Annotated in this window: 50 protein-coding genes (2 of these 50 cut by a window edge); 29 read left to right on the plus strand and 21 right to left on the minus strand. The window is 68.6% G+C overall.

Going from position 1 to position 56,394, the window contains the following annotated elements:
• The 4 genes from LMJ29_RS03850 to LMJ29_RS03865 form a co-directional block, all read left to right on the plus strand.
• Window positions 1-420: the 3' end of an HlyD family secretion protein gene (locus LMJ29_RS03850; protein ID WP_229604189.1), read on the plus strand. The gene continues 669 nt to the left of window position 1, outside the view; the window shows 420 of its 1,089 coding nt (coding positions 670-1,089); its start codon lies beyond the left edge, outside the window; it ends in the stop codon at window positions 418-420.
• The gene (locus tag LMJ29_RS03855) at window positions 417-1,988 is read left to right on the plus strand and encodes a DHA2 family efflux MFS transporter permease subunit (protein ID WP_229604190.1); all 1,572 of its coding nucleotides are present in this window, start codon (window positions 417-419) and stop codon (window positions 1,986-1,988) included. Before LMJ29_RS03850 ends, LMJ29_RS03855 begins: the two co-directional genes overlap by 4 nt.
• A gap of 11 nt (window positions 1,989-1,999) precedes the next feature.
• Window positions 2,000-3,439 (plus strand): efflux transporter outer membrane subunit, encoded by a 1,440-nt coding sequence (locus tag LMJ29_RS03860; protein ID WP_229604191.1) that lies wholly within the window; start codon window positions 2,000-2,002, stop codon window positions 3,437-3,439.
• Window positions 3,440-3,517: 78 nt separating this feature from the next.
• Window positions 3,518-4,216 (plus strand): 4'-phosphopantetheinyl transferase family protein, encoded by a 699-nt coding sequence (locus tag LMJ29_RS03865; RefSeq protein ID WP_229604192.1) that lies wholly within the window; start codon window positions 3,518-3,520, stop codon window positions 4,214-4,216.
• Window positions 4,217-4,300: 84 nt separating this feature from the next.
• On the opposite strand, the gene ettA is transcribed toward LMJ29_RS03865, so the two are convergent.
• Complete coding sequence (ettA, locus tag LMJ29_RS03870; RefSeq protein WP_229604193.1) at window positions 4,301-5,965, minus strand: energy-dependent translational throttle protein EttA; 1,665 nt, start codon at window positions 5,963-5,965, stop codon at window positions 4,301-4,303.
• A gap of 258 nt (window positions 5,966-6,223) precedes the next feature.
• Here ettA and glyA point away from each other — a divergent pair, with 258 nt between their 5' ends.
• Window positions 6,224-7,480, plus strand: coding sequence for a serine hydroxymethyltransferase (gene glyA / locus LMJ29_RS03875; protein ID WP_229604194.1), 1,257 nt, complete (start codon window positions 6,224-6,226; stop codon window positions 7,478-7,480).
• 159 nt (window positions 7,481-7,639) lie between these two features.
• On the opposite strand, the gene LMJ29_RS03880 is transcribed toward glyA, so the two are convergent.
• The 4 genes from LMJ29_RS03880 to LMJ29_RS03895 form a co-directional block, all read right to left on the minus strand.
• The gene (locus tag LMJ29_RS03880; protein WP_229604195.1) at window positions 7,640-8,005 is read right to left on the minus strand and encodes a 3'-5' exonuclease family protein; all 366 of its coding nucleotides are present in this window, start codon (window positions 8,003-8,005) and stop codon (window positions 7,640-7,642) included.
• 168 nt (window positions 8,006-8,173) lie between these two features.
• Window positions 8,174-9,145 (minus strand): GTPase, encoded by a 972-nt coding sequence (gene yjiA / locus LMJ29_RS03885; protein WP_229604196.1) that lies wholly within the window; start codon window positions 9,143-9,145, stop codon window positions 8,174-8,176.
• Between the two features lie 207 nt (window positions 9,146-9,352).
• Window positions 9,353-9,556, minus strand: coding sequence for a YbdD/YjiX family protein (locus tag LMJ29_RS03890; RefSeq protein ID WP_229604197.1), 204 nt, complete (start codon window positions 9,554-9,556; stop codon window positions 9,353-9,355).
• 57 nt (window positions 9,557-9,613) lie between these two features.
• Complete coding sequence (locus LMJ29_RS03895) at window positions 9,614-11,671, minus strand: carbon starvation CstA family protein (protein WP_229604198.1); 2,058 nt, start codon at window positions 11,669-11,671, stop codon at window positions 9,614-9,616.
• Between the two features lie 209 nt (window positions 11,672-11,880).
• Here LMJ29_RS03895 and LMJ29_RS03900 point away from each other — a divergent pair, with 209 nt between their 5' ends.
• Window positions 11,881-13,257 carry a cache domain-containing protein gene (locus tag LMJ29_RS03900; protein WP_229604199.1) on the plus strand — a complete coding sequence of 459 codons (1,377 nt, stop codon included), beginning with the start codon at window positions 11,881-11,883 and terminating at the stop codon, window positions 13,255-13,257.
• A gap of 11 nt (window positions 13,258-13,268) precedes the next feature.
• Window positions 13,269-13,895, plus strand: a complete 627-nt coding sequence (locus LMJ29_RS03905) for a response regulator (protein WP_229604200.1) — start codon at window positions 13,269-13,271, stop codon at window positions 13,893-13,895.
• Window positions 13,896-13,913: 18 nt separating this feature from the next.
• On the opposite strand, the gene radA is transcribed toward LMJ29_RS03905, so the two are convergent.
• Complete coding sequence (gene radA / locus LMJ29_RS03910) at window positions 13,914-15,275, minus strand: DNA repair protein RadA (protein ID WP_229604201.1); 1,362 nt, start codon at window positions 15,273-15,275, stop codon at window positions 13,914-13,916.
• Between the two features lie 61 nt (window positions 15,276-15,336).
• Between radA and LMJ29_RS03915 the strand changes: the two genes are divergently transcribed.
• From LMJ29_RS03915 to mscL, 3 genes are all read left to right on the plus strand, one after another.
• Window positions 15,337-15,831, plus strand: a complete 495-nt coding sequence (locus tag LMJ29_RS03915) for a GNAT family N-acetyltransferase (RefSeq protein WP_229604202.1) — start codon at window positions 15,337-15,339, stop codon at window positions 15,829-15,831.
• A 68-nt stretch (window positions 15,832-15,899) separates the two neighbouring features.
• Window positions 15,900-16,151, plus strand: a complete 252-nt coding sequence (locus tag LMJ29_RS03920) for a YdcH family protein (RefSeq protein ID WP_229604203.1) — start codon at window positions 15,900-15,902, stop codon at window positions 16,149-16,151.
• Between the two features lie 76 nt (window positions 16,152-16,227).
• Window positions 16,228-16,638: a large-conductance mechanosensitive channel protein MscL gene (gene mscL, locus LMJ29_RS03925; RefSeq protein WP_229604204.1), complete on the plus strand. Its 411-nt coding sequence runs from the start codon at window positions 16,228-16,230 to the stop codon at window positions 16,636-16,638.
• A gap of 64 nt (window positions 16,639-16,702) precedes the next feature.
• Here the strand turns inward: mscL and LMJ29_RS03930 are convergent, their stop codons facing one another.
• Window positions 16,703-18,268 carry a TerC family protein gene (locus LMJ29_RS03930; protein WP_229604205.1) on the minus strand — a complete coding sequence of 522 codons (1,566 nt, stop codon included), beginning with the start codon at window positions 18,266-18,268 and terminating at the stop codon, window positions 16,703-16,705.
• Between the two features lie 389 nt (window positions 18,269-18,657).
• Window positions 18,658-19,434: a ferredoxin--NADP reductase gene (locus LMJ29_RS03935; protein ID WP_229604206.1), complete on the minus strand. Its 777-nt coding sequence runs from the start codon at window positions 19,432-19,434 to the stop codon at window positions 18,658-18,660.
• 63 nt (window positions 19,435-19,497) lie between these two features.
• On the opposite strand from LMJ29_RS03935, the gene LMJ29_RS03940 reads away from it, so the two are divergent.
• From LMJ29_RS03940 to LMJ29_RS03970, 7 genes are all read left to right on the plus strand, one after another.
• Entirely contained in the window at window positions 19,498-20,625 is a 1,128-nt protein-coding gene (locus LMJ29_RS03940) for a methyltransferase (RefSeq protein ID WP_229604207.1), read from the plus strand.
• Between the two features lie 227 nt (window positions 20,626-20,852).
• Complete coding sequence (trmA, locus tag LMJ29_RS03945) at window positions 20,853-21,932, plus strand: tRNA (uridine(54)-C5)-methyltransferase TrmA (RefSeq protein WP_229604208.1); 1,080 nt, start codon at window positions 20,853-20,855, stop codon at window positions 21,930-21,932.
• Window positions 21,933-22,038: 106 nt separating this feature from the next.
• The gene (locus tag LMJ29_RS03950; protein ID WP_229604209.1) at window positions 22,039-22,812 is read left to right on the plus strand and encodes an ABC transporter ATP-binding protein; all 774 of its coding nucleotides are present in this window, start codon (window positions 22,039-22,041) and stop codon (window positions 22,810-22,812) included.
• Window positions 22,813-22,875: 63 nt separating this feature from the next.
• The gene (locus LMJ29_RS03955) at window positions 22,876-23,628 is read left to right on the plus strand and encodes an ABC transporter substrate-binding protein (protein WP_229604210.1); all 753 of its coding nucleotides are present in this window, start codon (window positions 22,876-22,878) and stop codon (window positions 23,626-23,628) included.
• Between the two features lie 44 nt (window positions 23,629-23,672).
• Window positions 23,673-24,368: an ABC transporter permease gene (locus LMJ29_RS03960; protein WP_229604211.1), complete on the plus strand. Its 696-nt coding sequence runs from the start codon at window positions 23,673-23,675 to the stop codon at window positions 24,366-24,368.
• Window positions 24,365-25,057 (plus strand): ABC transporter permease, encoded by a 693-nt coding sequence (locus LMJ29_RS03965; RefSeq protein ID WP_229604212.1) that lies wholly within the window; start codon window positions 24,365-24,367, stop codon window positions 25,055-25,057. Before LMJ29_RS03960 ends, LMJ29_RS03965 begins: the two co-directional genes overlap by 4 nt.
• A gap of 199 nt (window positions 25,058-25,256) precedes the next feature.
• The gene (locus tag LMJ29_RS03970) at window positions 25,257-26,468 is read left to right on the plus strand and encodes a methyltransferase (RefSeq protein ID WP_319942209.1); all 1,212 of its coding nucleotides are present in this window, start codon (window positions 25,257-25,259) and stop codon (window positions 26,466-26,468) included.
• A gap of 485 nt (window positions 26,469-26,953) precedes the next feature.
• Here the strand turns inward: LMJ29_RS03970 and adeC are convergent, their stop codons facing one another.
• From adeC to LMJ29_RS03985, 3 genes are read right to left on the minus strand one after another with little or no spacing between them, the layout of a single operon-like run.
• Complete coding sequence (gene adeC, locus LMJ29_RS03975) at window positions 26,954-28,351, minus strand: AdeC/AdeK/OprM family multidrug efflux complex outer membrane factor (RefSeq protein WP_229604213.1); 1,398 nt, start codon at window positions 28,349-28,351, stop codon at window positions 26,954-26,956.
• The gene (locus tag LMJ29_RS03980) at window positions 28,348-31,488 is read right to left on the minus strand and encodes an efflux RND transporter permease subunit (RefSeq protein WP_229604214.1); all 3,141 of its coding nucleotides are present in this window, start codon (window positions 31,486-31,488) and stop codon (window positions 28,348-28,350) included. The genes adeC and LMJ29_RS03980 overlap by 4 nt, the downstream gene beginning before the upstream one ends.
• A gap of 12 nt (window positions 31,489-31,500) precedes the next feature.
• Complete coding sequence (locus LMJ29_RS03985) at window positions 31,501-32,670, minus strand: efflux RND transporter periplasmic adaptor subunit (protein ID WP_229604215.1); 1,170 nt, start codon at window positions 32,668-32,670, stop codon at window positions 31,501-31,503.
• Window positions 32,671-32,908: 238 nt separating this feature from the next.
• Between LMJ29_RS03985 and LMJ29_RS03990 the strand changes: the two genes are divergently transcribed.
• The 7 genes from LMJ29_RS03990 to LMJ29_RS04020 all read left to right on the plus strand — a co-directional run bounded on the left by LMJ29_RS03990 (window position 32,909) and on the right by LMJ29_RS04020 (window position 38,799).
• Complete coding sequence (locus LMJ29_RS03990) at window positions 32,909-33,550, plus strand: TetR family transcriptional regulator (protein WP_229604216.1); 642 nt, start codon at window positions 32,909-32,911, stop codon at window positions 33,548-33,550.
• A 132-nt stretch (window positions 33,551-33,682) separates the two neighbouring features.
• Complete coding sequence (locus LMJ29_RS03995) at window positions 33,683-34,033, plus strand: YajD family HNH nuclease (protein WP_229604217.1); 351 nt, start codon at window positions 33,683-33,685, stop codon at window positions 34,031-34,033.
• 161 nt (window positions 34,034-34,194) lie between these two features.
• A complete protein-coding gene (locus LMJ29_RS04000) occupies window positions 34,195-34,875 on the plus strand; it encodes a UPF0149 family protein (RefSeq protein ID WP_229604218.1) in 681 nt (226 codons plus the stop codon).
• 282 nt (window positions 34,876-35,157) lie between these two features.
• Entirely contained in the window at window positions 35,158-35,514 is a 357-nt protein-coding gene (locus tag LMJ29_RS04005; RefSeq protein WP_229604219.1) for a histone-like nucleoid-structuring protein, MvaT/MvaU family, read from the plus strand.
• Window positions 35,515-35,683: 169 nt separating this feature from the next.
• Window positions 35,684-36,868, plus strand: a complete 1,185-nt coding sequence (locus tag LMJ29_RS04010) for an efflux RND transporter periplasmic adaptor subunit (RefSeq protein ID WP_229604220.1) — start codon at window positions 35,684-35,686, stop codon at window positions 36,866-36,868.
• A gap of 4 nt (window positions 36,869-36,872) precedes the next feature.
• Window positions 36,873-38,093, plus strand: a complete 1,221-nt coding sequence (locus LMJ29_RS04015) for an ABC transporter permease (protein ID WP_229604221.1) — start codon at window positions 36,873-36,875, stop codon at window positions 38,091-38,093.
• Complete coding sequence (locus LMJ29_RS04020) at window positions 38,086-38,799, plus strand: ABC transporter ATP-binding protein (protein ID WP_229604222.1); 714 nt, start codon at window positions 38,086-38,088, stop codon at window positions 38,797-38,799. Before LMJ29_RS04015 ends, LMJ29_RS04020 begins: the two co-directional genes overlap by 8 nt.
• Before the next feature lie 111 nt (window positions 38,800-38,910).
• Here the strand turns inward: LMJ29_RS04020 and LMJ29_RS04025 are convergent, their stop codons facing one another.
• The 10 genes from LMJ29_RS04025 to LMJ29_RS04070 form a co-directional block, all read right to left on the minus strand.
• Window positions 38,911-40,329, minus strand: a complete 1,419-nt coding sequence (locus LMJ29_RS04025) for a homospermidine synthase (protein ID WP_229604223.1) — start codon at window positions 40,327-40,329, stop codon at window positions 38,911-38,913.
• A 77-nt stretch (window positions 40,330-40,406) separates the two neighbouring features.
• A complete protein-coding gene (locus tag LMJ29_RS04030; RefSeq protein ID WP_229604224.1) occupies window positions 40,407-41,339 on the minus strand; it encodes an electron transfer flavoprotein subunit alpha/FixB family protein in 933 nt (310 codons plus the stop codon).
• A gap of 1 nt (window position 41,340) precedes the next feature.
• The gene (locus LMJ29_RS04035) at window positions 41,341-42,090 is read right to left on the minus strand and encodes an electron transfer flavoprotein subunit beta/FixA family protein (RefSeq protein ID WP_229604225.1); all 750 of its coding nucleotides are present in this window, start codon (window positions 42,088-42,090) and stop codon (window positions 41,341-41,343) included.
• Between the two features lie 23 nt (window positions 42,091-42,113).
• Window positions 42,114-43,118 (minus strand): branched-chain amino acid ABC transporter permease, encoded by a 1,005-nt coding sequence (locus LMJ29_RS04040; RefSeq protein WP_229604226.1) that lies wholly within the window; start codon window positions 43,116-43,118, stop codon window positions 42,114-42,116.
• 2 nt (window positions 43,119-43,120) lie between these two features.
• A complete protein-coding gene (locus LMJ29_RS04045; RefSeq protein ID WP_229604227.1) occupies window positions 43,121-44,008 on the minus strand; it encodes a branched-chain amino acid ABC transporter permease in 888 nt (295 codons plus the stop codon).
• A 91-nt stretch (window positions 44,009-44,099) separates the two neighbouring features.
• The gene (locus tag LMJ29_RS04050; RefSeq protein WP_229604228.1) at window positions 44,100-45,323 is read right to left on the minus strand and encodes an ABC transporter substrate-binding protein; all 1,224 of its coding nucleotides are present in this window, start codon (window positions 45,321-45,323) and stop codon (window positions 44,100-44,102) included.
• Between the two features lie 134 nt (window positions 45,324-45,457).
• Window positions 45,458-46,183 (minus strand): ABC transporter ATP-binding protein, encoded by a 726-nt coding sequence (locus LMJ29_RS04055; protein ID WP_229604229.1) that lies wholly within the window; start codon window positions 46,181-46,183, stop codon window positions 45,458-45,460.
• Window positions 46,183-46,956 (minus strand): ABC transporter ATP-binding protein, encoded by a 774-nt coding sequence (locus tag LMJ29_RS04060; protein WP_229604230.1) that lies wholly within the window; start codon window positions 46,954-46,956, stop codon window positions 46,183-46,185. Before LMJ29_RS04060 ends, LMJ29_RS04055 begins: the two co-directional genes overlap by 1 nt.
• 121 nt (window positions 46,957-47,077) lie before the next feature.
• Entirely contained in the window at window positions 47,078-47,671 is a 594-nt protein-coding gene (locus LMJ29_RS04065; protein ID WP_229604231.1) for a peroxidase-related enzyme, read from the minus strand.
• Window positions 47,672-47,901: 230 nt separating this feature from the next.
• Complete coding sequence (locus LMJ29_RS04070) at window positions 47,902-49,581, minus strand: AMP-binding protein (protein ID WP_229604232.1); 1,680 nt, start codon at window positions 49,579-49,581, stop codon at window positions 47,902-47,904.
• A gap of 284 nt (window positions 49,582-49,865) precedes the next feature.
• On the opposite strand from LMJ29_RS04070, the gene LMJ29_RS04075 reads away from it, so the two are divergent.
• The 5 genes from LMJ29_RS04075 to LMJ29_RS04095 all read left to right on the plus strand — a co-directional run.
• Window positions 49,866-51,029 (plus strand): isovaleryl-CoA dehydrogenase, encoded by a 1,164-nt coding sequence (locus LMJ29_RS04075; protein ID WP_229604233.1) that lies wholly within the window; start codon window positions 49,866-49,868, stop codon window positions 51,027-51,029.
• A gap of 111 nt (window positions 51,030-51,140) precedes the next feature.
• Entirely contained in the window at window positions 51,141-52,748 is a 1,608-nt protein-coding gene (locus LMJ29_RS04080; RefSeq protein ID WP_229604234.1) for a carboxyl transferase domain-containing protein, read from the plus strand.
• Window positions 52,749-52,802: 54 nt separating this feature from the next.
• Complete coding sequence (locus LMJ29_RS04085) at window positions 52,803-53,597, plus strand: gamma-carboxygeranoyl-CoA hydratase (RefSeq protein WP_229604235.1); 795 nt, start codon at window positions 52,803-52,805, stop codon at window positions 53,595-53,597.
• A gap of 34 nt (window positions 53,598-53,631) precedes the next feature.
• Entirely contained in the window at window positions 53,632-55,575 is a 1,944-nt protein-coding gene (locus tag LMJ29_RS04090; RefSeq protein WP_229604236.1) for an acetyl/propionyl/methylcrotonyl-CoA carboxylase subunit alpha, read from the plus strand.
• A gap of 310 nt (window positions 55,576-55,885) precedes the next feature.
• Window positions 55,886-56,394: the 5' portion of a hydroxymethylglutaryl-CoA lyase gene (locus tag LMJ29_RS04095; protein ID WP_229604375.1), read on the plus strand. Its footprint extends 391 nt past the window's final position; the window shows 509 of its 900 coding nt (coding positions 1-509); the start codon lies at window positions 55,886-55,888; its stop codon lies off the right edge, out of view.

Raw genomic sequence — 56,394 nt, forward strand, 5'->3', positions numbered from 1 at the left:
AAGGCGCCGGTCGACGGCCGGGTCGGCAACCGCTCGGTCGAGGTCGGCGACCATGTGCAGAAGGGCCAGCGGCTGCTGGCGATCATCCAGGATGGCGTGTGGGTGACGGCCAACTTCAAGGAGACCCAGCTGCGCGAGCTGGTGCCCGGCCAGCAGGTCAGCATCCGTCTCGACACCTTCCCCGGCGAGCGCCTCGCCGGCCGGGTGGACAGCCTCGCCCCGGCCTCCGGCGCCAAGTTCGCCCTGCTGCCGCCGGAGAACGCCACCGGCAACTTCACCAAGATCGTCCAGCGCGTGCCGGTGAAGATCACCTTCGCCGCGGATACCCCCGCGGCGCTGCTGGCGCGGGTTGTGCCGGGCATGTCGGCGCTGGTCGAGATCGACCTGCGCCAGGAGTCGCCGGAGACCGCGGCGCGATGAGCAGCCAGCCCGTCACCCCCGCCGACCAGGTTTCCGGGCGGACCTGGCTGGCCATCGGCGCGGCGATCCTCGGCGTGTTCATGGCGGTGCTCGACACCCAGATCACCAACGCCTCGCTGCCGGAGATCCTCGGCTCGCTGTCCGCCTCGCTGGAGGAAGGTTCGTGGATGAGCACCACCTACCTCGCCGCCGAGGTGGTGGCCATTCCGCTGACCGGGGTGTTCCTGCGGGTGTTCGGCGCGCGCGCGTTCATCCTGATCAACACCGTGCTGTTCCTGGTGCTGTCGACGCTGTGCGGGATGGCCTGGAACCTGGAGTCGATGATCGTGTTCCGCGCCCTGCAGGGCTTCTTCGGCGGCGCGCTGATCCCCACCGCGATGACCCTGATTATCGTCACCCTGCCGCCGGCGCGCCGGCCGATGGCGCTGGCCTGGCTGATGCTGGCCAGTACCCTGGCGCCGACGCTGGGACCGACGGTCGGCGGCATCCTCACCGAAAGCTACGGCTGGCCGTCGATCTTCTACATCAACTGGCTGCCCGGCGTGCTGATGCTGGCCGGCATCGCCATCGGCCTGGACGCACAGGCCAAGAACTTCGCGCTGCTGGAGAAGCTGGACTGGCTGGGCGTCGCCGGGATGATCGTCGGCCTCGGCGCGCTGATCGTGTTTCTCGAGGAAGGCAACCGCAAGGACTGGTTCGACTCGGACTTCATCCGCACCAGCGCGCTGATCGCCTTCGTCGGCATCCTCCTCTGGCTCGGCAGCCAGCTGCTGCGCGCCGCACCCTTCGTCAACGTCTGGCTGTTCGGGCGGCGCAACTTCTGGGTGGCGTCCAGCGTCGGCGCGGTGACCGGCATGGGGCTGTACGGCTCCACCTTCGTCCTGCCGCTGTTCCTCGCCCACATCGCCGACTACAACTCGCGGCAGATCGGCGAGGTGATCATGTGGATGGGCCTGCCGCAGATCATCATGACCCCGCTGGCGGCGGTGCTGGCGAAGAAGATCGACAACCGGCTGATCTGCTCGACCGGCCTGCTGCTGTTCGCCACCTCGTGCTTCATGAACGCGTTCATGACCGCCGAGACCGGCTACGACCAGTTGATCGCCGCGCAGGTGTTCCGCGCCCTCGGCCAGCCGCTGATCATCATCACCCTGTCGAACATGGCCATCCATCGCATCGAGCCGGCCAACCTGTACTCGGCCTCCAGCCTGTACAACATGACCCGGGTGCTGGGCGGCGCGATCGGCACCGCCATCCTCTCCACCGCCATCACCCTGCGCGAGCACCTGCACTTCGAGCGGGTCGGCGAGGCGGTCAGCCTGTACGCCGCCGTCACCCGCGAGCGGATCGCCGAGGTGACCGCCGTGCAGCTGCAACACGGCGGCGACCCGGCGCTCGCCAGCCAGCAGGCCTTCGCGGCGCTGCAGGGCGTGGTGCGCCGCGAGGCCTACGTGCTGGCCTACAGCGACAGCTTCTTCATCCTCGGCAGCGTGCTGCTGGCATCGATCGGCCTGGTCTGGCTGGCCGATCACATCGTGGCCCCCACCGACAAGGGCAAGGGCCGCTAATGGGCAAGACAATGATCGACAAACTCCCCGTTCTGATCGGCCTGGCCGCCCTGCTGGGCGGCTGTGCCTTCGCTCCCTTCGAACCGGCGCCCGCCCCGGAGGCGCCGCCGAGCTACCGCAACGCCGCCGCCGACGTGCCCGGCAATCTCGACCGCCAGTGGTGGCGGATCTACCGCGACCCGGTGCTCGACCACCTGGTGGAAACCGTCCTGGTCCGCAACCCCTATACCGAATTCGGCGAACTGCACGTGGCCGAGGCGCGCGCCGGGGTCGCCGCCGCCGCCGCCGACCAGTTGCCCAACCTCGGCTTCGGCGCCTCGGTCGACGAGAGCCACACCTCGGTCAACACCCCGCTGGGCCAGTTGCTCGGCAACCGCACCATCGCCGGCAAGACCTACCAGGGCGGGCTGAGCGCCAGCTGGCAGATCGACCTGTGGGGGCGCATCGCCCAGGCGGTCGAGGTGGCCAAGGCGCAGCAGGGCGCCGCCGAGGCCACCCGGCGCAGCGTCGAGCTGATCCTCGCCAGCGAGGTGGCGGTCACCTACTGGCAGTTCCGCGCCGCCGAAGCCGACCAGCGCCTGCTCGAACAACTGCGCGTGCAGCGCGCCGAGGCCCTGCGCCTGATCGGCCTGCGCCTGGAGGCCGGCCTCGCCACCGAACACGAGCAGATCAAGGCGCGGGTCAAGCTGGCCGAGGTGGAAACGGAAATTCAGGCGGCGCAGGCCAAGCGCCTGATGGCCGAGCAGGAGCTGGCCACCCTGATGGTCGAACCGGTGAAGGATTTCCGCGTCGCCTCGTCGCCCGACTATGCGCTGCCGGCCATCCCGCAGATCGCCCCGGGTCTGCCGGCCGCTCTGCTGGCGCGCCGTCCGGACCTGATGAGCTCCACCCAGGGCCTGCGCGCGCTGCTGGCCCAGGAGAAGATCGCCGAGACGGCGTTCTACCCGAGCATCAGCCTGACCAGCGCCTACGGCTTCGCCTCCGAGGAGCTCGACGGCCTGACCGAGCACGGCTCGCGGCAGTTCTCCATCGGCCCGCTGGCGCTGTACCTGCCGATCTTCGACGCCGGCCGCAACCGGGCCAACCTCGCGGCGGCACGCGCCCGCTACCGCCAGGCGGTCAACGTGCACAAGGTCACCCTGCTGATCGCCCTGCGCGAGGTGGACGACGCGCTGGTGCAGATCCAGGCGGCCCGCACGCAGACGGCCGAACTCGACGCGGCCCGGCAGGCCACTCGCCGCGGCGCCCAGGTGGCCGAGGCCCGCTATGCACAGGGGCAGAACAACTACCTGAGGGTGACCCGCGCCCAGGTCGACGACCTCAAGGTCCACCGCCAGCTGCTGCAGCGCCAGAGCGAAGGCCTGCTGGCCACCGTGCGCCTGGTGGAGGCGCTGGGCGGCGGCTGGGACGAACCCACCGCGCCGGCGGCCCCGCTCGCCAGCAACCCATAGCCCTTGTGCCCGGCTGCGGACGGAACCTCCTGCCGCAGCCCGGCCGCGTCGTTCATTGCCGCGGAGGCCCACAGCGCCATGCAAGACACCACGCGTCTGGAAGCCAGCGGGCGCTGGCCGGCGGACATCGCTATCTGGCAGGTACGCCTGCCGGCGCAGGCCGACGCGCGCGACTGGCCCGGGCTGACCGCCGACGAATGCGAGCGCGCGGCGCGCTTTCGCCTGCCGGCCGAGCGCATCCGCTTCGCGGTGACGCGCAGCCGGTTGCGCCAGTTGCTCGGCGATTACCGCAACACCCCGCCGGCGGCGCTGCGCTTCACCCACAACGCCTGGGGCCGCCCGGAGCTGGTCGACGGCGCCGGCCTGTCCTTCAACGTGTCCCATAGCGCGGGGCAGGCGCTGATCGCCGTTTCGGCGACTCGCCGGGTCGGCGTGGATGTCGAATGGATCGATCCGGCCCTCGACTGGCGGGGCCTGACCGGCCTGCTGTGCACCCCGGACGAGCGGCAGGCCATCGAAGGCGCGCCGCCGGGCGCGCGGCGGCGGGCGTTCTTTCGCTGCTGGACGGCCAAGGAGGCGCTGCTCAAAGCCCAGGGCCAGGGCCTCGCCGCCGGCCTGCGCTCGCTGAACCTCGCCCCTGCCGGCCTGCAGGCGCAGGACGAGGCCGGCAGCTGCACGCTGGAGGGCGGCGGCCGCCTGCACTACCGCTGGCTGGAGGATCTGGCCGGCTACGGCGCCTGCCTCGCCTATGGCGAAGCGGGCTCGGCCGGGGCCTGACCTGCTGGCAGCAACGAAAAAGCCCCGGCCGGACGGCACGGGGCTTTCGTTTACTGGGCGGGCGGCCGCGAGGCCGCCGCCCGGTCAGGCCAGCTTCTTGTAGCGCACGCGGTGCGGCTGGGCGGCCGCGTCGCCGAGGCGCTTCTTGCGGTCGGCCTCGAACTCGGTGTAGTTGCCTTCGAAGAAGTACACCTTGGCATCGTCCTCGTAGGAGAGGATGTGGGTGGCGATACGGTCGAGGAACCAGCGATCGTGGGAGATCACGATGGCGGCGCCGGGGAAGTCGAGCAGCGCCTCTTCCAGGGCGCGCAGGGTTTCCACGTCGAGGTCGTTGGACGGTTCGTCGAGCAGCAGCACGTTGCCGCCCTGCTTGAGGGTCAGCGCCAGGTGCAGACGACCGCGCTCACCCCCGGAGAGGTCCTTGACGAACTTCTGCTGGTCGCCACCCTTGAAGTTGAAGCGACCGACGTAGCCGCGCGAGGGCACCTCGTAGTTGCCCACCTTGATCATGTCGAAGCCGTCGGAAACCTGCTCCCACACGGTCTTGCTGCCGTCGAGATGCTCGCGGCTCTGGTCGACGCTGGCGATCTGCACGGTTTCGCCGATGTCGATGCTGCCGGCGTCCGGCTGCTCCTTGCCGAGGATCATGCGGAACAGGGTCGACTTGCCCGCGCCGTTGCCGCCGATCACGCCGACGATGGCGCCCTTGGGCACGCTGAAGCTCAGGCCGTCGATCAGCTGGCGGTCGCCGTAGCCCTTGCACACGCCGTTGAACTCGATGACCTTGTCGCCCAGACGCGGACCTGCCGGGATGTAGATCTCGTTGGTCTCGCTGCGCTTCTGGAATTCCTGCGACTGCATTTCCTCGAAGCGCTGCAGGCGGGCCTTGGACTTGGCCTGGCGGGCCTTGGCGCCCTGGCGCACCCACTCCAGCTCGGCCTTCATGGCCTTGGCGTGGGCGGCTTCCTGCTTGGCTTCCTGGGCCAGACGGGCGGCCTTGGACTCCAGCCACTGCGAGTAGTTGCCCTCGAAGGGAATGCCCTCGCCGCGGTCCAGCTCGAGGATCCAGCCGGCGACGTTGTCGAGGAAGTAGCGGTCGTGGGTGATCGCCACCACGGTGCCGGGGAAGTCGTGCAGGAAGCGCTCCAGCCAGGCCACCGAGTCGGCGTCCAGGTGGTTGGTCGGCTCGTCGAGCAGCAGCATGTCGGGGGCCGACAGCAGCAGGCGGCACAGTGCCACTCGGCGCTTCTCGCCACCGGACAGGTGCTCGATTTTGGCGTCCCACGCCGGCAGACGCAGGGCGTCGGCGGCGACTTCCAGCTGGCGCTCGAGGTTGTGGCCGTCGGCGGCCTGCAGGATCGCCTCCAGCTTGGCCTGCTCGGCGGCCAGCGCGTCGAAGTCGGCGTCCGGCTCGGCGTAGGCGGCGTACACCTCGTCGAGGCGCGCCTGGGCCTGCTTGACCTCGCCCACTGCCTCCTCGACGATCTCGCGCACGCTCTTCTCCGGATCGAGCTGCGGCTCCTGCGGCAGGTAGCCGATCTTGATCCCCGGCATCGGCCGCGCCTCGCCCTCGAACTCGGTGTCGACGCCGGCCATGATGCGCAGCAGGGTGGACTTGCCCGCGCCGTTCAGGCCGAGCACGCCGATCTTGGCGCCGGGGAAGAACGACAGGGAGATGTCCTTGAGGATCTGGCGCTTCGGCGGCACGATCTTGCCGAGCCGATGCATGGTGAAAACGTATTGAGCCATGACGGACCTGAATGGTTGACGACGGTGATGGCAAGGCCGCTGGCGAACTCCGCGCCGGGGCCTCGCGCGCGTGGCGAAAGGCTACCCGAATGCGCCGGACAGGACAAACCGCCGGGACTGGCGGAGCCGGCGGCGCGGGCCGGCGCGAATGAGCGCCACTTGTCCGCGGCCTGACCGCCATTCATGTGCCAGGGTCGGCGCATTCGGGTAGAATGTCGCACTTATTCCCCTATTCGCCCCGATCCCCAGAGGACCGCCATGTTCAGCCGTGATTTGACCCTCGCCCGCTATGACGCCGACCTGTTTGCCGCCATGGAGCAAGAAGCCCTGCGCCAGGAAGAGCACATCGAGCTGATCGCTTCCGAGAACTACACCAGCCCGGCGGTGATGGAAGCCCAGGGTAGCGTGCTGACCAACAAGTACGCCGAAGGCTACCCGCACAAGCGCTACTACGGCGGTTGCGAGTACGTCGACATCGTCGAGCAGCTGGCCATCGACCGCGCCAAGGAACTGTTCGGCGCCGACTACGCCAACGTCCAGCCGCACGCCGGCTCCCAGGCCAACGCCGCGGTGTTCCAGGCGCTGGTCAAGCCGGGCGACACCGTGCTGGGCATGAGCCTGGCCCACGGCGGCCACCTGACCCACGGCGCCAGCGTCAACTTCTCCGGCAAGATCTACAACGCCGTGCAGTACGGCCTGAACCCGGAAACCGGCCTGATCGACTACGACGAGGTCGAGCGCCTGGCCGTCGAGCACCAGCCGAAGATGATCATCGCCGGCTTCTCCGCCTACTCGCAGGTGCTGGACTTCCCGCGCTTCCGCGAGATCGCCGACAAGGTGGGCGCCTACCTGTTCGTCGACATGGCCCACGTGGCCGGCCTGGTCGCCGCCGGCGTGTACCCGAACCCGGTACCGTTCGCCGACGTGGTCACCACCACCACCCACAAGACCCTGCGCGGCCCGCGCGGCGGCCTGATCCTGGCCAAGGCCAACGAAGAGATCGAGAAGAAGCTGAACTCCGCCGTGTTCCCGGGCGGCCAGGGCGGCCCGCTGATGCACGTGATCGCCGCCAAGGCGGTGTGCTTCAAGGAAGCGCTGTCCCCCGAGTTCAAGGCCTACCAGCAGCAGGTGGTAAAGAACGCGCAGGCCATGGCCGAAGTGTTCGTCGCGCGCGGCTTCGACGTGGTCTCCGGCGGCACCCAGAACCACCTGTTCCTGCTCAGCCTGATCAAGCAGGACATCACCGGCAAGGACGCGGACGCCGCCCTGGGCCGCGCCTTCATCACCGTGAACAAGAACGCCGTGCCGAACGACCCGCGCTCGCCGTTCGTCACCTCCGGCCTGCGCATCGGCACCCCGGCCGTCACCACCCGTGGTTTCGGCGAAGCCGAGTGCCGCGAGCTGGCCGGCTGGATCTGCGACATCCTGCAGAACATGGGCGACGAGTCGGTGGTCGACGCCGTGCGCGAGAAGGTCAAGGCCATCTGCGCCAAGCTGCCGGTGTACGGCAAGTAAGCGTCGGCGCTAAAGAGCAGCGTCAGCGTTAAAGAGCGGCGTCAGCGCTGCAACGAAAAAGCCCGGCCAAGTGCCGGGCTTTTTCATTCCGCCGAGTCGCCGCCGGCCGGTTTCCACGGAGCCGTGGCGATGCGGCGTCGGGCGCTCGGGCGCGCGGCATCACTCGATGATCATGTTCTTCTTGATCTGGCAGATCGCCACCCGGCCCTCGTCGGACATCGTCAGGGAGATGGCGTACACGCCTTTCTGCATGGCGGACAGATCGCTCTCGAACGAGAAGCCGGACTTCAGCAGGTGGGCCTGCTTGAAGTAGCTGGCCACATCCGGGCGCTCCTGGCGCTCGACGACGTCGAGGACATAGGAATAGCCGCCGGCGTCCTTGAGGAACATTTGCAGTCTGGCCGGAACCGTGTTGGTGGTGTCGTCCAGCGCCCAACCACTGAACTTCACCACCCCTGGCTTGACGTGGACCAGCGGCTCGGTGCTGCCGTCGATCGCGTCCAGCGAACAGGTATGGGACTTCACGTTGACGACCTTGGGCGTCGAAGGCTTCGGATCGCATCCCGCGAGGGTGGCCAAGGCAACGGTCGCCAGCAGCGCGATAGCTGTGTTCCTGTACACGTCGGGCCCCTCCGGATGAAGCAGCGATTCTGCGGCAGCCCCGCAAAACCCGTCAAACCCGCCCCTGTGCGGTCAATCCTGCAACGCGGCGAAGCCGGCGCGGATCTCCTCCTCCGGCAGGTTGTCGCCGATGAACACTAGCACGCTGTCGCGCGCCTCGCCCTCGCCCCACTCACTGTCCCAGTCGAAGCCGTACAGGCGCAGCACGCCCTGGAACACCAGGCGGCGCTCCTCGCCGGCAACGTTGAGCACGCCCTTGTAGCGCAGCAGCGCATTGCCGTGGCGCTCCAGCAGGTCCTCCATGAAGGCGCTGAGGCGGTCCATGTCCAGCGCCCGCTCGGCGTTGAGCACCAGGGTGGCGATGCGATCCTTGCTCGCCGCCGGCGCCAGCGGACGCAGGCTCGGCGCCGGCGCGACGTCGGCGTTGAGGTTGAAACCGCGGATGTCGAGCAGCTCGGCCAGCTCGATGCGGCCGTGCGCGACGGTGCGGATCGGCGCCCGGCGGTTGATGCGCGCCAGGCGCTGGCTCAGCGCCTCGACCGCGGCGGCATCGACCAGGTCGGTCTTGCTCAGCAGGATGCGGTCGGCGAAGCCGACCTGGGCCTGGGCGATGGCTTCCTGCAGGTGGCGCTCGGCGTTGGCGGCGTCGACCAGGGTGAGGATGCCGTCCAGCACGTAGCGGTTGCACAGCTCCTCGTCGGCGAAGAAGGTCTGCGCCACCGGCGCCGGGTCGGCCAGGCCGGTGCACTCGATGACCAGGCGATCGAAGGCCAGCTCGCCGCTGTCCAGCTTGTCGAGCAGCAGGTACAGGGCCTTCTCCAGCTCGACGTGGATCGAGCAGCAGACGCAGCCGTTGGCCAGGGTCAGCAGCTCGACCGGCGCGTCGCCGAGCAACTGGCCGTCGATCGGCGTCGCGCTGTACTCGTTCTCGATCACCGCGAGCCTGAGGCCGTGCTCGGCCTCAAGCATATGGCGCAGCAGGGTGGTCTTGCCGGCGCCGAGAAAGCCGGTCAGCACGGTGACCGGGATGGGGGCTTGCGACATGAAAGCTCCTGGAAACGAAACGCGCCACGACGGGGCGTGGCGCGGGGATTCAGCTATTTACACCACAACCTGCCCTCGATAAGCGTCGCGAGCGCAGGCAGGTTGAGGGCGGCCAGCGCGGAGCACCCGCAATGTACTCAAGTACATGAGGAGGGCGAGCACTGCCCGCACTCAAGATGCCAAGCGCAGCAGCTTAGCGTGGCAGGTTCAGCAGCAGCGCACCGGCCGCCCTTTGCCCCCACCATAACGCGCATCCTGGCGCTCGCGGAAGAACGCCTCGTAGCTCATCGGCGTCTGCTCCGGGTGGTTGCTCTGCATGTGCTCCAGATAGGTGTCGTAGTCGGGCATGCCGACCAGCATGCGGGCGGCCTGACCGAGATACTTGCCCATGCGGCTGAGGTCGTTGAACACGCCTAGGTCCTCCTCAGGGCGCCGGACTCCGCGTCAAGCGGAGCCCGGCGCGGCGGGTCAGGGATGGGGCATCGCCTGGAACGGCATCTCGCGGTCGGAACGCTCGGCGCGCACCCAGGCGGCGCGGCCGACCTTCAGCGAGTAGAGCAGGATGCTGAACACCACCACCAGGAACAGCACGGACAGCCCGGCGTTGGTATAGGCGTTCATGATCACGTTCTGCATCTGGCCGAGATCCTTGGCCGGCGCCAGCACCTGGCCGGCGGCCAGCGCCGCCTCGTACTTGTGCGCCAGGGCGAGGAAGCCGACCGCCGGGTTGGCGTCGAACAGCTTGATCAGGCTGGCGAAGGTGGTGCAGATCAGCAGCCAGGCGGCCGGCAGCAGGGTCACCCAGGCGTACTGCTGGCGCTTCATCTTGATCAGCACCACGGTGCACAGCATCAGCGCGATGCCGGCGAGCATCTGGTTGGAGATGCCGAACAGCGGCCACAGGGTGTTGATGCCGCCCAGCGGGTCGATCACCCCCTGGTACAGCAGGTAGCCCCACAGCGCCACGCAGCCACCGGTGGCCAGCACGTTGGCGAACCACGACTCGGTGCGGCGCAGCGCCGGCACGAAGGTGCCGAGCAGGTCCTGCAGCATGAAGCGCCCGGCGCGGGTCCCGGCATCTACCGCGGTGAGGATGAACAGCGCCTCGAACAGGATCGCGAAGTGGTACCAGAAGGCCATGGTGTTCTCGCCCGGCAGCACCTGGTGGAGGATCTGCGCGATGCCCACGGCGAGCGTCGGCGCACCGCCGGCGCGGGCCAGGATGGTGCTTTCGCCGATGTCGCGGGCGACGCCTTCCAGCGCCTCGGGGGTGATGGCGAAGCCCCAGTTGCTGACCGCGGCGGCCACGCTGGTGACGTCCGCACCGACCACCGCCGGCGGGCTGTTCATGGCGAAGTACACGCCCGGCTCGATCACCGAGGCGGCGACCATGGCCATGATGGCGACCATCGACTCCATCAGCATGCCGCCGTAGCCGATGTAGCGGGCGTGGGTCTCGTTGGCCAGCAGCTTGGGCGTGGTGCCCGAGCTGATCAGCGCATGGAAGCCGGAGACGGCGCCGCAGGCGATGGTGATGAACAGGAACGGGAACAGCGCGCCCTTCCACACCGGGCCGGTGCCGTCGGTGAACTGGGTCAGCGCCGGCATCTTCAACTCGGGGGCGAGGATCAGGATGCCGATGGCCAGCGCGACGATGGTGCCGATCTTCAGGAAGGTCGACAGGTAGTCGCGCGGGGCGAGGATCAGCCACACCGGCAGCACCGCGGCGACGAAGCCGTAGCCGACCAGCATCCAGGTGATCTGCTCGCCGGTGAAGGTGAACACCCCGGCCCAGTAAGGGTCCTGGGAAATCGCCCCGCCCAGCCAGATCGAGCCGAGCAGCAGCAGCACGCCGATCACCGAGATCTCGCCGATGCGCCCCGGGCGCAGGTAGCGCATGTACACGCCCATGAACATGGCGATCGGGATGGTGGCGATCACCGTGAACATGCCCCACGGGCTGTGCGCCAGCGCCTTGACCACGATCAGCGAGAGCACCGCGAGGATGATGATCATGATCAGGAAGCAGCCGAACAGCGCGATGGTGCCAGGGATGCGGCCCATCTCCTCGCGCACCATGTCGCCGAGCGAGCGGGCGTTGCGGCGGGTGGAGATGAACAGGACCATGAAGTCCTGCACCGCGCCGGCCAGCACCACGCCGGCGATCAGCCACAGCGTGCCGGGCAGGTAGCCCATCTGCGCGGCGAGCACCGGGCCGACCAGGGGACCGGCGCCGGCGATGGCGGCGAAGTGGTGGCCGAACAGCACGTGCTTGTTGGTCGGCACGAAGTCCAGGCCGTCATTGTTAAGCACCGCCGGGGTGGCGCGGGTGGGGTCGAGCTGCATCACCCGGGTGGCGATGAACAGGCTGTAGTAGCGGTAGGCGACCAGATAGATCGCCATGGCGGCGACCACGATCCACAAGGCGTTGATGGCCTCGCCGCGGCGCAGGGCGACGACACCGAGGGCGACTGCCCCCAGTACCGCCACCGCGAACCAGGCGAGATGGCTGATCAAACGAGGCATAGGAGTTCTCCTGCCGTCGACCCCGCGCAGGGCCTGCGGCGCCATTGTTATTTATTGGAGTATAGGTGCCCGCAAACGGAGCCTTGCTACTATCCGCGCATCGCCCGCCTGCCGATATTCGCAGAGCTACTCAGTAGCGCTACGTAGAACTACGTAGTCGCGCCGCGCACGCACTACATCAGGCGGCGCCAACTTTCCGGGACGCCGCCATGCAGCTCAAACACAAGATCGTCGCCCTCGGCATCCTGCCGCTGCTGCTCGCCGTGGCGGTGATCTGCCTGCTGGTGGTGGTGCAGAACCAGCGTCTCGGCGAGCAGCAGGCGCAGCTGATCGAGAACGCCATCCTGGCCAGCAAGCGCGCCGAGCTGAAGAACTACGTGGCCATGGCGCTGAGCGTGATCGAGCCGCTGCACGCCGGCGGGCGCGGCGACGCCGCCGCGCGCCAGCAGGCCCTGGACGCGCTGGCCAAGCTCAGCTTCGGCCAGGACGGCTACTTCTTCGTCTACGACGCCAAGGGCCGCAACCTGATGCACCCGCGCCAGGCCGAGCTGGTCGGCCAGGACCTGTGGAACCTCACCGACGCCCACGGCCTGCAGGCCATCCAGGCGCTGCTGGCCAGCGCCGCCCAGGGCGACGGCTTCCAGCGCTACACCTGGCGCAAGCCCTCCAGCGGCGCGGACACCGACAAGCTGGCCCATGTGGTGATGCTCGACGGCTGGGGCTGGATGCTCGGCACCGGCATCTACCTGGAGGACGTCGAGCGGGCCAGCCGCCAGCTGCGCGACGAGGTCGCCGCCGGCAGCCACGCCACCATGGTGGCCATCGCCGCGGTGGCGCTGGTGCTGGTGCTGCTGGTGTTCGCCGGCGGCATGACCTTGAGCGTGCGCGAGCACCGCCTGGCCGACTGCAAGCTGCAGGAGCTCAACCAGCGCATCATCCACCTGCAGGAGGAGGAGCGCTCGCGGGTCTCGCGCGAGCTGCACGACGGCATCAGCCAATTGCTGGCCTCGATCAAGTTCCAGTTCGAACTGGCCGGCCACCAGCTGGAAGCCGGCGCCAGCGGCGGACTCGCCACCCTGCAGCAGGCCACCGAACGCCTGAGCGACGCCATCGGCGAGGTGCGGCGCATTTCCCACGACCTGCGCCCCTCGCTGCTCGACACCCTCGGCCTGCCCGCCGCCATCGGCCAGCTGGCGCGCGAGTTCGAGCAGCGCTGCGGCCTGTCCGTGCGCTACCGCAACCAGCTGGGCGACGCCGCGCTGCCCGCCGCCAGCGCGGTGGCGCTGTTTCGCATCGTCCAGGAGGCGCTGACCAACATCGAGCGGCACGCTGGCGCCAGCGTCGTGCACATTGACCTCGACGCCGATGCGCACAGCGTGCGCCTGCAGGTGCACGACGACGGCGTCGGCTTCGACCCGCGCGCCATCGAGCGGATGCCCGGCGGCATCGGCCTGCGCAATATCCGCGAGCGGGTCGAGCACCTCGGCGGCCAGTTCAGCCTGTCGTCCGGCGCCGGGCAAACCGGGATGCGTGTACTATTGCCGCTAGCGGCCGGCCAGGCCGCCGCCCTGTCGCTGCCAACCTGAAGAGCCGCCCCATGACCTCCGCTCCCGCGACGCGGATCGCCCTCGTCGACGATCACGCCCTGATCCGCGACGGCATCCGCGCCTTGCTCGGCGTGATGCCGCAGTTCGCCGTGGTCGGCGAGGCGGAAAGCGCCGCCGCGGCGCTCGAGCTGCTCGAGCAGGTGGCGGTGGACGTGCTGCTGCTCGACATCGGCCTCAAGGACAGTACCGGCCTGGAGCTGACCCGCCTCCTCGCCGAGCGCTACCCCGCGGTGCGCGTGCTGATCCTCAGCATGTACGACAACCTCGAGTATGTGCGCAGCTCGATCCGCGCCGGCGCGCGCGGCTACGTGCTCAAGGACGCGCCGTCGCGGGAAATCGTCGCGGCGATCAGCGCGATCGCCGCCGGCGGCACCTTCTACAGCTCGGAGATCGCCCGCAAGCTGGCCGACCAGAGCCTCGCCAGCCACAACCTGACCCCGCGCGAGGTGCAGATCCTGCAGATGCTCGCCCGCGGCCTGGACAGCAAGGCGATGGCCCGCGAACTCGATATCAGCGTGCGCACCGTGGAAACCCACCGCCAGAGCATCCGCCGCAAGCTGAACATCGACGGCACGGCGGCGCTGATGAAGTATGCGCTGAGCATCACCCAGCCGTGAGCCGGGCGACGCCACGTCTCACTCGAATAACGCATCCAGCGCCTGCTCCAGGCGCGTGACCGCCACCACGTCGAGGCCGGCCGGCGCCTCCTTGGGCGCGTTGCCCTTGGGCACGATGGCGCGCTTGAAGCCGTGCTTGGCGGCTTCCTTCAAGCGCTCCTGGCCGCTGGGCACCGGGCGGATCTCGCCGGACAGGCCGATCTCGCCGAACACCAGCAGGTCGTGCGGCAGCGGCTTGTTGCGCAGGCTGGAGATCACCGCGGCGAGCAGCGCGAGGTCCGAGGCGGTTTCCAGCACCTTGACCCCGCCGACCACGTTGAGGAACACGTCTTGGTCGTAGGTGGGGATGCTGCCGTGACGGTGCAGCACGGCGAGCAGCATGGCCAGTCGGTTGGGATCGAGGCCGAGGGTCACCCGGCGCGGGTTGGCCATGTGGCTGGTATCGACCAGCGCCTGCACCTCCACCAGCATCGGCCGCGAGCCCTCCCAGGTGGCCATCACCACGCTGCCCGGCACCTCCTCCTGGGCGCGGGTGAGGAAGATCGCCGAGGGGTTGCTGACCTCCTTGAGGCCGCGGTCGGTCATGGCGAACACGCCCAGCTCGTTGACCGCGCCGAAGCGGTTCTTCACCGCGCGCAAGAGGCGCAGGCGGCCGTCCGATTCGCCCTCGAAGTACAGCACGGTGTCGACCATGTGCTCGAGCACCCGAGGCCCTGCCAGCGCGCCCTCCTTGGTGACGTGGCCGACCAGGAACACCGCGGTGCCGCTCTGCTTGGCGAAGCGCACCAAGAGCGCCGCGCTCTCGCGCACTTGGGCGACGCCGCCGGGAGCGGACTGCAGCTGCTCGGTGAAGATGGTCTGGATCGAGTCGATCACCATCACCCGCGGCTTTTCCTGGCGCGCGGTGGCGATGATGGTCTCGATGTTGGTCTCGGTCATCACCTTGAGCTTGTCCTCGGGCAGGCCCAGGCGCCGCGCGCGCATCGCCACCTGCTGCTGGGATTCCTCGCCGGTGACGTACAGCGCCGGCATGCGCTCGGCGATGCGGCACAGGGTCTGCAGCAGGATGGTCGACTTGCCGATGCCCGGATCGCCGCCGATCAGCACCACCGAGCCGTCGACCAGGCCGCCGCCGAGCACGCGGTCCAGCTCGCTGGAGGCGGTGGAGAAGCGCGGCGTCTCCTCGACACTGACCTCGGCGAGGGTCTTCACGTTGGCCTGCTGGCCGGCCCAGCCGCCGCGCCCGGCGGGCGTCGCCGTGCCTTCCAGCACGGTCTCGATCAGGGTGTTCCAGGCGCCGCATTCGCCGCACTGCCCGGCCCACTTGGGAAAGGTGGCGCCGCACTCGGCGCAGCCATACATGCGTTTGGCCTTGGCCATGACAGTCTCCCCCGGAAAAGGGGCGATAATAGCGCCCCGTCCGCGCCCGAGTCGCCCCGCCATGCAGATCGAACTTGTCCCCGCCAGTGCCGAGCAACTGCCGCTGGTGCGCAACCTGTACCAATTCTATGCCTACGACTCGTCGGACTGGGAAGACGAAGACGTCGAGATCGACGGCCGCTTCTACATCCACGAGCCGCATCTGGCGCGCTACTGGCAGGAGCCGGGCTGGAGCGCCCAGCTGATCCTGGCGGACGGCTTCATCGCCGGCTTTCTGCTGATTGAGCACAGCGAGCTGCCGGGCATCGACGCCGCCGAGTTCGCCGACCTGTTCATCCTGCGCAAATACCGCCGCCGGGGCATCGGTCGCGCGCTGGTGGCGCAGCTGATGGGCGATGGCGCGCCCTGGCTGCTGCGCTTCTACCGGCAGGACGCCGTGGCCTGCGCGTTCTGGGACCGGCTGCTGGCGGAGCTGCCCCTGCGTGCCGTGCAGATCCGCACGGACGACGAGCAGGATGGCCTGCTGACCTACCTGATCAACCCGCCGACCCACTGACCCCGCTACGGCCACGGCCCGTAACCGATGCGCTAGGCTGATAAATAGTCCCACCGGGAGTGATCGCCATGCCTCTGGAGCACCATCCGCTGAGTCGCGAGTTCCCGCAGGACCTCGAGAAGATGCGCGAGCTGCACACCAGCGACCCGCAGTTCGCCCAGCTGGTCCTGCATTATGAAACGCTGGACAAGCGCATCTACGAGGTCGAGAACGGCCGCGAGGCCCTCGACAACCTCGCCCTGCAGGCCCTCAAGAGCGAGCGCGTACAACTCAAGGACCAGATCGCCGAGCGTCTGCGTCGGGCCGGCGACGACGGCTGAGGCGCCCACTGCTGCATATCCCCAACCGCCACGGTCGGACTATACTGGCCGCAACCAAATCCACAGGGAGTGAACCATGCGCCTGCTGCAAGAATTCAAGGCCTTCGCCGTCAAGGGCAACATGGTCGATATGGCCGTCGGCATCATCATCGGCGCGGCCTTCGGAAAGATCGTCAGCTCGCTGGTCGGCGACGTGATCATGCCGCCGCTGGGCATGCTCATCGGCGGGGTGGACTTCTCCGACCTGGCCATCACCCTCAAGGCCGCCGAGGGCGACAAGCCGGCGGTGCTGCTCGCCTACGGCAAGTTCATCCAGACCATCATCGACTTCATCATCGTCGCCTTCGCCATCTTCATCGGCGTCAAGGCGATCAACCAGCTGCAGCGCAAGGAGGCCGCCCAGCCCAGCGTCCCCCCGGCACCAACTCCGGATCAGGAGCTGCTCACGGAGATCCGCGACCTGCTCAGGGCCCAGCAGAACAGGTAGCCCTGCTGCAGACGACACAACGGCGCCCACGGGCGCCGTTGGTGTTTTCAGGCTACAACCCGCATCACGCCGTCTGGGCCGGGGGCGTCAGCAGCAAGCGACTTACCCGGCGCTCCTTCACCTCGATCACCCGCAGCCGCCAGCCGGCGAACTCCAGCACGTCGCCGATCGCCGGCAGGCGGTCGAGCAGGCTCAGCGCCAGGCCGGCGAGGGTCTGGTAGTCCTCGGTGGGCCGCGCCTGGAAGCTCAGCCGCTCGCGCAACAGGCTGAGGTTGAGCGCACCGCTGACCTTGTAACCCTCGGCGCACGGCTCGATGTCCGGACCCGCCACCTCGCTGGCATCCGGCAGCTCGCCGGCGATCGCCTCGAGCATGTCGGTAAGGGTCAGCAGGCCCTGGAAGGCGCCGAACTCGTTGACCACGAAGGCCACGTGGGTCGAGGCCTGGCGCATCTGCTCCAGGGCGCCCAGCACCGTGCAGCTGTCCGGCAGGTTGAGCGGCGCGCGCAGCAGGCCCTCGATGTCCGGCTGGGCGCCGCGCAGCAGCTCCTTGAGCAGCTCCTTCTTGTGCACGAAGCCCAGCGGCTCGTCCACCGCGCCGCCGCGCAGCACCACCAGGCGCGAATGCGGCGATTCGAGCAGGGCCTGCTCGATCCGGGCCGGCCCGTCGTCGAGGTCGATATGGTCGACCTGGTGGCGCTCGGTCATCACCGTGCGGATCGAGCGCTCGGCCAGCTGCAGCACGCCGCTGATCATCACCCGCTCGCGGCGGTCGAAGGCCGCCGGCTCGCCGGCGTCGCCACCCTCCAGCAGGTCGGCGATCTCCTCGCCCACCTCCTCGGCGGCCAGCTGCTTGCCGCCGAGCAGGCGCATCACCGCATGGGCGGTACGCTCGCGGTGGCTGCGCTCGCCCTGCAGGCTGCGCTTGCGGCGATGGCGGGCCAGCTGGTTGAACAGCTCGATGAGGATCGAGAAGCCGATCGCCACGTACAGGTAGCCCTTGGGAATGTGGAAGCCCAGGCCCTCGGCGGTCAGGCTGAAGCCGATCATCATCAGAAAGCCCAGGCACAGCATGATCACCGTCGGCCGCGCGTTGACGAAGGCGGTCAGCGGCTTGCTGGCGACCATCATCAGGCCGATGGAGATCACCACCGCGGTCATCATCACTGACAGATGCTCGACCATGCCCACTGCGGTGATCACCGCGTCGAGGGAGAACACCGCGTCGAGCACCACGATCTGCGCGACCACCGGCCAGAACTGCGCATAGGTCTTGCTGCCGCCACTTTGCAGGGCATGGCCCTCGAGGCGTTCGTGCAGCTCCATGGTGGCCTTGAACAGCAGGAACACGCCACCGAACAGCATGATCAGATCGCGCCCCGAGAAGCTCTGGCCGAGCACCGCGAACAGCGGCTCGGTGAGGGTCACCAGCCAGGCCATGCTGGCCAAGAGGCCCAGGCGCATCAGCAGGGCCAGCGCCAGGCCGATCAGCCGCGCGCGGTCGCGCTGCTGCGGCGGCAGCTTGTCGGCGAGGATGGCGATGAACACCAGGTTGTCGATGCCCAGCACGATTTCCAGGACGATCAGGGTCAGCAGCCCCATCCACGCCGTCGGATCGGCGATCCATTCCATAGCGGTCAGACTCTCTTCGATGCAAAACGAACGCGCAGGGACTCGCCAGCGGCTGTCAGGCCGGTGGACGGGCTAGCGCAACAGGAGATAACGGCGATGCAGGAAGCACGCCAGAAGGCGGGGAAGATCGGCAGGGAGGCCGCACGCGAGGCAGGAGCTGCGGGCGGCTGACAACAATCGCTGTCCATCGGTAACCAGTTAGTGGGGAACAAGCTGCAGATAGTACGGCGAGTTCCGTTTCAGTCTGACGAAAAAGCGTAACCAATTTTGGCATTCCAGCCTGCTGGATATCTTGCGAGCGCCCCGTGGCAAGCCATGGTCCGAGACCGATCGACGCCCTGCGGCCGTTACTCCGCTTCAACGCGGCATGGCCAACGCGCAGCTGATCGTCACCAGTAGTTTTCCACCGCCAGTTGCCCTGGCCGCCTGCTAAGGCTGAGCTGCAGGCCGCGCAGCTTGAGGCGCGCGCGCAGCTCCTCGACCATCTCGGGATTGCCGCAGAGCATCAGCCGCGAGTGCTCGGGCGTGATGGAGAGACCCGCGGCGCGCTCCAGGTCGCCGCTGTCGAGCAGCGCGGTGAGTCGCGCCGTCAGGCAACCGGGCACGCTTTCGCGGGTCACCACCGGCAGGTAGAGCAGCTTGTGCGCCGCGCCCTCCAGCCATTCGCGCTGCGCCAGCCCGCCGATCAGCGTCTGGTAGGCCAGCTCGGACGCGGTGCGCACGCTGTAGGCCAGCACGATGCGTTCGAAGCGCTGCCACACCTCGAGGTCCTGGAGGATCGACAGGAACGGCGCCAGTCCGGTGCCGCTGGCCAGCAGCCAGAGATCGCTGCCGCCGGTGAAGCGTTCGAGGGTCAGGTAGCCATAGGCCTGGCGCTCGACCAGCAGCTCGTCGCCCGGGCCGAGCAGCTTGAGTTCGCTGGTGAACTCGCCGTCCGGCACCTCGATGGAGAAGAACTCGAGGAAGTCGTCGTGGGGCGCCGAGACCATCGAGTACGCGCGCCAGACCAGGCTGCCGCTGGCCTTGCGCACGCCCAGGCGGGCGAACTGGCCGGCACGAAAGCGAAAACCCGGATCGCGCGTGCAGCGCAGGCTGAACAGGTTCGGCGACCAGCGCCAGACCTGGAGCAGGCGCTGGCGGGTGAACTTCTCCTCGCTGACCGTCATACTGCCCCCCTTCGCTGCCGCTGGCGCAGCAGACCTCCTTCATATAGCGCAAATCCCCCGCCCATGCCCCTGTTCGTCTCGCCCTTCGCCCAACTCGACCTGCTGCGCCAGCCCGAGCAGCGCAACGATCCGCTGCAAGCCTTCGACGCCGCCGACGAGTACCTGCTCGCCCACCTGCACGCCCAGGGCCTGACCGCCGACAGCCGGGTGCTGCTGCTCAACGACGGCTTCGGCGCGCTGGCCTGCGCCCTCGCTCCGCATGCGGTGGTGGCGAGCAGCGGCGATTCCTTCCTCGGCGCCCTGGCGCTGGGCAAGAACCTGGCGCGCAATGGTCTGGCGGCGGACGCGGTGCGTTTCGTACCGGCCAGCCAGGCGGCGCAGGGGCCGTTCGACTGGGTGCTGATCCGCGTGCCCAAGACCCTGGCGCTGCTCGAGGAGCAGCTGATCCGCCTGCACGGCCAGCTCGCCCCGGGGGCGAAGGTGGTGGCCGCCGGCATGGTCAAGCACCTGCCGCGCGCCGCCGGCGACCTGCTGGAGAAATACATCGGCCCGGTGCAGGCCTCACTGGCGGAGAAGAAGGCGCGCCTGCTGCTGGCCACGCCGCAGGCCAAGCCGGCGCCGCGCTCGCCCTACCCGACCCGCTACCGCCTGGACAGCCCGCCGCTGGAGCTGCTCAACCACGCCAACGTGTTCTGCCGCGAGGGCCTGGACATCGGCACGCGCGCGTTCCTGCCGCTGCTGCCGGGCAACCTCGGCCACGCGCGGGTCGCCGATCTGGGCTGCGGCAACGGCGTGCTGGCCATCGCCAGCGCGCTGGCCAACCCCGAGGCCGAGTACCTGCTGGTCGACGAATCCTTTATGGCCGTGCAGTCCGCAGAAGAGAACTGGCGCGCCGCACTGGGCGCGCGGCCGGTCGAGGTGCGCGCCGCCGACGGCCTGGCCGGCCAGGTGCCGGCCTCGCTGGACCTGGTGCTGTGCAATCCACCGTTCCACCAGCAGCAGGTGGTCGGCGACTTCCTCGCCTGGCGCATGTTCCAGCAGGCCCACGCCGCGCTGGTGCGCGGCGGCGAGCTGTGGATCGTCGGCAACCGCCACCTCGGCTACCACGCCAAGCTCAAGCGCCTGTTCCGCGAGGTCAGCCAGGTCGGCGCCAATCCCAAGTTCGTGGTCCTGCGTGCGCGCAAGGGCTGAGCGCGCATATGTAGGGTGGTTGGCCAGCCCGTGGATGGCCACCCCGTGAAAAACTCGCGCAGCGATTTTCCACCGCCAGCCTCGATGGTGGAAAAGACCTGCGGTCGTTTTCCACCCTACGAATGACAGAGGCGCGACTGGTATGATGCGCGCCTGTTTTTCCGGCCCCCGGCCGGGATGTTTCGATGTGCGGCGACCGCGTTCGCCCCGTACCTGACGAGCGACCGATGCCCCAGTTCGACCCGACCCAATACGCCGCCCAGCTCGCCGCCAAGAAGGCCCGCCTGGAGGAGCTGCTGGCGCCGTTCGCCGCCCCCGAGCCGGAAGTGTTCGACTCGCCGCTCGAGCACTACCGCCTGCGCGCCGAGTTCCGCCTGTGGCGCGAGGAAGACGGCCGCCACTACGCGATGTTCGAGGGCGACAAGCACACCCCGGTGCTGATCGAGCAGTTCCCCATCGCCAGTGCGCGCATCAACGAACTCATGCCACGCCTGAAGGCCGCCTGGCAGGCCAGCGAGGTGCTGTCGCACAAGCTGTTCCAGGTCGAGTTCCTCACCACCCTCAAGGGCGACGCACTGATCACCCTGTGCTACCACCGGCCCATCGACGCGGCCTGGCAGGCCGAGGCGGAGCGCCTGGCCGGCGAGCTGGGCGTCAGCCTGATCGGCCGTTCGCGCGGCAAGCGCATCGTCATCGGCAAGGACTACGTGGAAGAAGAGCTGAGCGTGGCCGGGCGCACCTTCGCCTACCGCCAGCCGGAAGGCGCCTTCACCCAGCCCAACGGCGTGGTCTGCCAGAAGATGCTCAACTGGGCCTTCGAGGCGCTCGGCGAGCGCGCCGACGACCTGCTCGAGCTGTACTGCGGCAACGGCAACTTCACCCTGCCGCTGTCCACCCGGGTGCGCCGCGTGCTGGCCACCGAGATCAGCAAGAGCTCGGTGAACGCCGCGCTGGCCAACATCGAAGACAACGGCATCGGCAACATCGAGCTGGTGCGCCTGTCCGCCGAGGAGCTGACCCAGGCGCTCAACGAGGTGCGTCCGTTCCGCCGCCTGGCCGGCATCGACCTGAAGAGCTACCAATTCGGCAGCGTGTTCGTCGACCCGCCGCGCGCCGGCATGGACCCGGACACCTGCGAGCTGACCCGCCGCTTCGACACCATCCTGTACATCTCCTGCAACCCGCAGACCCTGGCCGAGAACATCGCCCAGCTGCACGACACCCACAAGATCGTGCGCTGCGCGCTGTTCGACCAGTTCCCCTGGACCCACCATATGGAGAGCGGCGTACTGCTGCAGCGGCGCTGAGCCGCGACCTCCCCCGCACAACCCCAGCGGCCGACCGGGTGCCCCATGGCGACCCGCTCGGCCGCTGTGCTAGCTTGATCCGCATAACAACATCAGGAATCCCCCCATGGCCGCAGCCATTCCGGCACTGGAAATCCGCAACCTGCACAAACGCTACGGCGACCTGGAGGTGCTCAAGGGCATCTCGCTGACCGCGCGCGACGGCGACGTGATCTCCATCCTCGGTTCCTCCGGTTCCGGCAAGTCCACCTTCCTGCGCTGCATCAACCTGCTGGAAAGCCCGCACGAGGGGCAGATCTTCGTCGCCGGCGAGGAGCTCAAGCTCAAGCCGGGCAAGGACGGCGCGCTGGTCGCCGCGGACAACAGGCAGATCAACCGTCTGCGCAGCGAGCTGGGCTTCGTGTTCCAGAATTTCAACCTGTGGCCGCACATGAGCATCCTCGACAACGTGATCGAGGCGCCGCGCCGCGTGCTCGGCCTGTCGAAGGCCGAGGCCGTCGAGCGCGCCGAGGCGCTGCTGGCCAAGGTCGGCATCGCCGCCAAGCGCGACAGCTATCCCAGCCAGCTGTCCGGCGGCCAGCAGCAGCGCGCGGCCATCGCCCGCACCCTGTGCATGGAGCCCAAGGTGATCCTGTTCGACGAGCCGACCTCGGCGCTCGACCCGGAGATGGTCCAGGAGGTGCTCAACGTGATCCGCGCGCTGGCCGAGGAAGGCCGCACCATGCTGCTGGTCACCCACGAGATGGGCTTCGCCCGCCAGGTGTCCAGCGAGGTGGTGTTCCTCCACCAGGGCCTGGTCGAGGAGCAGGGGCCGCCGAGCCAGGTGTTCGGCAACCCGAACTCGGAGCGCTGCCGCCAGTTCATGTCTAGCCTCAAATAACAACTCGGCCGACGCGCCCGCGCCGCGGCCGGGCGATGGAAAGCCACCCAAGGAGCCCTACCCATGAAAATCCGCAATTCGCTGCTGGCCGCGGCCGCGGCCCTGCTGTTCGCCCAGGCGGCGGTCGCCGCCGACAAGCTGAAAATCGGCACCGAGGGCGCCTACCCGCCCTTCAACCTGGTCGACGCCAGCGGCAACGTGGTCGGCTTCGACGTGGAGATCGCCAAGGCCCTGTGCGTGAAGATGCAGGCCGAGTGCGAGATCGTCACCTCCGACTGGGACGGCATCATCCCGGCGCTCAACGCCAAGAAGTTCGACATGATCGTCGCCTCGATGTCGATCACCGACGAGCGCAAGCAGGCGGTCGACTTCACCGATCCCTACTACACCAACAAGCTGCAGTTCATCGCGCCCAAGGGCACCGAGTTCAAGACCGACGAGGCCAGCCTCAAGGGCAAGGTGATCGGCGCGCAACGCGCCACCATCGCCGGCACCTGGCTGGAGGACAACCTCGGCGACGTGGTCGAGGTGAAGCTCTACGACACCCAGGAGAATGCCTACCTCGATCTGGCCGCCGGCCGCGTCGACGGCGTGCTGGCCGACAAGTTCGTCAACTGGGAATGGCTCAAGAGCGACGCCGGCAAGGACTTCGAGTTCAAGGGCGAGCCGGTGTTCGACAACGACAAGATCGGCATCGCCGTACGCAAGGGCGACGACGCCCTGCGCACCAAGCTCAACGCCGCCATTCACGCGATCGTCGCCGACGGCACCTACAAGCAGATCAACGACAAGTACTTCCCCTTCAGCATCTATTGAGCCGGTAGCGCCACGCCGCTCACGCGGCGTGGCGCGGATATCCCATGATTCCTGACTTGCAAGGCTTCGGACCGGCGCTGGCCGCCGGCACCTGGATGACCCTCCAACTGTCCCTCGCTGCGGTCAGCGTCGGACTCGTTCTCGGCCTGCTCGGCGCTCTGGCCAAGACCTCCGGCAACCTGGCCCTGCGCCTGCTCGGCGGCGGCTACACCACGGTGGTGCGCGGCGTGCCGGAGACCCTCTGGGTACTGATGATCTACTACGGCACGGTGACCGGCCTGAACGCCGTCGGCGCGCTGTTCGGCTACCCGGAGCTGGCCCTCGACCCGTTCGCCGCCGGCACCCTGGCGCTCGGCCTGTGCTTCGGCGCCTACGCCACCGAGGTGTTCCGCGGCGCGCTGCTGGCCATTCCCAAGGGCCAGCGCGAGGCCGGCCTGGCGCTCGGCATGAGTCACGGCCGGATCTTCTGGCGCATCACCCTGCCGCAGTTGTGGCGCACCGCGCTGCCCGGCCTCGGCAACCTGTACATGATCCTGCTCAAGGACACCGCGCTGGTGTCGCTGATCTCCCTGGAGGAGATCATGCGCAAGGCGAGCGTCGCCTCCAACGCCACCAAGGCACCCTTCACCTTCTACATGAGCGCCGCGGTCATCTACCTCGGCCTCACCGTGATCATCATGCTGGTCCTGCACCAACTGGAAAAACGCGCCGGCCGCGGCATCGCGAGGAACGAGCTATGAGCGGCTGGGATCTGCTGGTCAAATGGACGCCGAAGATGCTCCAGGGCGTCGGCCTGACCCTCGAGCTGGTCGCCATCGCCGTGGTCGCCGGCCTGCTGGTGGCGCTGCCGCTGGGCATCGCCCGCGCGTCGCGGCACTGGCACGTGCGCGCGCTGCCCTCGGCGTACATCTTCTTCTTCCGCGGCACGCCGCTCTTGCTGCAGCTGTTCATCGTCTACTACGGCCTGGCGCAGTTCCCGGCGGTGCGCCAGAGCGTGCTGTGGCCGTTCCTGCGCGATCCGTACTGGTGCGCGCTGCTGACCATGACCCTGCACACCGCGGCCTACATCGCCGAGATCATGCGCGGCGCGATCCACGCCGTACCGATCGGCGAGGTGGAGGCGGCCCGCGCCCTGGGCATGTCGCGGCGCCAGGCGCTGCTGCACATCATCCTGCCGCGCGCCGCGCGCATCGGCCTGCCGGCCTACACCAACGAAGTGATCCTGATGCTCAAGGCCAGCGCGGTGGTCTATACCGTGACGCTCTACGACATCATGGGCATGGCGCGGACCATCAGCTCGCGCACCTACGAGCAGATGTTCTTCTTCATCTACGCCGGCATGCTCTACCTGGTCATCACCATCGGCCTGACCTGGATCTTCCGCGGCATCGAACGCTGGTTGCGCATCGACGCCGCGCGGGCGCGTTAAGCGGAGGGTGGGCAACTCGCGCGGCGATTGCCCACCGTTGGCCGGCCTGATGCCTGTTGTAGGGACGAATTTATTCGCCAACGCAGCCCCGTCTGGCGAATAAATTCGCCCCTACAGAGCGGGAAGACGACCCGCCTGCGCCGCAGCGACGTCAGCCGCTATAATCGCCGCCCTGCCCACTGCCCCGCCGCTGCCCGCCGTGTCCGAGATCCTCCAAGGCCCCCTGCTGCACCAGCGCTTCGCCGAGCTGGACGTCTTTCTGCGCGACCATCAGGCGCTGTGGCGGGCCAAGCCCTTCACCGCCCCGATCCTCGCCTGGGAACACGACCATCCCGAGTTGGCCGCCTGGCTGCGCGGCCGCTCGCTGGAGCAGGCCGACGCCGCGCACAACCGTCCCGAGCAGCTCGACGCCCCGGCACCCTTTCCCGGCCTGGCCAGGCGTGCAGCCGAGCTGGCCGCCGTCGCCGAGCTGCCGGCCGGCAGTGCGCCGAGCCTGCCCCCGCAGTTCAGCGTCGACGTGCCGGGGCGCAAGTGGCAGCAGATCGACGCCTTCGCCCGCCGTCTGGGCTTCACCGCGCCGGTCCGTCACTGGCTGGACTGGTGCGCCGGCAAGGGCCACCTCGGTCGCCGCCTGGCGCACGCCGGCACGCCGCTGACCTGCCTGGAATACGACGCCGCGCTGGTCGAGGACGGCCAGCGCCTCAGCCAGCGGCTGGCCCTGGACGCGCAGCACTTCGAGCAGGACGTGCTGGCGGAAGACGCCGCGCAACGTCTCGCCGCCGAGCACACCCCGGTGGCCCTGCACGCCTGCGGCGAGCTGCATGTGCGCCTGCTCGAACTGGCCAGCGCCAGCGGTTGCCGCCAGCTGGCGCTGGCGCCCTGCTGCTACAACCGCATCGCGGCGGAGCTCTACCAGCCGCTGTCGCGAACGGCGCAGGAGTCCTCGCTGCGCCTGAGCCGCGACGATCTGCGTCTGCCGCTGGCCGAGACGGTCACCGCCGGGGCGCGGGTGCGCCGCCAGCGCGACCACTCGATGGCCCGCCGGCTGGCCTTCGACCTGCTGCAGCGCGAGCTTCGCGGCGTCGACGACTACCTGCCGGTGCCCTCGCTGGCCCCGGCCTGGCTGGACAAGCCGTTCGCCGAGTACTGCCGCGATCTGGCCGAATTGAAGGGGTTGCCGGCACCCGGCGAGCGCGACTGGGCGGCGCTGGAAGCCGCCGGCTGGCGGCGCCTGGCGGCGGTGCGCAACCTCGAACTGGTGCGCGGCCTGTTCCGCCGGCCGCTGGAGCTGTGGCTGCTGCTCGATCGCGCGTTGTACCTGGAGGAGCAGGGCTACCGGGTGAAACTCGGTGCGTTCTGCGAATACCACCTGACCCCGCGCAATATCCTGCTGCTGGCCGAGCGGGACTGAACAGGCGGAGGCCATTGGTAGAAGATCGCTACGCGAGTCTTCTACCCTACGCGCTGCTGCTGGCCGAGGGCCCAGCGGCGTACGGCGCGGCCGGCCTGGAGGGGCGAATTCATTCGCCTGATCGGGCCGCGCTGGCGAATAAATTCGCCCCTACCGGCAGACAGGGCGTCGCCTGCAAAACCTGATCGTATCCACGTGTCACAAGAGCGGAGCGCCTACCAGACGTAGGGTAGGTAACTCGCGCAGCGATTACCTACCGCCAAGGGTGCACCGCTGCATCGGTAGAAGATCGCTGCGCGAGTCTTCTACCCTACACCGGCCCTGGCCTGCCGCTGGGCCGGCAATTTCTTCGCGCCCACGCTCCGGCGTCGGAGCCAACGTCCTGATCCTGCTGCCGACTCCAGAAACGCAAAAGGCGCCCGCGAGGGGCGCCTTTTGCCGTGGACTGCCAGGCCCCGCGTGAGCCCTTCCTGCGAGACGAAGCGTTACTCCACCCCACCGCCGAGCGCCTTGTACAGGGCGATCTCGCTGGACAGCTGGGCCAGGCGGTCGCCGATCAGCGTCTGCTGCGAACCGAACAGCTGGCGCTGGGCGTCGAGCAGGATCAGGTGGCTGTCGACGCCGGTGCGGTAGCGCCGCTCGGCCAGCCGGTAGTACTCGGCGTTGGCCGCCACCAGGTCGCGCTGCGCCTTGAGCTGCTCGGTGTAGGTGCTGCGCGCGGCGAGGCCGTCGGCGACCTCGCTGAACGCGGTCTGGATCGCCTTCTCGTACTGCGCCACCTCGATCTGCTTCTGCAGCTTGGCGTAGTCCAGGCTGCCCTTGAGGCTGCCGGCGGTGAAGATCGGCAGGTTGATCGACGGCTGGAACAGCCAGGTGCCGCTGCCGGCCTTGAACAACCCGGACAGCTCGGTGCTGGTGGTGCCGGCCCGTCCGGTCAGGCTGATGCTCGGGAAGAACGCCGCGCGCGCCGCGCCGATATTGGCGTTGGCCGCTTTGAGCAGGTGCTCCGCCTCGAGGATGTCCGGGCGGCGCTGCAGCAGCTCGGCGGGCAGGCCCACCGGCAGCTCGGCCAGTTGCGCCTGCTCCAAGGGCGCGGCGGCCGGCAGGTCGTCCGGCACGGCGTTGCCGAGCAGCAGCTGCAGGGCGTTGCGGTCCTGGGCGACCAGGCGGGTGTACTGGGCGACGCTGACCCGCGCGCTCTCCACCGCGCTGCGCGACTGGGTCAGTTCGAGCGCCGAGGCGACGCCGACGTCGAAGCTGCGCTGGGTCAGCGCCAGGCTCTGCTCGTAGGTGCGCAGGGTCTCCTCGCTCAGCGCCAGCAGCTCGCGGTCGGCCTGCAGGGTCAGCCAGGCGTCGGCGACGCTGGCCACCAGGGCGATCTGCGTGCTGCGCTGCGCCTGCGCGGTGGCGAAGTACTGCTCGAGCGCCGCCTCGCTCAGGCTGCGCAGGCGGCCGAACAGATCCAGCTCCCAGTCGCTGACGCCGACGGTGGCGCCGTATTCGGCGTTGGTGGCGGCCTCGCCGGTACGCGACAGGTCGCCCGGCAGGCGCTGGCGGGTGCCGCTGCCGCGCGCGTCGATCTGCGGGAACAGCTCGGCCCGCTGGATGCGGTGCAGCGCCTGGTAGGCCTCGACGTTGAGCGCGGCGACGCGCAGGTCGCGGTTGTTGTCCAGCGCCACCTGGATCGCCCGCTGCAGGGCGGCATCGCGGAAGAAGCTGCGCCAGGCCGGCAGCTCGGCGCCGGCCTGGCCGGCCTCCGCGGCGTAGGCCGGGCCCTTCGGCCAGGCGTCGGCCACCGGCGCCTCGGGGCGCTGGTAGTCGGGGATCAGCGAGCAGCCGCCGAGGGCGAGGAGGATGCTCAGGGTGAGGATCGACTTCTTCACAGCACGGCCTCCTTCGCGGCCTGCACGCGCGGCTGGCGTCTGCGCTCGGTCAGCGAGCTGATCAGCACGTAGAACAGCGGGATCCAGAAGATCGCCAGCAGCAGCGCGGAAAGCATGCCGCCGATCACCCCGGTGCCGATGGCGTGCTTGCTGCCGGCGCCGGCGCCGGCGGAGATGGCCAGCGGCACCACGCCGAGGATGAACGCCAGCGAGGTCATCACGATGGGGCGCAGACGCATCCGGCAGGCCTCCACCGCGGCGTCGACCAGGCTCATGCCCTGCTCGTGCAGCGACTTGGCGAACTCGACGATAAGGATCGCGTTGCGCGCCGACAGGCCGATGGTGGTCAGCAGGCCGATCTGGAAGTACACGTCGTTGGACAGGCCGCGCCCGTAGGTGGCGAGCAGCGCGCCGATGATCCCCAGCGGCACCACCAGCATCACCGAGAAGGGGATCGACCAGCTCTCGTAGAGCGCCGCCAGGCAGAGGAACACCACCAGCAGCGACAGCGCGTAGAGAGCCGGCGCCTGGGCGCCGGACAGGCGCTCCTCGTAGGACAGTCCCGACCAGGAGATACCCACCCCCGGCGGCAGCTCGGCGGCGATCTTCTCCACCTCGGCCATCGCCTCGCCGGAGCTGTAGCCCGGCGCCGCCGAACCGAGCACCTGCATCGCCGGCACGCCGTTGAAGCGCGCCAGCTTGGGCGGACCGTAGATCCACTGGCCGCTGGCGAAGGCGCTGAACGGCACCATCTGGCCCTGGTCGTTGCGCACGAACCACTTGCCGAGGTCCTCGGGGTTCATCCGCGCGTTGGCGTCGCCCTGCAGGTAGACCTTCTTGACCCGGCCACGGTCGATGAAGTCGTTGACGTAGCTGGCGCCCCAGGCGATCGACAGGGTCTGGTTGACGTCGGCCAGCGACACGCCCTGGGCGCGCGCCTTCTCGTCGTCGACCAGCAGCTGGTACTGCGGCTCGTCGCGCAGGCCGTTCATGCGTACGCCGAACAGCTTCGGGTTCTGCGACGCCTGCTGGAGGAACTGGTCGCGCGCCGCGGTCAGCGCCTGGTGGCCGATGCCGGCGCGGTCCTGCAGGTAGACGTCGAAGCCGGTGGCGTTGCCCAGCTCCATCACCGCCGGCGGAGCGAAGGCGAACACCAGCGCGTCGCGGAAGCCGAAGAAGCGCTTCTGCGCCCGCTGCGCCAGGTCGAACACGCTCTGTCCCGCCGCGGTCCGCTCGCTCCACGGCCGCAGCATGATGAAGGCCATGCCCGAGCTCTGCCCGCGGCCGGCGAAGTTGAAGCCGGTGACGGTGAAGATCGACTTGACCACGTCCTTCTCGTCGATCAGCAGGTAGTCGCGCATCTGCTTGACCACCTGGTAGGTGCGCTCGGAGCTGGAACCGGCCGGGGTCTGCACCTGGGCGTAGAGCACGCCCTGGTCCTCCTCGGGCAGGAAGGCGGTGGGAATGCGGGTGAACATCCAGGCCATCACGCCGATCACCACCAGGTACATCAGCAGGTAGGGCGCCTTGCGCCTGAGCACCGCCTTCACGCCGCGCTCGTAGCCCTGCACGCTGCGCTGGAAGCTGCGGTTGAACCAGCCGAAGAAGCCGCGCTTCTCGTGGTGCGCGCCCTTGGCGATGGGCTTGAGCAGGGTCGCGCACAGCGCCGGGGTGAAGATCAGCGCCACCAGCACCGACAGGGTCATCGCCGAGACGATGGTGATCGAGAACTGCTTGTAGATCACCCCCGTGGAGCCGGGGAAGAAGGCCATCGGCACGAACACCGCGGAGAGCACCAGGCCGATGCCGACCAGCGCGCCCTGGATCTGCCCCATCGACTTGCGGGTCGCCTCGACCGGCGACAGGCCCTCCTCGTGCATCACCCGCTCGACGTTCTCCACCACCACGATGGCGTCGTCGACCAACAGGCCGATGGCCAGGATCATGGCGAACATGGTCAGGGTGTTGATGCTGAAGCCGAACGCGGCCAGCACGCCGAAGGTGCCGAGCAGCACCACCGGCACCGCCAGGGTCGGGATCAGCGTGGCGCGGAAGTTCTGCAGGAACAGGTACATCACCAGGAACACCAGGCCGATCGCCTCGAACAGGGTGGTCACCACCCCCATGATCGAGGCCGAGATCACCGGCGAGGTGTCGTAGGGCAGCACCGCCTTGACGCCCGGCGGGAAGAACGGCTCCAGGTCGGAGATGGTCTTCCGCACCGCCGCCACGGTATCCAGCGCGTTGGCGCCGGTGGCCAGCTTGACCGCGATGCCGGCGGCCGGCTTGCCGTTGTATTCGGCGCTGATGCTGTAGTTCTCGCCGCCCAGCTCGACGCGGGCGACGTCGCGCAGGCGCACCTGCGAGCCGTCGGCGTTGACCTTGAGGAGGATCTTGCCGAACTGCTCGGGGGTCTGCAGACGGGTCTTGCCGATGATGGTGGCGGTCAGCTGCTGGCCCGGCGAGGCAGGCAGGCCGCCGAGCTGGCCGGAGGATATCTGCACGTTCTGCGCCTGGATGGCGCTCTTCACGTCCACCGGGGTCAGCGCGAAGTTGTTCAGCCGCGCCGGGTCCAGCCAGATGCGCATGGCGTACTGGGCGCCGAACACCTGGAAGTCGCCGACACCCTTGGTGCGCGACAGCGGGTCTTGGATGTTGGCGACGATGTAGTCGGACAGGTCGTTCTTGTTCAGGCTGCCGTCTTCGGACACCAGGCCGATCACCAGGAGGAAGTTGCGCACCGCCTTGGTCACCCGGATGCCCTGCTGCTGCACTTCCTGCGGCAGCAGCGGAGTGGCCAGCTGCAGTTTGTTCTGCACCTGCACCTGGGCGATGTCCGGGTTGGTGCCCTGCTCGAAGGTGGCGGTGATGTTCATGCTGCCGTCGGCGTTGCTCTCCGAGGAGATGTAGCGCAGGCCGTCGATGCCGTTGAGCTGCTGCTCGATCACCTGCACCACCGTGTCCTGCACGGTCTGCGCCGAGGCGCCCGGATAGGTGACCTGGATGCCCACCGCCGGCGGGGCGATGCTCGGGTACTGGTTGATCGGCAGCTTGAGGATGGCCATGGCGCCGGCCAGCATGATCACCAGGGCAACCACCCAGGCGAAGATCGGCCGGTCGATGAAGAATCTCGACATGACGCGCGCTCCTTAACGGCCCTGGGCCGGCAGCTGCGCTGCCTGGCCGTTGGCGGGCGATGTCTGCGGCGCCAGCGCCGGCACGTTGCTGGCCGGCTGCACCTGCACCTCGGCGCCCGGCTTGATGAACTGCAGGCCCTCGGTGATCAGCCGGTCGCCGGCGGCGAGCCCCTCGCTGACCAGCCAGAAGCTGCCGGCGGTGCGCTCGGCCTTGAGCACGCGCACCTCCACCTTGTTGCCTTCGCCGACCACCATGGCGGTCGCCTCGCCCTTGGAGTTGCGCGTCACGCCCTGCTGCGGGGCGAGGATCGCCGCGCTCTTGCTGCCGGTCTGCAGGCGCGCCTGGACGAACATGCCGGGCAGCAGCACCTTGTCGGGGTTGGGGAACACCGCGCGCAGGGTCACCGAGCCGGTGCCCTCGTCCACCGACACCTCGGAGAACTCCAGGCGCCCGGCGTGGGCGTAGGCGCTGCCGTCGGGCAGGTTCAGCTCGACCTTGGCGGCGCTATCGCCGGCCTTCTCCAGCTGACCGCTGGCCAGCTCGCGGCGCAGGCGCAGCAGGTCGTTGGCCGACTGGGTGACGTCGACGTAGATCGGGTCGAGCTGCTGGATCACCGCCAGCGCGTCGCTCTGCCCGCTGCTGACCAGCGCGCCCTCGGTGACCGCCGAGCGGCCGATGCGCCCGGCGATCGGCGCCAGCACCTTGGTGTAGCGCAGATCGATCTGCGCCTTTTCCAGCGCGGCCTCGGCCTGCAGCTGGGCGGCGCGCGCCTCGTCGTACTGCTGGCGGCTGACCGCCTGATCCTTGACCAGCACCTGGTAGCGCTCGGCCAGCGAACGGCTCGACAACGCGCTGGCCTCGGCGCTCTTCACCGCCGCCTGATAGGTCGCCGCATCGATCTGGTAGAGCTGCTGGCCGGCCTTGACCTCGCTGCCCTCCTTGAACAGACGCTTCTGCACGATGCCGTCGACCTGCGGACGCACCTCGGCCATCCGGTAGGCGGCGGTGCGCCCCGGCAGCTCGCTGGTCAGGGTGTAGGGCTGCGCCTCGAGGGTCACCACGCCCACCGTGGGCGCGGGAGGCGCCTGCTTGGGGGCCTCCTCTTTCTGGCAGCCGGCCAACAGCAAAAGCGACAGCAGGGCGGCTGAGCCCAGCGTCGCGCGAGCGGAAGCGCTTGTCATCGGAAAGCCTCGAATTCGTTGAGCACACGCAAGGGTAAGAAATCGGGAGGAGATTGCATCTCCAGTGGCAAACAATATACTTACATTCGCGTCTGTTTGTAAATTGACACTAAGGTAGGTGTTTTCCGTCAGTCCGGGCCCGCGCAGCGACCCTCGTCGTCCACAGCGTTTTTTGTGAAACTGCGCGCCCTTTACGGCACAGGGAAGTCATCCTCCGCCACCGGCCCAGAGACCCAGCATGGCCCGCAGAACCAAGCAAGAAGCCGAAGCCACCCGGCAACAGATCCTCGACAGCGCCGAGCGGGTGTTCGCCGCCAAGGGTGTCTCCCACAGCACCCTGGCCGACATCGCCGCCGATGCCGGGGTGTCGCGTGGCGCCGTGTATTGGCACTTCACCGGCAAGGCCGACGTGTTCAACGCCATGCTCATGCGCCAGCACGACGCCAACAAGGTCGTCTGCGCCGCCGCCCGCAATCCCGAGGAGACCGACCCGCTGGGGCAGATCCGCAGCATCCTCGTGCATTTTCTCTCCAAGGTGGTGCACGACCCGCAGCAGCGCCGGGTCATCGAGATCTTCCACCACAAGTGCGAGCTGGCCGGCGACCAGGAAGGCCTGCGCCAGCAACTGCAGGCCACCGGGGACGAGATCGACCGCGACATCGCCCTGTCGCTGCGCAACGCCATCAACCACGGCCAGCTGCCCGCCGACCTCGACCTGACCCGCGCGGCCATCGGCATGCACGCCTACATCCACGGCCTGATCAACAACTGGCTGCTGCGCCCCGACAGCTTCGCCATCGACCAGGAAGCCGAGGCGCTGGTCGACGCGCTGCTGGACATGCTCAGGTACAGCCCGGCGCTGCGCCTGCCGGCGGCGTAAGCGTCGAGCGGCGCGGCGCCGGACGGCCGACGCCGCGCTCCCCCTTGCCTGCCCGAGCAACATGCCCAACACTCGCCTCATGCGGCGGCGCCCGGCGTCGCCCCGTTCAACCAGCACAATGCGAGACCGATCATGGCGGACAGAACAGGCAGCAGCGCCAGCTACAGACAACGCGAGGCGGGCTACCGGGACAAGGCGCTGAAGATGTATCCATGGGTGTGCGGGCGCTGCGCGCGGGAATTCACCTATTCCAACCTGAGCCAGCTCACCGTCCACCATATCGACCACAATCACGACAACAATCCCGCCGACGGCAGCAATTGGGAATTGCTCTGTCTGTATTGCCACGACCACGAGCATTCCAAGTATTCGATCTACAACGGCGACAACGGCAGCGCGGTGATTCCCGGCGAGAAATCGCCGCAGGTCAAACACAATCCCTTTGCCGATCTCAAGGCGCTGCTGGACAAGCAGCAGAAATAATCGCCACCGGCGCAGGGGGCGGAATAAGCCGGCGGCAACTGCCGCCCCTGCGCCGGTCGCCAAAGCATCGCCATGCCGCTCGCCTCGGCAATACGCGGCCCCGCCGGCGGAGCAGCCTGCTAATATCCGCCCCCCCCGCCCACCAGCCCAGGACAATTCCCATGCAAGAGCTTGAAAAACCCCTCGACGAGGCGGAAATCGACCAGTTGAACGAACTGCTGTTCAGCTACTCGGAAAAGGCCGAACAACAGCACGGCCAGGACGGCGAGGAAGTCGACTGCGTATTCAGCATTTCCGAGCTGGACGGCTTTCTCACCGCGGTACTCACCGGCCTGAATCCGATTTCCCCGTCGGAATGGCTGCCGGCGCTGTGGCGCGGCAAGTTGCCGAAGTTCGAATCGGAAGCCGAACTGCAACAACTCACCGACCTGCTGATGCGTCACATGAACAGCCTGGCCGACAGCCTGTTCGAAAACCCCGACAGCTTCGCGCCCATCTACGAGATCGGCGACAGCGAAGACGAAGTGCTGGTCGACGAATGGTGCTACGGCTACATGCGCGGCGTTGAGCTGCGCGACCGCGACTGGCAGGCTCTGCGCGACGCCCAGCCGGAGCTGCTGCTGCCGTTCATGCTGCTCAGCGGTTCCTACTCGCTGGACGACGGCGAGGAAATCGGCGAGGAAGAGCTGGAGCAGATGCGCGAAAGTCTGCCCGACCTGGTATTCGCCGTGCGCGACTTCTGGCTGGCCGAAGCGGAAAAACCCAAGGAGCCGAAGGTCGGCCGCAACGATCCCTGCCCGTGCGGCAGCGGCAAGAAATACAAGCAGTGCTGCCTGCATTGATGCGCGGCTAAAGCCACGCCGTCCACCTCTTCGCCACTGGCATTCTGCCGCCCCGTCATCTTGCGCTAATACGGGGCGCGCAGACTTCCTCCGCCGGCGCCCGTCAATAGTGCGCCGTGCTCTCGCCAATAACTGACTACTATTGAATGGTGTTGACGGCAGGCGGCCGCCCCGATAAAAAGCTGACGCTCATCCGGAACAGGAATAGGCGCAGGGACTGCGGGGATTTCGCCAATCCGGATTTTCTTATTGCAGACCCTTCCCTTTTCTCGGAGAAACCCGATGTCCAAGCTGTTGGAATTCCGCAAGGCCGAACAGGCACTCAGGGAACAACTGGCGCGCCTCGAATCGCTCAAGCACGACCAGGAACTCAAGACCGAAATGGAGTTCGAGGACAAACTCAAGGCGCTGCTGCAGGAGTACGGTTTCAAACTGCAGAACATCGTCGACATCCTCGATCCGCAACCGATCCATATTCCCGAGCTTGATATCGGTCGCCGCGTGCGCAAGACCCAGGTCTGGAAGAATCCGATCACCGGCCAAGTGCTGGAAACCAAGAGCGGCAACAACAAGACGCTCAAGGCGTGGAAGGAAGAATACGGCGAGCAGTTCGTCGCCAGTTGGCTGCAGCAGGCCTGAGTTCCGTGCGCGCCCGCGCACGATTCTGACGCCTCCTGCCGGCGGGGACGCAAGCCACGACGGCTTCGCCTTCCCCGCCCTGCGCTTCTCGGTCGCTGGCCGGATGCGCGCTTTTCTCGCACACTTCTCCCATAGTCGCCGGCCCCCCGGTCCTGTCAGGGAGTGATTCGTGTCCGTCCCCCTCCGCCTGCGCCCCGCCCTTCTGCTTCTCCTCCTGCCGCTCGCCCTGCTCGCCTACCTGGCCTGGCGCGCCTGGCAAGGCCCGCTGCTGCCCGCCTACCGCCTGGAACAGCGCCCGCTGGTGCAACGGGTGGTGGCCAGCGGCGAGGTCAGCAGCCAGTCGCTGGCACGCATCGGCAGCGAGCTGACCGGGGTGATCAAGGCCCGCCACGTGCGCGAGGGCGACGCGGTCAAGCCCGGCGACCTGCTGCTCGAGCTCGACGACAGCGAGCAACAGGCGCGCCTCGCCGAGGCCGAGGCGGCGCTGCGCCAGCTGATCGACTCCGAGCGCCCGCAGGCCCGCGCGGCGCTGCGCGAGGCCGAGAGCCAGCTGGCGCGGACCGCCAGCGAGCGCCAGCGGCGCGAGGCCCTGTTCGCCCGCCAGCTGCTGTCCGCCGAGGCCCGCGAGCAGGCCCGCCATGCCGAGGTGGCGGCGCGCGTGGCGCGCGACCGCGCGCAGCTGGCCGCCAACGCCCTGGCCGCCGGCGGCAGCGCCGAACAACAGGCGCGCCAGCGCCTGGAGCAGGCGCGCACGGCGCTGGCCCGGACCCGGATTCACGCCCAGTTCGAAGGCACGGTGCAGACCCGCAGCGTCGAGCCGGGCGATCTGGTGCGCCCCGGCGACACCCTGCTGGAAATCGCCCGCCAGGGCAGCCAGGAAATCCTCCTGCCGCTGGACGAAAAGAACCTCGCCCCGCTCGCGCTCGGCCAGAGCGCCCAGGTGATCGCTGACGCCTTTCCCGCGCGGGTGCTGGCCGCCCGCGTCGGCTACCTGGCCCCGGCGGTCGATCCGGCGCGCGGCACCCTCGACGTGCACCTCGACCTGGACCAGCCGGCCGACTTCCTGCGCCAGGGCATGACCGTCTCGGTGAGCATCGAGACCGCCCGCCGCGAGCGCGCCCTGGTGATCGGCAACGACGCCCTGCGCGCCGTCGCCGGCGAGCGCGCCGAGGTGCTGCGCGTCAGGGACGGCGAGGTCGAGGCGGTGGCGGTGACCCTCGGCCTGCGCGGCACCGGTCTGAGCGAGGTGGTCGCCGGCCTGGCCGAAGGCGACACCGTGCTCGTCGCCGACGCCGAGCCCGGCCAGCGCGTGCGCCTGCGCGAGCAGCCGCTGCCGGCCGGCGTGGCGGAGTGAGGCCATGCGCCTGATCGACGCGCAATGGATCGAGTGGAAGATCGCCCTGCGCTTTCTCGCCGACAACCGCCTGCAGAGCCTGCTGATCATCGTCGGCATCGCCGTCGGCGCGGCGGTGATCGTGTTCATCACCGCGCTGGTCACCGGCCTGCAGGCCAACGTCATCCAGCGCACCCTCGGCACCCAGGCGCATATCCGCGTGCTGCCGCCCGACGAGGTCAACCGCGTGCCGGCGCCGGCGGACGGCGCCGTGGCGCTGAACCTGGAAAACCCGCGCGCCCAGCGCCTGCGCACCATCGTCAACTGGCAGGACGTGCGCGACCTGCTCGATGCGCGCGGTGAGCTGCGCGCCGTGTCGCCGCTGATCAGCGGTCCGGCCATCGCCCGCCGCGGCGTGGCGCGCGCCTCGGTCAATCTGCTGGGCATCGACCCCGAGCGCTACCAGCGCATCATCCCCATCGCCCCCGACCTGATCGCGGGGCGCTTTCATATCGAGGCCGGCCATGCGGTGATCGGCAAGGAGCTGGCCGAAGACCTGGGCCTGGGCGTCGGCGACAAGCTGCGCCTGGACGCCGGCGGGGGCCGCGAGGTGGTGGTCGACGTGTCCGGCATCTTCGAGCTGGAAGTGCGCGAGCTGGATGCGCGCTACGTGTACCTCGACCTCAAGCAGGCGCAGGCGCTGCTCGATCTGCCCGGCGGGGTGACGGTGATCGAGACCGCGGTGGACGAGATCTTCCAGGCCGAGGCGATCGCCGAGCGCCTGGCGCGCCTCACCGGGCTCAAGGCGGAAAGCTGGATGGCCACCAACGGCCAGCTGCTCAACGCCTTGCGCTCGCAGACCATGACCACCCAGATGATCCGCCTGTTCGTCGGCCTCTCGGTGGCCTTCGGCATCGCCAGCGTGCTGGCGGTCAGCGTGGTCCAGCGCACCCGCGAGATCGGCATCCTGCGCGCCATGGGCAGTCCGCGCGGACAGATCCTGCGCGTGTTCCTCCTGCAGGGCGGCCTGCTCGGCCTGGCCGGCTCCGGCCTCGGCGGCCTGGTCGGCTGGTCGCTGGTGCAGGTGTTCAACACCTTCGGCCCCGGGCTGTTCTTCATTCCGGTCGACCCGGCGCTGATTCCCACCGCCATGGCGGTGGCCACCGTCACCGGCGTGCTGGCCGCGGCCATGCCGGCGCGCCGCGCGGCCCGTTACGATCCGGCGGTGGCGATCCGCTATGTCTGAGTTCGCCCGCGACCAGGAAGTGCTGCGCCTCGCCGGCCTGGGCAAGGCCTACAACCCCGGCACGCCGCTGGAGCAGCAGGTGCTGCACGACATCGAGCTGCGCCTCTCCCGCGGCGAGCTGACCGCGCTGATCGGCCCGTCCGGCTCGGGCAAGAGCACCCTGCTCAACGTCATCGGCCTGCTCGACTCGCCGACCGCCGGCGAGCTGTACCTGCTCGGCCAGCCGACCCGCGACCTCGACGACGGTGCGCGCACCCGCCTGCGCAACGAGTCGATCGGCTTCGTGTTCCAGTTCCACCACCTGATCCCGGCGTTCAGCGTGCTGGACAATGTGCTGATGCCGCTGATGATCCGCCACGGCAAGCCGCGCGCCGAGGACGTCGCCCTGGCCCGCGAGCTGCTGGAGGCGGTAGGCCTGGCCGAGTTCGCGCAGAAGAAGGCCAACCAGATTTCCGGCGGCCAGCAGCAGCGCGTGGCGATCGCCCGTGCGCTGGTGACCCGTCCGGCGCTGCTGCTGGCCGACGAGCCGACCGGCAACCTGGACACCAAGACCGCGGAGACCGTGTTCGAGCTGTTCCGCCGCTTCAACCGCGAATTCGGCTGCGCCGTGCTGGTGGTCACCCACGACCCGCGCCTGGCGGCGAGCTGCGCGCGCACCGTGCAACTGGTCGACGGGCGCATCGTCAGCGACCGGACCAGCGCCTGAACGTGCGCAAAGCCAGCGTGGAGGTGGAACACCCTGTGGCGCCAGCCGCCAGTTGCCCGGACCTGCCGCGACACGCCCGCGCTGCGCCCTTGGGCGCCGCCTTGCCGCCGCTTAGCGCACGCGGAAGTTCTTGAACTGCCAGGGATCCTCGGCGTCGACCTCCTCGTCGAACAGCCGGCCGCGATCCTCCAGCGGCGTCCAGTCGCTGAACACGCCGACCAGCTCGCCGAGGTAGGGACGGCAGAAGTCGAGCATCGGCTCGAAGGGGATCTCGTCCGGCTCGATCACCCCGCAGTCCGGGTTCTGGATCGCCCAGACCACCCCGGCGACCACCGTCGCCGTCACCTGCAGGCTGGTCGGGCTGTTGTACGGGCACAGCGCGCGCGCCTGGTCGACGGAGAGTCGCGAACCGTACCAGTAGGCGCCGTAGGCGTGGCCGAGCAGCAGCACGCCCAGTTCGTCGACGCCACTGACCAGGCCGTCGCGCAGCAGGCGGCGGCGCGGCTGCATCTCCCAGTTGCGCCCGGCCAGCTCCTCCAGCGACAGCACGGTGTCGTCGCAGGGGCGGTAGGCGTAGAGCACGGTCGGCCGGTATTCCGGACACGCACCCGTGCCGATGGTGTAATAGTCAGCGATCGAGATCGACTCGCCGTGGGTGATCAGGAAAGCCTGGTGCGGGCCGGCCAGCGGCGTCCAGCTGCGCACCTTGGTGGACGCCCCGGGGCGCTCCAGGTAGATGGCCGCCTGACTGCCCGTTTCATGGCGGCGACCGTCGATCGGAAAGTACAGCTCGTGGCTGCCCCAGCCCAGTTCGGCCGGCTGCAGCGCCTCGCTGACGAAGCCGTACACCGACCAGGTGTTGACGAACTCGTCCGGCACCTTGCGCTGGCGATCGACCTGCCAGTCGCGCTCGGCGATGTGCACTACGCGCACGCCCAGGCGCTGCGCCAGGCGCGCCCAGCCCTCGCGACTGTCCGGTGCCGGCTGCGGCGCACCGGTCTCGGCGGCGACGTTGAGCAGCGCCTGCTTGAGCAGGTACGAGACCAGCCCCGGGTTGGCGCCGTGGGCGAGCACCGCGGTCGGCCCGCGCTCGTCCGTCTGGCGCAGGGCCAGGGCCGCCTCGCGCAGGGCGTAGTTGCTGCGCTCCGCCGTGTCCAGCTGGCGATCCACGTAGCCGCCGGCCCAGGGCTCGATGCAGGCGTCCAGATAGAGCGCGCCGCGCTCGCGGCACAGCTCGATCAGCGCCACGCTGCTGACGTCGACCGACAGGTTGAGGAGAAAGTCGCCCGCGCCGAGCAGCGGTTCGAGCACCTGCCGGTAGTTGTCCTCGGTCAGATCCTGCACGCGATGGGCGACGCCCGCCTGCACGGCCTGGTCGCGGCCCTCGTCGTCGGCCGCGAGAATCTCCAGCTGTCCCGGGCCCAGCTCGAGGTGACGCAGCAGCAGCGGCAGAACGCCCTGGCCGATGGAGCCGAAGCCGAGCAGGACCACGCGCCCGGCGAACGCCTGACGCCGATATGGAGTTTCCACGGGCTGTCCCCCTCTCGGTCGCCCCCGATACATTAGCTAAGTATAGGAGGCGAGCCGGCGAGGACGGCGCGGTCCGCTCAAAGGGCGCGGCTGAGCTCCGGCACCGCCTCGAACAGGTCGGCGATCAGGCCGTAGTCGGCGACCTGGAAGATCGGCGCCTCCTCGTCCTTGTTGATCGCCACGATCACCTTGGAGTCCTTCATGCCGGCCAGATGCTGGATCGCGCCGCTGATGCCCACGGCGATATACAGTTGCGGCGCGACGATCTTGCCGGTCTGGCCGACCTGCAGGTCGTTGGGCACGAAGCCGGCGTCCACCGCGGCGCGCGAGGCACCCACGGCGGCGCCCAGCTTGTCGGCCACCGCGTAGAGCAGGGCGAAGTTGTCGCCGTTCTGCATGCCGCGGCCACCCGAGATCACCACCTTGGCGGCGGTCAGCTCGGGACGCTCGGACTGTGCCAGCGTCTCGCCGAGGAAACAGGACAGACCGTAGTCCTCGCCGCCCGCCAGCTTCTCGATGGCGGCGCTGCCACCCTCGGCAGCCACCGGGTCGAAGCCGGTGGAGCGCACGGTGATCACCTTGACCGCCGCGCTGGACTGTACGGTGGCGATGGCGTTGCCGGCGTAGATCGGCCGCTGGAAGGTGTCGGCGGAAACGACCTTGACGATCTCGGAGATCTGGTCGACGTCCAGCAGCGCGGCGACGCGCGGCAGATAGTTCTTGCCATTGGTGGTGGCCGGAGCCAGCACATGGCTGTAGCCGCTGCGGGCCAGCTCGACGATCAACGGGGCAATGTTTTCCGGCAGCTGGTGGGCGAAGGCGGCGTTATCGGCGACCAGCACCTTGGCGACGCCGGCGACCTTGGCGGCGGCTTCGGCGACCGCGGCGCAGTTGCTGCCTGCGACCAGCACATGAACGTCGCCGCCGATCTGGCTGGCAGCAGCCACGGTGTTGAGGGTGGCGGCAGCCAGGGCACTGTTGTTGTGTTCAGCGATTACCAGGATTGCCATCTCAGATCACCTTCGCTTCGTTCTTCAGTTTCTCGACCAGTTCGGCCACCGACTTGACCTTGATCCCGGCGCTGCGGGTAGCCGGCGCTTCGACCTTGAGGGTCTTCACGGTCGAGACGGTGGACACGCCGAGGGCTTCGGGAGTCAGCACGTCGAGCGGCTTCTTCTTGGCCTTCATGATGTTCGGAAGCGAGGCATAGCGCGGCTCGTTGAGGCGCAGGTCGGTGGTGACGATGGCCGGCAGTTTCAGCGCAACGGTCTGCAGGCCGCCGTCGATCTCGCGGGTGACGTTGGCTTTGCCATCGGCGATCTCGACCTTGGAGGCGAAGGTGCCCTGGGCGAAGCCGGTCAGCGCGGCGAGCATCTGGCCGGTCTGGTTGTTGTCGCTGTCGATGGCCTGCTTGCCGAGGATCACCAGCTGCGGCTGTTCCTTGTCGACCACGGCCTTGAGCAGCTTGGCGATGGCCAGCGAGCCCAGTTCGGCGTCGCTTTCGATCAGCACGGCGCGGTCGGCGCCGAGGGCCAGGGCGGTGCGCAGTTGCTCCTGAGCAGCGGCAGGACCTACGGAGACCACCACCACTTCGCTGGCGATGCCCTTTTCCTTCAGGCGCACGGCTTCCTCGACGGCGATCTCGCAGAAGGGGTTCATGGCCATCTTGACGTTGGCCAGGTCGACGCCGGAGTTGTCCGCCTTGACGCGGACCTTGACGTTGTAATCGACCACGCGTTTTACCGCGACCAGTATCTTCATCGTTTCTCTTCTCTATCGGGAGTTCACTTGAAGTTGCGCCGCACCAGCTTGCGCAGCCAGCCGACGATGCCGGCGCGGAACAGCAGCACGCAGAGCACGAAGATCACGCCGAGGATCACGTGCACCCAGTCGCCCAGAGGGCCGTTGGACAGGTAGCTCTGCAGGGTCACCACCACACCGGCGCCGACCAGCGGGCCGAGCACGGTGCCGACGCCGCCGAGCAGGGTCATCAGGATCACCTCGCCGGACATGTGCCAGTGCGCGTCGGTCAGCGAGGCGAGCTGGAACACCACCGTCTTGGTCGCCCCGGCCAGGCCGGTGAGGGTCGCCGAGATGACGAAGGCCAACAGCTTGTGGGCGGCGACGTTGTAGCCGAGCGAAATGGCGCGCGGCTCATTGTCGCGGATCGCCTTGAGCACCTGGCCGTAGGGCGAGTGGATGGTGCGCTGGATCACCGCGAAGCCGAACACGAACACCGCAAGCACGAAGTAGTACATCGCCAGGTTGCTCGACAGGTCGATCAGGCCGAACAGGTGGCCGCGCGGCACGCCCTGCAGACCGTTCTCGCCGCCGGTGAAGGGCGCCTGCACGTAGACGAAGAACACCAGCTGGGCCAGCGCCAGGGTGATCATGGCGAAGTAGATGCCCTGACGGCGGATCGCCAAGAGGCCAAAGCCCAGGCCGAGCACCCCGGACGCCACGGTGCCGGCGAGGATGCCCAGCTCGGTGGACAGCCCCGAGTACTGGCTGAGCAGGTAGCCGGTGACGTAGCCGCCGGTGGCCAGGAAGGCGGCGTGGCCGAAGGACAGCAGCCCCGCGTAGCCGAGCAGCAGGTTGAAGGCGCAGGCGAACAGGGCGAAGCACAACAGCTTCATCAGGAACACCGGGTAGATCGCCAGCGGCGCGACCAGCGCCACGCCGAGCAGCGCCAGGCAGAATCCGACCCTGCGGCGCCGGGCGGCGCGCATGCGCTCCTGCTCCACGCTCGGCTGCAGCGCGGCCAGCGGAAGGTTCTCGACACTCGACATGCTCACGCCTCCTTACCGAACAGTCCCGCAGGACGGAACAACAGGACGATCACCATGACCAGGAACACCACGGTGCTGGCCGCCTGCGGATAGAACACCTTGGTCAGGCCCTCGATCAGGCCCATGGCCAGGCCGGTGACGATGGCGCCCATGATCGAGCCCATGCCGCCGATCACCACCACGGCGAACACCACGATCAAGAGGTTGGCGCCCATGGTCGGGCTGACCGGGTAGATGGGCGCGGCGAGCACCCCGGCGAAAGCGGCCAGCGCCACGCCGTAGCCGTAGGTGAGGGTGATCAAGAGCGGCACGTTGATGCCGAAGGCCTGCATCAGCTTGGGGTTCTCGGTGCCGGCGCGCAGGTAGGAACCGAGGCGCGTGCGCTCGATCATGAACCAGGTGGCGAAGCACACCACCAACGCGGCGACCACCACCCAGGCGCGGTAGCCGGGCAGGAACATGAAGCCGAGGTTGACGCCGCCCTTGAGCAGGTCGGGGGTCGGGTAGGAGGCGCCGGAGACGCCGAACAGCTTGACGAAGCCGCCCTCGAGGATCAGCGCCAGGCCGAAGGTCAGCAGCAGCCCGTACAGGTGGTCCTCGCCGGCGATGCGGCGCAGCAGGTGGCGCTCGATGGCCATGCCGAGCGCGCCGACCACCAAAGGCGAGAGCACCAGCGCCATCCAGTAATTGACGCCCAGGTGCTGGAGGCCGAGCAGCGCGGCGAAGGCGCCGAGCATGTACAGCGCGCCGTGGGCGAAGTTGATGATGCGCAGCAGGCCGAAGATGATCGCCAGGCCCAGGCTGAGCAGCGCGTAGAAGGCGCCGTTGATCAGGCCGAGCAGCAGCTGGCCGAGCAGCACGCCCAGCGGAATACCGAATATCAGAGTCATGAGTCACCACCCACAGGAAGTCCGCGACACCCGGCCGCGCGGGCCGGGTGGATGGCTCGCTCCCGCGCCGCGCGCGGGAGCCGGCGGTCGATCAGTTCTTCGCCACCTTGTTGACCAGCTTGCACTGGCTGTCGGCCAGCGGGCGGTAGGCCTGGTCGCCCGGGATGGTGCTGAGGACCTTGTAGAGGTCCCACTCGCCCTTGGACTCGGCCGGGGTCTTCACCTGCACCAGGTACATGTCGTGGACCATGCGGCCGTCCTCGCGGATCTTGCCGCCCTTGGCGAACATGTCGTTGATCGGGGTTTCCGCCATCTTGGCGCGCACGGTCTTGGTGTCGTCGCTGCCGGTGGCCTTGACCGCGTTCAGGTAGTGCATGGTCGCCGAGTAGACGCCGGCCTGGGCCATGGTCGGCATGCTGCCGAAACGCGCGTGGTAGCGCTTGGCCCAGGCGCGGGTCTCGTCGTTCATGTCCCAGTACCAGCCGGTGGTCAGCTTCAGGCCCTGGGTGACCTCCAGGCCCATGGCGTGGATGTCGTTGAGGAACACCACCATGCCGGCCAGCTGCTGGCCGGACTGGGTGACGCCGAACTGGCTGGCGGTCTTCAGCGCGTTGACGGTGTCGGCGCCGGCGTTGGCCAGGGCGACCACCTGGGCGCCGGAGCCCTGGGCCTGCAGCACGTAGGAGGAGAAGTCGGTGCTGGGGAACGGGTGGCGTACCGAGCCGAGCACCTCGCCGCCGCCCTCCTTGACCACCTTGCTGATGTCGGCCTCCATGGCGTGGCCGAAGGCGTAGTCGGCGGTCAGCAGGTACCAGCTCTTGCCGCCGCCGGCCAGCACCGCCTTGGCGGTGCCGTTGGCCAGCGCGTAGGTGTCGTAGGTCCAGTGGATATGGTTGGGCGAGCAGTACTCGTTGGTGATCCCCGAGGAGGCGGCGCCGGAGATCAGCGCCAGCTTGTCGGCCTGTTCGACCACCTTGACCGCGGCCAGCACCACCGAACTGGCGACCAGGCCGGTCACCATATCGACGTTCTTCTCGTCGACCCACTGACGCACGGTGTTGGCGCCGACGTCGGGCTTGTTGAGGTCGTCGGCGTTGAACAGCACGATCTTCTTGCCGTCGACGCTGCCGCCGAAGTCCTCGACGGCCATCTTCAGGGCCTCCAGGCCGCCCGGGCCGGCGAGGTCGCGGTAGGTGCCGGACATGTCGGCGAGGTAACCGATACGGATTTCGTCGTCGCTGACCTGCGCCTGGGCGGCGCCGGCGATCAGGCTGGAGACGAGGATGGCGCTAGCAGTCTTCTGGAACAGCTTCATGGTATGTACCCACTGTGCTTGGTTTTTGTTGTTGTACAGATCGACCAGGTGTTGCGCGGCCCGCGGCCGGAGCGGGCGGCGTGGGGCAGAGCCACGCCGCCGCGCGCCGGTCGCGGGGTGTTACGGGTTCGGGTTCAGACGCCCAGGCAGGCGTTGAGCAGCTCCTTCTTCGCCGGCAGTTGCGCGGCGCTGATCTCCTCGACGATCTGGCCGTGCTCCATCAGGTAGTGACGGTCGGCCAGCGGTGCGGCGAAGCGGAAGTTCTGCTCGACCAGGACGATGGTCAGGCCCTTGTCCTTGAGCTTGAGCAGCACCTCGCCGAGCTTCTGGACGATCACCGGGGCGAGGCCCTCGGTGATCTCGTCGAGCAGCAGCAGGTTGGCGCCGGTGCGCAGGATGCGCGCCATGGCCAGCATCTGCTGCTCGCCGCCGGACAGCCGGGTGCCTTGGCTGAAGCGCCGCTCGTAGAGGTTGGGGAACATCGCGTAGATCTCGTCGAGGCTCATGCCGCCGCTGCGCACGGTGGGCGGCAGCAGCAGGTTCTCCTCGACGTTGAGGCTGGCGAAGATGCCGCGCTCCTCCGGGCAGTAGCCGACGCCCAGGCGCGGGATCAGGTGCGCGGCGCTGCCGATGGTCTCGTTGCCGTTGATCATGATCGAGCCGGTGCGCCGGCCGACCAGGTTCATGATCGCGCGCAGGGTGGTGGTGCGCCCGGCGCCGTTGCGGCCGAGCAGGGTCACCAGTTCGCCGCGGCGCACCCGCATGTCGATGCCGTGGAGGATGTGCGACTCGCCGTAGAAGGCGTGCAGGTCGCTGATGCGCAGCTGCTCGAAGTCCGGATTGGTGTGCAGGCTGGTCATCAGTGCGCCTCCTCGAGAGCGGCGGCCTCGCTGCCCAGGTAGGCCTCGCGCACCTGCGGGTTGGCCGACACGGTGGCGTAGTCGCCCTCGGCGAGGATCGAGCCGCGCGCCAGCACGGTGAGGCGGTCGCACAGGCGGCTGACCACGCTGAGGTTGTGCTCGACCATCACCACGGTGCGACCGACGGCGGCGCGGCGCACCAGGCCGACCACCATGTCGACGTCCTCGTGGCCCATGCCCTGGGTCGGCTCGTCGAGCAGCAGCACCTTGGGCTCCAGCGCCAGGGTGGTGGCCAGCTCCAGCGCCCGCTTGCGGCCGTAGGGCAGCTCGACGGTCAGGGTGTCGGCGAAGGACAGCAGGTCGACCTCGGCGAGCAGCTGCTCGGCGCGTTCGTTGAGCGCATCCAGGCAGCGCGCCGGCTTCCAGAAGTGGAAGGAGTTGCCCTCGCGCTGCTGCAGGGCCACGCGCACGTTGTCGCGCACGCTCATGTGGCCGAACACCGCGGAGATCTGGAAGGAGCGCACCAGGCCCAGGCGGGCGATCTCGTTGGGCTTCATGCCGGTGATCGGCTTGCCGTAGTAGAGGATCTCGCCGCGGGTCGGGGTGAGGAACTTGGTGAGCAGGTTGAAGACGGTGGTCTTGCCGGCCCCGTTGGGACCGATCAGCGCGTGGATGTGGCCGCTGCGTACACGCAGATCGACCGAATCGACCGCCGTGAAACCGCGGAATTCCTTGGTCAGGCCGCGTGTTTCCAGCACGAACTCTGGTGCCATGGGGTGCCCTCTAACCTTGATTGTTTTTGTTGGATGAGGCGCAGGCCGGGGAGGCCTTGACGTTTACGTTAACAGCACAAAGCGACGCCCGGCAAGCACCCGCCATGCGCCTTTTGCAGGGTCAGTCACGCGGTGCGCGCGGCACCCGGCCCATCAGGTAGAACTCGTCGTTGGGCGGAGTGCCGGCCAGCGACACCAGGCGGTTGGACTGGCTGAAGAAGGCGGCGATGGCGCCGATGTCCCAGATGTCGTCCAGGCTGAAGCCGACGCTCGTCAGCCGCGCCTGCCAGGCGTCGTCGAGCACGCCGTGCGCGAAGGAGAGGTACAGGGCGAAGTCGAGCATGGTCCGCTGGCGCTCGCCGATGGCGGCGCTGCGGTGGTTGACGGCGATCTGGTCGGCCAGGTGCGGCTGCTTGCTGTAGATGCGCAGCAGCGCGCCGTGCGCCACCACGCAGTACAGGCAGCCGTGGCGGGCGCTGGTGGCCACCACGATCATCTCCTTCTCGGCCAGGGTCAGGCTGTCGGATTCGCGCTCCATCAGCGCGTCGTGGTAGGCGAAGAAGGCGCGGAACTCCTCCGGGCGGTGCGCCAGCATCAGGAACACGTTGGGCACGAAGCCGGCGCGCTCCTGCACGGCAAGGATGCGCTCGCGCAGGTCGGGCGGCAGGTCGTCGAGGGATTCGGGGACGGGGAAACGGCTGATCGCGGCGGTCATGCAATGGTCCTTCATCTATCAGTTTGATGGTGCCCACGCTCCCGCGTGGGCACCCGGTCCGGGCGCTCCTGCGCCCTTCGTCGAGCACGGCGGGAGGGACGCGGAGCGTCCGGGCGGCGTTCCCACGCGGAGCGTGGGAACGATCAGCAAGGGGCCGGGAGTGAGGGCGAGCGGGCTGACCACCCTCTCCCCGCCCCTCTCCCGCCCGCGGGAGAGGGTGTACGCACCGCTCAGTGCGAATTGATACCCAGCTCCACCACGCTGATCTCGCGCATGCGGAACTTCTGCACCTTGCCGCTGATGGTCATCGGGAAGTCGTCGACGAACTTCACGTGGCGCGGGATCTTGAAGTGGGCGATGCGCCCCTTGCAGAACTCGCGCAGCGCCTCGCCCTCGACCTTGTGCCCCGGATGCAGCTTGACCCAGGCGACGATCTCCTCGCCGTACTTGCTGTCCGGCACGCCGATCACCTGCACGTCGGCCACCGCCTCGTGGGTGAACAGGAACTCCTCGATCTCGCGCGGGTACACGTTCTCGCCGCCGCGGATGATCATGTCCTTGTTGCGGCCGACGATCTTGATGTAGCCCTCCTCGTCCATCGTCGCCAGGTCGCCGGTGTGCATCCAGCGCGCGCCGTCGATGGCCTCGCGGGTCGCCTCCGGGTTGTTCCAGTAGCCGAGCATCACGCTGTAGCCACGGGTGCACAGCTCGCCGATCTGCCCGCGCGGCAGCACGCGGCCGTGCTCGTCGACGATCTTGCTCTCCAGGTGCGGCTGGGTGCGGCCGACGCTGGTGACGCGGCGCTCCAGATCGTCGGCAGGACCCGTCTGGGTGGACACCGGGCTGGTCTCGGTCATCCCGTAGGCGATCTGCACCTCGCTCATGTGCAGCTCATTGATCACCCGCTTCATCACCTCGATCGGACAGGTGGCGCCGGCCATGATGCCGGTGCGCAGGCTGGACAGATCCATGCCGCCGCGCTCGGGATGGTCGAGCATGGCGATGAACATGGTCGGCACGCCGTACAGCGCGGTGGCGCGCTCCTCGGCCACCGCCTGCAGGGCGGCCAGCGGCTCGAAGGCGGCGCTCGGGTAGATCATCGTGCTGCCGTGGGTCAGGCAGCCGAGGTTGCCCATCACCATGCCGAAGCAGTGGTACAGCGGCACCGGGATGACCAGGCGGTCCTGCTCGGTGAGGCCGAGGCTCTCGCCGACCATGAAGCCGTTGTTGAGGATGTTGTAGTGGCTGAGGGTGGCGCCCTTGGGGAAGCCGGTGGTGCCGGAGGTGTACTGGATGTTGATCGGCTCGTCGAACTGCAAGAGCTCGCCGCGCTCGCGCAGCTGCTCGGGGCCGACATCCACGGCCATCGCCTGTAGGCGCTGCCAGCCGAGCATGCCGTCGGCCGGCTGCCTGCCGAGGCTGATCACCCCGCGCAGCTCGGGGAGCATGTGGCTGTGCAGGGCGCCCAGCGCGCTGGGCGCCAGCTCCGGCAGCAGCTCGCCGAGCATCGCATGGTAGTCGGAGGTCTTGAACGCGTCGGCGCAGATCAGCCAGCGACAGCCGGACTGCTTGAGCGCGTACTCGAGTTCGTTGAGGCGGTAGGCGGGGTTGATGTTGACCAGGATGACGCCGGCCTTGGCGCTGGCGAACTGGGTGATGCACCACTCGGCGCAGTTGGGCGACCAGATGCCCAGCCGCTCGCCGGGCTGCAGACCGAGGGCGATGAACGCCCGCGCGCAGCGGTCGACCGCCTCGGCCAGCTCGCTCCAGGTGTAGCGCAGGCCCTGGTGACGAACGATCAGCGCATCGCGTTGAGGGAAGCGGGCCACCGTGCGGTCGAAGGCCGCGCCGATGGTCATGGCCAGCAGGTCTTTGTCCTGCGGGCCGCAGGTGTAGCTCGGAAGACTCATAGGATCCCTCAGTCTTATGTTTGTTATGAGGTTTGTACTTCTGAGTTTGCGCTCCCGACGGCGGTCTGTGTGTTGACAGTCGTCGCGGGGTTTGTTTACGTTAACGTAAAGGTGATGCACTGACAAGCCACCGCGAAATCCCCTGGCAGACGCATCGGCGCTAAGCTGGAAGGCAGCTCCCAGGGGCGGGATGGCAGGTCGGTGCGAGCACCGCCAGCGCCCGGCGCGGCGGTCACCGAGCGACCCCGCAAACCGCACAATACAAGACAGACAAAGGTGGTTCCATGACGTACTCGAGCCTCAACTTCGCCCTCGGCGAAACCATCGACATGCTGCGCGACCAGGTCAGCGCCTTCGTGGCCAGCGAGCTGGCGCCGCGCGCCGCCGAGATCGACGCCACCAACACCTTCCCGATGGACATGTGGCGCAAGTTCGGCGAGATGGGCCTCTTGGGCATCACCGTGCCCGAGGAGTACGGCGGCGCCGGCATGGGCTACCTGGCCCACGTAGTGGCCATGGAAGAGATCAGCCGCGCCTCGGCGTCGGTCGCCCTGTCCTACGGCGCCCACTCCAACCTGTGCGTCAACCAGATCAAGCGCAACGGCACCGACGCGCAGAAGGCCAAGTACCTGCCCAAGCTGATCAGCGGCGAGCACGTCGGCGCGCTGGCGATGAGCGAGCCCAACGCCGGCTCCGACGTGGTCTCCATGAAGCTGCGCGCGGATAAGAAAGGCGACCGCTTCGTCCTCAACGGCAGCAAGACCTGGATCACCAACGGTCCGGACGCCAACACCTACGTGATCTACGCCAAGACCGACCTGGACAAGGGCCCGCACGGCATCACCGCGTTCATCGTCGAGCGCGACTGGAAGGGTTTCTCGCGCGGCAGCAAGTTCGACAAGCTGGGCATGCGCGGCTCCAACACCTGCGAGCTGTTCTTCGACGACGTCGAGGTGCCGGAGGAGAACGTCCTCGGCCAGCTCAACGGCGGTGTGCGCGTACTGATGAGCGGTCTGGACTACGAGCGCGTGGTGCTCGCCGGCGGTCCGACCGGCATCATGCAGGCCTGCCTGGACGTGGTGGTGCCCTACGTCCACGACCGCAAGCAGTTCGGCCAGAGCATCGGCGAGTTCCAGTTCATCCAGGGCAAGGTCGCCGACATGTACACCCAACTCAACGCCAGCCGCGCCTACCTCTATACGGTGGCGCAGGCGTGCGATCGCGGCGAGACCACCCGCAAGGACGCCGCCGGGGTGATCCTCTACACCGCCGAGAACGCCACCCAGATGGCCCTGCAGGCGATCCAGATCCTCGGCGGCAACGGCTACATCAACGAGTTCCCCACCGGGCGCCTGCTGCGCGACGCCAAGCTCTACGAGATCGGCGCCGGCACCAGCGAGATCCGCCGCATGCTGATCGGCCGCGAGCTGTTCAACGAGACCAAGTAAGCACGATGGTGCCCACGCTCCCGCGTGGGCACCCCGGACGGACGCCCAGCGTCCACACGCGGCACTCCCACGCCGGAGCGTGGGAGCGATCGATCCCGACGGAGTGAGCCCATGGCCATCCTGCATACCCAGATCAACACCCGCTCGCCCGAGTACGCCGCCAACAGCGCGGCGATGCGCGAGCAGGTCAACAACCTGCGCGCCCTGCTCGGCCGCATCAGCGAGGGCGGCGGCGTGGCTGCCCAGCAGCGCCACAGCGCGCGCGGCAAGCTGCTGGTGCGCGAGCGCATCAACGCCCTGCTCGACCCGGGCTCGGCCTTCCTCGAACTCTCCGCGCTGGCCGCCTTCGAGGTGTACGGCGAGGACGTGCCGGCCGCCGGCGTGGTCGCCGGCATCGGCCGGGTCGAGGGCGTCGAGTGCATGATCGTCGGCAACGACGCCACCGTGAAGGGCGGCAGCTACTACCCGCTGACGGTGAAGAAGCACATCCGCGCGCAGAGCATCGCCCAGCAGAACCGCCTGCCGTGCATCTACCTGGTCGACTCCGGCGGCGCCAACCTGCCGCGCCAGGACGAGGTGTTCCCCGACCGCGAGCACTTCGGGCGGATCTTCTTCAACCAGGCCAACATGAGCGCCCAGGGCATCCCGCAGATCGCCGTGGTGATGGGCTCGTGCACCGCCGGCGGCGCCTACGTGCCGGCGATGGCCGACGAGACCATCATGGTGCGCAACCAGGCGACCATCTTTCTCGCCGGCCCGCCGCTGGTGAAGGCCGCCACCGGCGAGGTGGTCACCGCCGAGGAGCTGGGCGGCGCCGACGTACACTGCAAGACCTCCGGGGTGGCCGACCACTATGCCGAGAACGACGCCCACGCGCTGGCCATCGCCCGCCGCTGCGTGGCCAACCTCAACTGGCGCAAGCAGGGCACGCTGGAAGCCGCCGCGCCGCGCGCGCCGCTGTACGCCGGCGACGAGCTGTACGGGGTGATCCCGGCCGACGCCAAGCAGCCGTTCGACGTGCGCGAGGTGATCGCCCGCCTGGTCGACGGCAGCGAATTCGACGAGTTCAAGGCGCTGTTCGGCACCACCCTGGTGTGCGGCTTCGCCCGCCTGCACGGCTACCCGATCGCCATCCTCGCCAACAACGGCATCCTGTTCGCCGAGGCCGCGCAAAAGGGCGCACACTTCATCGAACTGGCCTGCCAACGCGGCATCCCGCTGCTGTTCCTGCAGAACATCACCGGCTTCATGGTCGGGCAGAAGTACGAGGCGGGAGGGATTGCGAAACATGGCGCCAAGCTGGTCACCGCGGTGGCCTGCGCCAGCGTGCCGAAGTTCACCGTGATCATCGGCGGCAGCTTCGGGGCCGGCAACTACGGCATGTGCGGGCGCGCCTACGACCCGCGCTTCCTGTGGATGTGGCCGAATGCGCGGATCGGCGTGATGGGCGCCGCCCAGGCCGCCGGCGTGCTCACCCAGGTCAAGCGCGAGCAGGTCGAGCGCAGCGGCAAGAGCTTCTCCGCCGCCGAGGAGGAAGCCATCCGCCAGCCGATCCTCGAGCAGTACGAGCGCCAGGGGCACCCGTACTACTCCAGCGCGCGGCTGTGGGACGACGGCGTGATCGACCCGGCGCAGACCCGCGAGGTGCTCGCCCTGGCGCTGTCCGCCACGCTCAACGCGCCGATCGAGCCGACCCGCTTCGGCGTGTTCCGCATGTAACGCCCTTGCGCCCCCTCCCCGCGAGGGGGCCCGCCCAACCGGATGGCTGTGACCATGAGCGACTTCCAGACCGTACAACTCGAATTCGACCCGCGCGGCTTCGCCACCCTGTGGCTGGACCGCGCCGACAAGAACAACGCCTTCAACGGCGAGATGATCCAGGAGCTGATCCAGGCGCTGGACGTCGTCCAGGACCGTGGCGAGCTGCGCTTCCTGCTGCTGCGCGGACGCGGCAAGCACTTCTCCGCCGGCGCTGATCTCGCCTGGATGCGCGAGGCCGCCGAACTCGACTACAACGCCAACCTGCGCGACGCCCAGGCGCTGGCCGAACTGATGTACAACCTCTACCACCTCAAGCTGCCGACCCTCGCCGTGGTGCAGGGCGCGGCCTTCGGTGGCGCGGTGGGCCTGGCCGCCTGCTGCGACATCGCCATCGGCGCCGAGGACGCGCAGTTCTCGCTGTCCGAGGTGCGCATCGGCCTGGCCCCGGCGGTGATCAGCCCGTTCGTGGTGCAGGCCATCGGCGAGCGCGCCGCGCGCCGCTACGCGCTCACCGCCGAGCGCTTCTCGGGCAGCCGCGCCCGCGAACTGGGCCTGCTCGCCGAGTGCTACCCGGCCGCCGAGCTGGACGCCGCGCTGGAGTCGTGGCTCGCCAACCTGCTGCAAAACAGCCCGCAGGCGATGAAGGCGACCAAGGACTTGCTCAAGGAAGTCGGCAGCGGCGCCCTGTCGCCGGCCCTGCGCCGCTACACCGAAAGCGCCATCGCGCGCATCCGCGTCAGCGCGGAAGGCCAGGAGGGCCTGCGCGCCTTCCTGGAGAAACGCCAGCCGCAGTGGCAGAACCACTGAACACCAGGCAGCAGCCACATCGGGAGCCAGAACAATGATTACAACCCTGCTGATTGCCAACCGCGGCGAGATCGCCTGCCGGGTCATCCGTAGCGCCCGCGCCCTGGGCATCCGCAGCGTCGCGGTGCACAGCGCCATCGACGCCAGCGCCCGCCATGTGCGCGAGGCCGACTGCGCGGTCGATCTGGGCGGCGCCAAGCCGGCCGACAGCTACCTGTTGGTCGACAAATTGATCGCCGCGGCCCGCGCCAGCGGCGCCCAGGCCATCCACCCCGGCTACGGTTTTCTCTCCGAGAACGCCGGCTTCGCCCGCGCCATCGAAGAGGCCGGCCTGCTGTTCCTCGGCCCGCCGGCCAGCGCCATCGAGGCGATGGGCAGCAAGTCGGCGGCCAAGGCGCTGATGGAAACCGCCGGCGTGCCGCTGGTGCCCGGCTACCACGGCGAGGCCCAGGACTTCGAGACCTTCCGCAGCGCCGCGGCGACCATCGGCTATCCGGTACTGCTCAAGGCCGCTGCCGGCGGCGGCGGCAAGGGCATGAAGGTGGTCGAGCGCGAAAGCGAGCTGGCCGAGGCGCTGGCCTCGGCGCAGCGCGAGGCCAAGGCGGCCTTCGGCGATTCGCGCATGCTGGTGGAAAAATACGTGCTCAAGCCGCGTCACGTGGAGATCCAGGTGTTCGCCGATAAGCACGGCAACTGCCTGTACCTCAACGAGCGCGACTGCTCGATCCAGCGCCGCCACCAGAAGGTGGTCGAGGAAGCGCCGGCCCCCGGCCTCTCCCCCGAACTGCGCCGCGCCATGGGCGAGGCGGCGGTCAAGGCCGCCCAGGCCATCGGCTACGTCGGCGCCGGCACCGTGGAGTTCCTGCTGGATGCGCGTGGCCAGTTCTTCTTCATGGAGATGAATACCCGCCTGCAGGTGGAGCACCCGGTCACCGAGGCGATCACCGGCCTCGATCTGGTCGCCTGGCAGATCCGCGTCGCCCGCGGCGAGCCGCTGCCGATCAGCCAGGCGCAGGTGCCGCTCAACGGCCACGCCATCGAGGTGCGCCTGTACGCCGAGGACCCGGACCACGACTTCCTGCCCGCCACCGGCACGCTCGAGCTGTACCGCGAGCCGGCCGCAGGGCCCGGCCGGCGCGTCGACAGCGGCGTCGCCGAGGGCGACACGGTGTCGCCGTTCTACGACCCGATGCTCGGCAAGCTGATCGCCTGGGGCGAGAACCGCGAGGAAGCCCGCCAGCGCCTGCTGGCCATGCTCGCCGAGACCGCGGTGGGCGGGGTCAGGACCAACCTTGCGTTCCTGCGCCGCGTGCTGGCCCACCCGGCATTCGCCGCCGCCGAGCTGGATACCGGCTTTATCGCCCGTCACCAGGCTGAGCTGCTGCCGCTGGCCGGCGGCCTGCCGGAGGGCTTCTGGCAACTGGCCGCGCAGGCCTTCGTGCTGAGCGAGACGCCGCGCCGGCGCGGCGACGATCCGTACTCGCCGTGGAGCGCCACCAGCGGCTGGCGCGCCGGCCTGCCGGCGGAGACCGACCTGCTGCTGCGCTGCGGCGAGACCCAGCAGCAGGTGCGCCTGCGCGGCGATGGCGCCGCCCGGGTCAGCCTGCACGGCGAGCAAGTGTGGGTCGAGCAGGACGGCGTGCGCCGCCAGCACCTGGCGCTGCGCCGCGGCGACAGCCTGTACCTGGAGTGGGCCGGCGAGCTGCGCAGCGTGCAGCGCGTCGACCCGATCGCCGAGGCCGAGGCCAGCCATGCCCACCACGGCGGGCTGACCGCGCCGATGAACGGCAGCATCGTCCGCGTACTGGTCGAGGCCGGCCAGCACGTCGAGGCCGGCACCGCGCTGGTGGTGCTGGAGGCGATGAAGATGGAGCACAGCATCCGCGCGCCGCAGGCCGGGGTGGTCAAGGGCCTGTACTGCAGCGAGGGCGAACTGGTCAGCGAAGGCACCGCGCTGGTGGAGCTGGAGGAGGCCTGAGGCCGGACCATGGTGGACAAGGCTGCGCCGTTGTCCACCCTACGCGGAACCGACCAGCCGTAGGGTGGATGGCCACCCCGTGGAAAACTCGCGCAGCGATTTTCCACCACGACCACTGGTGGAGCTGGAGGAGGCCTGAAGGCCGACACCAGTCCCTGTAGGGGCGAATTCATTCGCCACATAGCGTGCAAAGGCGAATAAATTCGCCCCTACAGACAAGCCAGCCCAGGGTGGGCAACTCGCGCAGCGATTTTCCACCATGACCACCACCGCACTGCCGACACGGAAACCGCAGATGAAGACAACCGCCATTGAACTGCCCCAGCACGTCCGCCTGGTCGAAGTCGGCCCGCGCGACGGCCTGCAGAACGAGAAACAGCCGATTAGCGTCGCCGACAAGGTGCGTCTGGTCGACGACCTGAGCGCCGCCGGCCTGGAGTACGTCGAGGTCGGCAGCTTCGTGTCGCCCAAGTGGGTGCCGCAGATGGCCGGCTCCGCCGAGGTGTTCGCGCAGATCGAACAAAAGCCCGGCGTCACCTACGCCGCGCTGACCCCCAACATGCAGGGCTTCGAGGCGGCGATGGCCGCCGGCGTGAAGGAAGTGGCCGTGTTCGCCGCCGCCAGCGAGGCCTTCTCGCAGAAGAACATCAACTGCTCGATCGCCGAGAGCCTGCAGCGCTTCGTGCCGGTGATGGACGCCGCCCGCGCGCAGGGCGTGCGCGTACGCGGCTACGTGTCCTGCGTGCTCGGCTGCCCCTACGAGGGCGAGGTCGCCCCGCAACAGGTCGCCGCGGTGGCCCGCGAGCTGTTCGAGATGGG

The sequence above is a fragment of the Pseudomonas oryzagri genome (assembly GCF_020831405.1).
In the GTDB taxonomy this organism is placed as follows: domain Bacteria; phylum Pseudomonadota; class Gammaproteobacteria; order Pseudomonadales; family Pseudomonadaceae; genus Geopseudomonas; species Geopseudomonas oryzagri.

What these genes read in the sequence shown, in the direction of transcription:
- LMJ29_RS03855 (WP_229604190.1), top strand. Translation starts at nt 417, where the DNA reads ATGAGCAGCCAGCCCGTCACCCCCGCCGACCAGGTTTCCGGGCGGACC.
- LMJ29_RS03860 (WP_229604191.1), top strand. Translation starts at nt 2,000, where the DNA reads ATGATCGACAAACTCCCCGTTCTGATCGGCCTGGCCGCCCTGCTGGGC.
- LMJ29_RS03865 (WP_229604192.1), top strand. Translation starts at nt 3,518, where the DNA reads ATGCAAGACACCACGCGTCTGGAAGCCAGCGGGCGCTGGCCGGCGGAC.
- ettA (WP_229604193.1), bottom strand. Translation starts at nt 5,965, where the DNA reads ATGGCTCAATACGTTTTCACCATGCATCGGCTCGGCAAGATCGTGCCG.
- glyA (WP_229604194.1), top strand. Translation starts at nt 6,224, where the DNA reads ATGTTCAGCCGTGATTTGACCCTCGCCCGCTATGACGCCGACCTGTTT.
- yjiA (WP_229604196.1), bottom strand. Translation starts at nt 9,145, where the DNA reads ATGTCGCAAGCCCCCATCCCGGTCACCGTGCTGACCGGCTTTCTCGGC.
- LMJ29_RS03895 (WP_229604198.1), bottom strand. Translation starts at nt 11,671, where the DNA reads ATGCCTCGTTTGATCAGCCATCTCGCCTGGTTCGCGGTGGCGGTACTG.
- LMJ29_RS03900 (WP_229604199.1), top strand. Translation starts at nt 11,881, where the DNA reads ATGCAGCTCAAACACAAGATCGTCGCCCTCGGCATCCTGCCGCTGCTG.
- LMJ29_RS03905 (WP_229604200.1), top strand. Translation starts at nt 13,269, where the DNA reads ATGACCTCCGCTCCCGCGACGCGGATCGCCCTCGTCGACGATCACGCC.
- radA (WP_229604201.1), bottom strand. Translation starts at nt 15,275, where the DNA reads ATGGCCAAGGCCAAACGCATGTATGGCTGCGCCGAGTGCGGCGCCACC.
- LMJ29_RS03915 (WP_229604202.1), top strand. Translation starts at nt 15,337, where the DNA reads ATGCAGATCGAACTTGTCCCCGCCAGTGCCGAGCAACTGCCGCTGGTG.
- LMJ29_RS03920 (WP_229604203.1), top strand. Translation starts at nt 15,900, where the DNA reads ATGCCTCTGGAGCACCATCCGCTGAGTCGCGAGTTCCCGCAGGACCTC.
- mscL (WP_229604204.1), top strand. Translation starts at nt 16,228, where the DNA reads ATGCGCCTGCTGCAAGAATTCAAGGCCTTCGCCGTCAAGGGCAACATG.
- LMJ29_RS03930 (WP_229604205.1), bottom strand. Translation starts at nt 18,268, where the DNA reads ATGGAATGGATCGCCGATCCGACGGCGTGGATGGGGCTGCTGACCCTG.
- LMJ29_RS03935 (WP_229604206.1), bottom strand. Translation starts at nt 19,434, where the DNA reads ATGACGGTCAGCGAGGAGAAGTTCACCCGCCAGCGCCTGCTCCAGGTC.
- LMJ29_RS03940 (WP_229604207.1), top strand. Translation starts at nt 19,498, where the DNA reads ATGCCCCTGTTCGTCTCGCCCTTCGCCCAACTCGACCTGCTGCGCCAG.
- trmA (WP_229604208.1), top strand. Translation starts at nt 20,853, where the DNA reads ATGCCCCAGTTCGACCCGACCCAATACGCCGCCCAGCTCGCCGCCAAG.
- LMJ29_RS03950 (WP_229604209.1), top strand. Translation starts at nt 22,039, where the DNA reads ATGGCCGCAGCCATTCCGGCACTGGAAATCCGCAACCTGCACAAACGC.
- LMJ29_RS03955 (WP_229604210.1), top strand. Translation starts at nt 22,876, where the DNA reads ATGAAAATCCGCAATTCGCTGCTGGCCGCGGCCGCGGCCCTGCTGTTC.
- LMJ29_RS03960 (WP_229604211.1), top strand. Translation starts at nt 23,673, where the DNA reads ATGATTCCTGACTTGCAAGGCTTCGGACCGGCGCTGGCCGCCGGCACC.
- LMJ29_RS03965 (WP_229604212.1), top strand. Translation starts at nt 24,365, where the DNA reads ATGAGCGGCTGGGATCTGCTGGTCAAATGGACGCCGAAGATGCTCCAG.
- LMJ29_RS03980 (WP_229604214.1), bottom strand. Translation starts at nt 31,488, where the DNA reads ATGTCGAGATTCTTCATCGACCGGCCGATCTTCGCCTGGGTGGTTGCC.
- LMJ29_RS03985 (WP_229604215.1), bottom strand. Translation starts at nt 32,670, where the DNA reads ATGACAAGCGCTTCCGCTCGCGCGACGCTGGGCTCAGCCGCCCTGCTG.
- LMJ29_RS03990 (WP_229604216.1), top strand. Translation starts at nt 32,909, where the DNA reads ATGGCCCGCAGAACCAAGCAAGAAGCCGAAGCCACCCGGCAACAGATC.
- LMJ29_RS03995 (WP_229604217.1), top strand. Translation starts at nt 33,683, where the DNA reads ATGGCGGACAGAACAGGCAGCAGCGCCAGCTACAGACAACGCGAGGCG.
- LMJ29_RS04000 (WP_229604218.1), top strand. Translation starts at nt 34,195, where the DNA reads ATGCAAGAGCTTGAAAAACCCCTCGACGAGGCGGAAATCGACCAGTTG.
- LMJ29_RS04005 (WP_229604219.1), top strand. Translation starts at nt 35,158, where the DNA reads ATGTCCAAGCTGTTGGAATTCCGCAAGGCCGAACAGGCACTCAGGGAA.
- LMJ29_RS04015 (WP_229604221.1), top strand. Translation starts at nt 36,873, where the DNA reads ATGCGCCTGATCGACGCGCAATGGATCGAGTGGAAGATCGCCCTGCGC.
- LMJ29_RS04020 (WP_229604222.1), top strand. Translation starts at nt 38,086, where the DNA reads ATGTCTGAGTTCGCCCGCGACCAGGAAGTGCTGCGCCTCGCCGGCCTG.
- LMJ29_RS04030 (WP_229604224.1), bottom strand. Translation starts at nt 41,339, where the DNA reads ATGGCAATCCTGGTAATCGCTGAACACAACAACAGTGCCCTGGCTGCC.
- LMJ29_RS04035 (WP_229604225.1), bottom strand. Translation starts at nt 42,090, where the DNA reads ATGAAGATACTGGTCGCGGTAAAACGCGTGGTCGATTACAACGTCAAG.
- LMJ29_RS04040 (WP_229604226.1), bottom strand. Translation starts at nt 43,118, where the DNA reads ATGTCGAGTGTCGAGAACCTTCCGCTGGCCGCGCTGCAGCCGAGCGTG.
- LMJ29_RS04045 (WP_229604227.1), bottom strand. Translation starts at nt 44,008, where the DNA reads ATGACTCTGATATTCGGTATTCCGCTGGGCGTGCTGCTCGGCCAGCTG.
- LMJ29_RS04050 (WP_229604228.1), bottom strand. Translation starts at nt 45,323, where the DNA reads ATGAAGCTGTTCCAGAAGACTGCTAGCGCCATCCTCGTCTCCAGCCTG.
- LMJ29_RS04055 (WP_229604229.1), bottom strand. Translation starts at nt 46,183, where the DNA reads ATGACCAGCCTGCACACCAATCCGGACTTCGAGCAGCTGCGCATCAGC.
- LMJ29_RS04060 (WP_229604230.1), bottom strand. Translation starts at nt 46,956, where the DNA reads ATGGCACCAGAGTTCGTGCTGGAAACACGCGGCCTGACCAAGGAATTC.
- LMJ29_RS04065 (WP_229604231.1), bottom strand. Translation starts at nt 47,671, where the DNA reads ATGACCGCCGCGATCAGCCGTTTCCCCGTCCCCGAATCCCTCGACGAC.
- LMJ29_RS04070 (WP_229604232.1), bottom strand. Translation starts at nt 49,581, where the DNA reads ATGAGTCTTCCGAGCTACACCTGCGGCCCGCAGGACAAAGACCTGCTG.
- LMJ29_RS04075 (WP_229604233.1), top strand. Translation starts at nt 49,866, where the DNA reads ATGACGTACTCGAGCCTCAACTTCGCCCTCGGCGAAACCATCGACATG.
- LMJ29_RS04080 (WP_229604234.1), top strand. Translation starts at nt 51,141, where the DNA reads ATGGCCATCCTGCATACCCAGATCAACACCCGCTCGCCCGAGTACGCC.
- LMJ29_RS04085 (WP_229604235.1), top strand. Translation starts at nt 52,803, where the DNA reads ATGAGCGACTTCCAGACCGTACAACTCGAATTCGACCCGCGCGGCTTC.
- LMJ29_RS04090 (WP_229604236.1), top strand. Translation starts at nt 53,632, where the DNA reads ATGATTACAACCCTGCTGATTGCCAACCGCGGCGAGATCGCCTGCCGG.